The sequence below is a fragment of the Nocardia noduli genome, from assembly GCF_019038455.1.
Taxonomy (GTDB): Bacteria; Actinomycetota; Actinomycetes; order Mycobacteriales; family Mycobacteriaceae; genus Nocardia; species Nocardia noduli.
Genome location: NZ_JAFMPL010000004.1, coordinates 57,672 through 113,542, shown reverse-complemented (window position 1 = coordinate 113,542; position 55,871 = coordinate 57,672). Strand labels below are relative to the sequence as shown.

Sequence of the window (55,871 nt, the reverse complement as noted above, 5' to 3'; positions counted from 1 at the left end):
TCGGCGCGGAGAACGCGATCGGGGTGCGTTCGGGATCGAGGAAGATGCCGCGCATATCGGCCCCGTCGGCGCTGCCCGTGCGATGCGCGAGGCCGCCCGGAATCCACAGTGCCCTGGTCGGCGGAAGCACCCAGTGACCGTGCGCGGTCTCCACGGCGATGACTCCCCGTGCGGCCCAGGCGATCTGGTGTTGCGGATGACGGTGGGTGTCGAACCGGTGTCCGGCGGGCAGCGTGCCCGCGCCGAAGATCATCGCGGTGGGTCCCCGCAGGGGCGACAGCGTCGGGATGTGGCCGTTCTGCGACACAATTTGTCACCGTAGCCTGTCGTGGCGGCGGCGTCGGCTTCCTACCGTTGAGTTCATGCCGATGAACATCCTGCACCGCGTGCTCTGCCGTTCCACCGTCTGGGAGCGGATCAGCGCGACCAAGATCGTGCCGTGGGCGTTGTCCGATATCGATCTCGGCGGCCGTGCCCTCGAGATCGGACCGGGGTACGGCGCCAATATTCGCAGTCTGCTCGATCGGGCAGGCTCGCTGACCGGGCTCGAGATCGAACCCGCGCTCGCCGAGCGGCTACGGACCCGGCACGGGGCCGAGATGACCGTGATCGAGGGTGACGGCGCTCGAATGCCGTTGCCCGCGGCGGACTTCGATTCCGTGGTCTGCTTCACCATGTTGCATCACGTGCCGTCGGTCTCCGAACAGGACGCGCTGTTCGCCGAGGCGCTGCGCGTACTGCGCCCCGGCGGGGTCTTCGCGGGCAGCGACGGAATCGACAGCAGGGGTTTTCGGCTCATCCATCTCGGTGACACCTGCCTGCCGGTGCCGCCGGAGACCGCCGTCGATCGATTGACCCGTGCGGGATTCGTCGACGTCGAGATCGACACGGGCGGCGGCAGTTTTCGTTTCCGGGCGCACAGGCCGGAGTGAGTCCCGCTCACGCGAGGTCGAAATAGTCCGCCGGGTCGAGCGCGTCGATCGGCGTCCAGCGTCGCGCCTCGACCTCGACCGGATCGCGCGCGGCGTCGGATACGGCGAAGTAGCCCTGGATTTCGAGGGCGAGCCGGGGATTCTCGTCGACGCGGCGGGCCGTGTCGTAGATCGTCGACAGCACGTGAACACAGCGCGCGGTGCGCGCCGAGCAGGAGCAGTCCGTCGCGGCGAGCACCGGGACGGGTGGGATACCCGCGGCCACGAGCGCCCGGTGCATGTCGTCGGTGAGGACGGTGGGATCGGGGATGACGGCGGTGATGGCCGTGATCGTCGCACGGCCGAGCGGCGCGACCTCGAGATGGGTCACCGAGGCCTGCCCGCCGCGATGGATCGCGGCGCGGATGACCCGGCCCTCGACCGTAGTCGCCACACCGGCGTTGCGGGCGATGCTGCGCGCCCGGGGCAACAGCGGGTCGGGCCTGGTCTGGCGTAGCGGCTCGGCCAGCCGGACCCAGTCCATCCCCCACGGGGTGTAACCGAATTCGTTGTCCGCCATCAGTTCTCCCTCTTGCGACGCAGGATCTGCACGAGTTGCTCGTCGTCGAGGCGGGCCAGCGCCGCGATTCCGGTGGTATCGGACAGGTCGGTCAGCGCGGATTTGCGATCGTGCATACCCGCGATGTGCTCCTCCACCGTCGTGGCGGAGGTGAGGGTGGTGATGGTGACGGTCCGGGTCTGACCGATGCGGTGCGCCCGATCCGAGGCCTGCGCCTCCACCGCCGGATTCCACCAGCGGTCGAAGTGGATGACGTCGGCCGCCCTGGTGAGGGTGAGGCCGGTACCCGCCGCGCGCAGGCTGAGCACGAGTACCGGTGGGCCGTCCGGTGCTTGGAAATCGGTGACGATCGAGGCGCGGTGCGCCCGGTCGAGTCCGCCGTGGAAGAACGGCGCCGTGATGCCGAACTGTTCGGACAGGTGGCGGACCAGCAGCTCCCCGGTCTGCCGGTACTGGGTGAACACCAGGGTGGGGGAGCCGTTGTCGAGGTTGGTCGCCACGATATCGGCGCACAGGTCGAGTTTTCCCGACCGCCCGGACAGTTCGTCCAGCTCGCCGGTGACCAGGCCGGGATGGTTGCAGACCTGTTTGAGGGCGGTCAGCGCGGCGAGTACCAGGCTCCGTCGTCGCGCGCCCACACCGAATCCGTCGTCGATCGCGCGATCGAGCAGCCGATCGTAGAGCTTCTCCTGTTCCGCGCTGAGGTCGCAGAGCAGATCGCTGTGGATCTTCGCCGGAAGCGATGCCGCGACTTCGGATTTCCGCCGGGCCAGCAGCACCGGTTCGATGGTGTCGCGCAGGCGGGCGGCCGCCGTGGTCGATCCCTCGGCGATCGGCCGGACGAACCGGCGACGGAATTGGGTGCGGTGCGCGAACAGTCGCGGCGTGACCAGGTTCAGCAGGGCCCACAGCTCCTCGAGATGGTTCTCCACCGGGGTACCGGTCAGCGCGACCGTCGCCGACGCGCGCAGGGCGCGTGCGGCCTTGGAGACCTGGGTGCGCGGATTCTTCAACGCTTGCGCCTCGTCGAAGATCGCCGTCGCCCAGTGCTGTTCGGCGAGCAGGTGACCGTGCGGGCGCAGCGTCGGATAACCCGTGATCACCACCGCGCCCTCGATGTCCGTGACGGCGGGTGCGTCACCGCCGCGCCAGATCACCGGCCGTAGCCCCGGGGCGAACCGAGTGATCTCGTGCGCCCAGTTGCCGACCAGTGAGGTCGGGCACACGACGAGCTGCGTCCCCTGCCCGGCCCGCCCGAGCAGAAACCCGATGGTCTGCACGGTCTTTCCCAGACCCATCTCGTCGGCCAGCACCGCGCCGCCGAAGGCGTCGGTGGTCTCGCGCAACCACCCCACGCCGCGCACCTGGTAGGGCCGCAGCTCCGCGCGCAGCGCCGTCGCCAATTCGACTTCCACCGATCGGGTCTCGCGCACGATCCGCAGCGCGCGATCGGCGGCGACGACCGAGGCGCCGACAGCGTCGGGCACCGCGTGCGCCGCGATCGGCAACCGGGAGATCCGCTCGTCCCCGGCCAGGACCTCTCGCCAGAGCAGTAGCGACGGCCCCGGTTCGACGACCGTGCCCGGGTTCCCGGGGATGTCCACGGCATCGGTCACACCCGTCGCGCTCGCGCCGGGGACCACATCTAGTTTCACGAACTCGTCGGGTTCGACCAGCGCGCAGTCGACTTCGGCGACCTCGATGACGCCGTGCGGGCCCGTCGGGATCGCGAGCGCGAGGGTTTCACGGGCGCCGATGCCCGCGGGGGCTCGGCCCGCGATGTGGCCGGTCCAGGTCCAGAGGGCGAACATGTGTCGGTCGGGCAGATAGGTGGCGTGTGTTGTTGGCAGGGCCGACCCCGATCGTCGTATAGTGTACGGAGTATCAACATACACCGTACCGAATTCGTTCCCGAGGGGTTCCGTGGTCGAGGACACCGGCGCGCACGAGGCCGAACAGCTGATGCGGCTGCTGTGGCGCCATGCCGTACCCGCCCGCACGGGCGGACGTGGGCCCAAACAGAAGGTCAGCGTCGACGCGGTGGTGGCCGCGGCGGTCACCCTCGCGGACCGGGACGGATACGACCGGGTCTCCATCCGGTCGGTGGCCGCGGAACTGGGCCTGCGGCCGATGAGCCTGTACACCTACGTGCCGAGCAAGGAGGCGCTGGCCGTGCTCATGGTCGACGCCGTCGCAGACCGGGACGTGCCCATCCCCGGCACCGACCCGCCGCGCCGCCGCATGGGCGCGATCGCCGGGCAGATCCGCGACGAACTGCTCGCCCACCCCTGGCTGCTCGAGGTCTCACCGTGGCGGCTGGTGCTCGGTCCGGGCCGGATGCGGCGATACGAGCGGCAGCTCGCCGCGATCGACGGCATCGGGCTGTCGGATCTGGATATGGACCGGGTGATCGCGGTGCTGTCGGAATTCGCGACCGGTAACGCCAGGATGGCGATCGCGGCGCGGCGCAGTGCCGCGGTGCTCAGTGACGCGCGATGGTGGGCCGAACACGGTCCGCTGCTGGATCGGCTGATGCCCGCCGCGGAATTTCCGCTGGCCTCGCGGGTGGGCGCCGCGGTCGGTGAGCACTATCAGGCGCCCGCGGATCCGGACGACGCGTTCGAATTCGGCCTGGAGCGCTTGCTCGACGGGATATTCGCCGAGGTGCAAGCGCCGCGAACCCGGCCTCCGGCGTCATAGCCGATGGCTCTGGGTCGGTGAACGCCGACAGCGGGCGACATAGTCGCCCGCTGTCGGGGAATACGATGTTCTGTTTTTCGATGCTGTTGTGTCGGGACGCGAATACCACCGGTTCAGACTGTGGGAGCAGACTCCGTGTCGATGACGGCTTCGAGCTCACGCAATCGATCCATGTGTTCGTTCGCGTGGTGCTGGCAGAAGAGCAACTCTCCACCTGCGGGCAGCGTGGCACGCACGCGTGCCGCCGCACCGCAACGGTCGCAACGATCGACCGCGGTCAGTGGGGTGCTTGTCAGGGTTCCTGGCATGACTCCTCCGTCCTGGCTCCCGGCACTACAGTCCGTTCACCTGGTGTGGGGCCCCGTGGTCACTCCGCGGGGCTCGCAACCGCTACTTCCCAGCAGTGGTATGACTACTCTGTCAGACGTTCGGGACGGGGGCTTTGTTCCCGCGAATGATTCAGTGTGTTTTGCCTAACATGACCTGCGATTTTCGCTACCGGCGAACATCTCACGTCGACTGCGACCACACATCCTCGTTCACGCCTCGATCCGGCCGATCCAGTTGTCTACCGGGAGATTACCCGTGATCTATGACACTCACACGCTCGTTCACATTTGTACCCGTGACGAATGGCTGGCCGCCCGCCCGCTCGGGCAGTACCGGCCGTCGTCGTTCGACGAGATCGGCTTCGTCCATCTGTCGTCTCCCGCGCAGGCGCATCTGCCCGCCAACAGGCTCTTCGCCGGACGTTGCGACCTGGTCCTGCTGCGCATCGATCCCGCCAGGGTCGGCTCGCCCGTCGTGTGGGAACCCGGGGTGCCGACCGATCCGGAGTCGATGCTGTTCCCGCACCTCTACGGTCCGCTGCCGGTGGACGCCGTGACCGACGTGGTCGAATTCCTTCCCGAACCGGACGGCACCTTCGCCCCGCTCGCCGTCGCCCACGAGTGAGCCGTCGCGAACCTCGGGGCGTACCAGCCGAAATGCCGATCCCCGGGGCGATCCCCACGGGCCGTCGAAGGCCCCTGGCGCGCACCTGGAGGGCAGTTCGGCACAAGGGGCATAGTGAGAGTTAGGGTGGAGTGGTGAACGTCGATGTCACCGCACTGCCCGGTATCGGGGTACGCAAGGATTTCCAGGCGCGCTCCGGTCGCCGCATCGGTGTGGTCGACCACCGCGACGGCGGAATAGATCTGATCGTCTCCAAACTGGACGATCCCGATGCCTGTGCGGCCCAGATTCCGCTCAGCACCGACGAGGCCGCCGTGCTGGCCAATCTGCTCGGCGCGCCCCAGTTGGTGGCGAAGCTGAACGAGGATCATCGGGACATGCCCGGGATCACCACGCGTCAGATGCCGATCGGCGAGGATTCCCCCTACGAGGGGCGCACCCTCGGCGAGACCGGAATGCGTACCCGCACCAAGGCATCCATCGTCGCGGTGATGCGCGCGGGTCAGCTGCATCCGTCGCCGGGTCCGGACTTCACCTTCACGCGCGACGATGTGCTCGTTGTCGTCGGCACTCCCGACGGACTCGACGCCGCCGGGAAGATCCTGTCGCACGGGTGAGCCATGACCGCCACCGCGCTCGCGTTGCTCGAGCTCGGGGCGGTTCTGTTCGTTCTCGGCATGCTCGGCCGGGTCGCGGATCGATTCGGTATGTCGCCGATCCCGCTCTACCTGCTGGGCGGGTTGGCCTTCGGTCAGGGTGGGTTCGTCGCGCTCGGCGCCGCAGGCGAATTCAGTCATCTGGCAAGCGAAATCGGCGTCGTACTGCTGCTCCTGCTGCTCGGGTTGGAATACACCGCCGCCGAACTCGTCACGGGTCTGCGCCGATCCTGGGCGGCGGGTCTGCTCGACATCGTCGCCAACGCGACCCCGGGCGCCGTGGTCGCGCTGCTGCTGGGCTGGGGTTTCGCCGGCGCGCTCACGATGGCCGGGGTCACCTACATCTCGTCGTCGGGGATCGTCGCCAAAGTGCTCGACGACCTAGGTCGGCTCGGTAACCGCGAAACCCCGGTCATCCTGTCCATTCTCGTATTCGAGGATCTCGCGATGGCGGTCTACCTGCCGATCCTCACCACCGTGCTGGCCGGGCTGAGCCTGTTCGCCGGAATGAAGGCGCTCGGGCTCGCGCTGCTGACGGTGACGGTGGTGCTGGTCGTGGCCCTGCGCTACGGACGTTTCGTCTCGGCGCTGGTCGACAGTTCCGACAACGAGGTCTTCCTGCTCGAACTCCTCGGCGCCGCACTGCTCGTCGCGGGCGCGGCCTCGGCGCTGAACATCTCGGCGGCGGTCGGCGCGTTCCTACTCGGCATCGCGATCTCCGGATCCACCGCGCAGGAGGCGGTGAAACTGCTGGAACCGCTGCGGGATCTGTTCGCCGCCATCTTCTTCGTCGCCTTCGGGCTGGCGACCGATCTCCAGGCGATACCACCGGTTCTCGGCTGGGCGATCATCCTCGCGGTCGTCACCCTGCTCACCAAGGTCGGCACCGGCTGGTGGGCGGCGAGCCGTCAGGGCATCAAGGCGATGGGCCGGGCACGCACCGGCGCCGCGCTGGTCGCGCGCGGTGAATTCTCCATCGTCATCGCGGGACTCGCCGTGGCGACGGGCGCGGTCGACGGTGAACTGGCCGCCTTCGCCTCGGCCTACGTGCTGCTGATGGCGATCCTCGGACCGACCGCCGCCCGGCTCGTCGAACCCGTCGTCACGCTGTTCCGGCGCGCCGATCCCGCGCCGAGCGGCTGACCGCGCACCGGTCAGCTCCCCGCCTCTGTCGAGATGTCGGCGTCACCGGTGGTGTCGCGCGCCCGAACCCGTTCGACCCGCCGCCAGAACGTCGAGGCGACGAGACCGACCACCACACCGATCACGGCGGCGCACAGGTGGCCGTAATCGGTGAAGGTCGGACCCACCCACAGGGCCGCGGCCGCGGCGGCGACCACGACGCACGCCCAAGTCCAGCGCACCGCGCCGCGGAAGCGGAACGCCATCGCCGCGAGTACCGCGGTGAAGCCGTAACTGGTGCCGACGTCGGCGGCCATCGCGACGCGCCCCGGTATGAGGCCGCGGTCGATGGCGTGGTCGATGCCCGTGACGGTGAGTAGCGTCGCCCCGATATGGCCCGTGGCGAACAGCGCGATCCAGCGGGCGGTGCCGAGCCAGCGTTCCGCCGCCGCCATCACGATCAGGAATCCGGCGATGGTGAGCCAGGGAAAACCGCCCTCGGTCCAGAACGCCGAGGCGACGAGTACCTGCACCGGATTGTGCTGCATGTTGTACAGATTCGTCGACGCCGACAGGATCAGCCTGCGCTCCACCGCGTCGCCGACCCCGCGCAGGGTCCACCAGGTGACGAAGAGGGTGAAGGCGTAGGCGGTACTGGCGGGAGCGGCCGCCAGATGCGCGCGCAGCGCGGGCAGGACACGGCGGACGGCGTGCGGCGCGCGCACCGACACCGAGGCCGCCCGCAGCACCGTCCGCAGTTCGACGGTGTCGGTCCAGGGCGAACCGGTCCGCCGCGCCGTCGAAGTATCCACGCTGACGAGTGTGCCGTGGGCGCCGAGGCGTCGCCGTCCGACGCGCCTGCCCGCGGTGTGCGAGGTGTCACCGACCCGGGCCGGTGACCGTAACCTCGTTTCACCTGCGGGCAATATTCGCTCCCAACAATTGGTCCATTGTCCGAATCGGCCAGGAGTGCGGATCACCATGACGATCGACGACGCGACATCGACCCCGGAAGCCGCCGGGGACGACTATCTGGCCAAACGCACGCTGCGTTCGGGGACCGCGGGCTGGGTACTGCTCGCCGGACTCGGCATCAGCTACGTCATCTCCGGCGACTTCTCCGGCTGGAACTTCGGGATCGCCGAAGGCGGATTCGGCGGTCTGCTCATCGCTTTCGTGGTGATCGCCGCGATGTACCTGGCGATGGTTCTCGGAATGGCCGAACTGTCGGCCGCGCTGCCCGCGGCCGGTGGCGGTTACACCTTCGCCAGACGCGCGCTCGGCCCGTGGGGCGGTTTCGCGACCGGCACCGCCGTCCTGCTGGAATACGCGATCGCCCCCGCGGCGATCGCCACCTTCATCGGCGCCTACGTCGAATCGCTGAACCTGTTCGGTATCACCGACGGCTGGTGGGTCTACCTCGCCGCGTACGCGCTGTTCATCGGCGTGCACCTGGCGGGCGCGGGCGAGGCGCTCAAAGCCATGTTCGTGATCACCGCCATCGCGCTGGTCGGCCTGCTGATCTTCGTCGTCGCCGCCGTCGGCCTGTTCGACTCGGCCAATCTCACCGATATCGCCGCCGACCCCGACGCGCTCGGCAGTTCGGATTTCCTGCCCTTCGGCCTGGTCGGGATCTGGTCCGCGGTGCCGTTCGCCATCTGGTTCTTCCTGGCGGTGGAAGGGGTGCCGCTGGCCGCCGAGGAAGCGCGCGAACCGGAGAAGAATGTACCCAAGGGCATCATCATCAGCATGCTGGTGCTGATCGTCACCGGTGCCGCGGTACTCGTGCTGGCGACGGGAGCGCTGGGCGCACAGGGTATTTCGGCATCGGGCAATCCGCTGGTCGAGGCGCTCGGCGACGGGGCGGCGGCCAAGACCGTCAACTACATCGGTCTGGCGGGCCTGGTCGCCAGTTTTTTCTCCATCGTCTACGCCTACTCGCGCCAGACCTTCGCGCTGTCGCGTGCGGGCTATCTGCCCACACGTCTTTCGGTGACCAACGCGCGCAAGGCGCCGGTGCTGGCGCTGATCGTGCCGGGTGTGATCGGATTCGTGCTCTCGCTCACCGGGAAGGGCGCGATGCTGCTGAACATGGCGGTTTTCGGAGCCGCCGTGAGCTATGTGCTGATGATGATCAGCCATATCGTGCTGCGGGTGCGCGAACCGGGCATGCCGCGGCCCTACCGCACCCCGGGCGGTATCGTCACGACCTCGTTCGCGCTGGTCATCGCCTGCGCGGCGGTGATAGCGACCTTCCTGGTCGACCCCGTCGCCGCGGGCTGGACGCTCGCGGCGTTCTGCGCCTTCATGCTGTATTTCGCGCTCTACAGCAGGCATCGACTCGTCGCCTCCTCCCCGGACGAGGAATTCGCGGTACTCGCGCGCGCCGAGGAGGAATTGGAATGAGGCCGGTCGACGGGAGGTTTTCCCGATGACCCGCTACACCCGACATCTGGGCGGTGTCACCTACACCTTCGACGGATTGGTCGAACTGCTCGCCAAGGCCACCCCGCTGCGCAGCGGCGACGAACTCGCCGGGTGCGCGGCCGAGACCGACGCCGAACGCGCCGCCGCCCAATGGGCGCTGGCCGAGGTGTCGCTGACCGAATTCCTCCGCGACCCGGTGGTGCCCTACGAAACCGACGAGATCACCCGGCTCATCATCGACACCCACGATCGCGTTGCCTTCCAACCGATTTCGCATCTGACCGTGGGCGGACTGCGGGATTGGCTGCTGGCCGTCGCTGCGGGCGAACACGGCACGAGCCCCGCGCACACGCTGCGCGCCGTCGCACCCGGACTCACCCCGGAGATGGTCGCCGCGGTCAGCAAGATCATGCGCAATCAGGACCTGATCGCCGTCGCCCGCGCGGCCGAGGTGCGCGCGGCGTTCCGCAGCACCATCGGCCTGCCGGGCAGATTGGGCACCAGGCTGCAACCCAACCATCCCACCGACGACCCGCGCGGAATCGCCGCCGCCGTACTGGACGGGCTGTTGCTCGGCTGCGGCGACGCCGTGATCGGCATCAATCCGGCGACCGATTCGCCACGAGCGACGGCGGAACTGCTGCGGCTGCTCGACGAGGTCCGCGTGCGCTTCGACATCCCGACCCAATCGTGCGTGCTGTCGCATGTCACCACCACGATCGGTTTGATCGAGTCGGGTGCGCCGGTGGATCTGGTCTTCCAGTCCGTCGCGGGCACCGAGGGCGCGAATTCCGGTTTCGGGGTGAATCTCTCGCTGCTGCGCGAGGGCAACGAAGCGGGCCGCTCGCTGCGCCGGGGCACCGTCGGCGACAACGTGATGTACCTGGAGACCGGACAGGGTTCGGCGCTCTCGGCGGGCGCGCATCTCGGCACCGGCGCGCGGCCGGTCGACCAGCAGACGCTGGAGGCGCGCGCCTACGCGGTCTGTCGCGAACTCGACCCGCTGCTGGTCAACACGGTCGTCGGATTCATCGGGCCCGAATACCTCTACGACGGCAAACAGATCATCCGCGCCGGGCTAGAGGACCATTTCTGCGGCAAACTGCTCGGCCTGCCGATGGGTGTCGATGTCTGCTACACCAATCACGCCGAAGCGGACCAGGACGATATGGACACCCTGCTCACGCTGCTCGGCACGGCGGGAGTCGCCTTCGTCATCGCGGTTCCCGGCGCGGACGACGTCATGCTCGGCTATCAGAGCCTGAGTTTCCACGACGCGCTCTACGCCCGCCGCGTGCTCGGTCTGCGGCCCGCCCCCGAATTCGAGTCCTGGCTGGCGGGACTGGGCATGCTCGACGCCTCGGGCCGCATCCTGCCGGTGCGCCCGACGGCGTCCCCGCTGCGCGCCCTGGCCGGTGCCTGATGGACGCCTCGCCCGAGTCCGTCTCGGCGCTCACCGCACCGGAAGATCTCGCCGAATACGGTTTCTGGCGGGAACTGCGCCGCACGACACAGGCGCGTATCGGACTCGGCCGCAGCGGCGACGCGCTACCGACGGCGCGGGTACTGGAATTGCGCGCGGCCCACGCCGCCGCGCGCGACGCCGTGCACAGTCCGCTCGATACCGCGGATCTCGCACGCCGCGTGGACGAATTCGGGCTCGGCGTCGCGGTCGAGGTGCCCAGCCGGGCCGCCGATCGCGCGGAATATCTGCGCCGACCGGATCTCGGGCGACTGCCCGCGCCCGGCTCGCTGGCCGAGATCCCGAGCGGCACGGCCGATATCGGATTCGTCCTCGCCGACGGACTGTCCCCCCGCGCGCTGACCGATCACGGACCGTCGATGCTCGCCGCCCTCATCCGCGAACTGGCACAGCGCTATTCGATCGCCGCGCCGGTGATCGCCACCCAGGCCAGGGTCGCGCTCGGCGACCATATCGCCGAGGCGTTGGGGGTGAGCACCGTGGTGGTGCTGATCGGCGAACGCCCCGGTCTGTCGGTGGCCGACTCACTCGGCATCTACCTCACCCATCTACCGCGACCCGGCCGCACCGACGCCGATCGCAACTGCGTCTCCAATATCCATCCGCCCGAAGGCCTCGACTACGTCAGGGCCGCGCGGGTGGTGGCGGCCTTGATCTCCGGCGCGCGGACGCTCGGACGGTCGGGCGTCGATCTCAAGGACACCTCGGGCACCGACCTTCCCGGCGCGATGGCGGGGGTGGACGCCGAACCACTCGGGTGAGCGGCCCGACGCTCTGATCGGCTCAGTGGTTGCGCGGCACCGGGCGGCTCGGCCAGTACTGGGTCACGGGCTCGTCGACGACCGGCACGTGCTCCGGGCGGCGAGGGGTGTTCCACGGATCGTCGTCCGCATGTTGTTGCGCCAGTGGGTATCTCACCGGCGGCGGGGCAACGTCGTCACCGGCGGGACGCACTGTCGCCGGGCGCACCGGCGGCAGTTCGAGATCGCGTTCGATCGAGGTGAGGCTGACGCTGATGAGCAGCAGCATGGTGACGATGGCGATGCCGACGATCAGCGGGGCGAGCAGTTGCAGCGCGTCGGTGCCCTCCGGAGTGCCGTGCTCGTGGCCGCCGTGTGCCCGCATCGCCGCCATGCCGGTGTAGTGCATCCCGCAGACCGCGACGGCCATGATCAACGACGCGCCGACCGCGGCGAGCTGTCCGCGCACGTTCACGGTGAACCACAGCGCGGCCGTCGCCGCGACCACGGCGATCACCAACGAGAGCACGACCAGGGTTGTGTCGTAACTGATGTCGGCGCTCGAATTCATCGCGTGCATGCCGGTGTAGTGCATACCCGCGACGCCGAGACCGGTGATGAGTCCACCGGTCAGCAGGGCCCACATCCTCGGATGCGGAGTGACGACGAGAACCAATCCGATGCCGACCACCACGATCGCGGTGGCGGCGCTGAACAGCGTCAGCGGCACATCGAAGCGGATCGGCGAGCCCTGGATCGAGAAGCCGAGCATCGCGATGAAATGCATGACCCAGATGCCCGTACCGCCGATCGACACGGCGGCCAGTGACAGCCACAGCAGCCGCTTCTCGCCCGCTCTCGCGCGGGCGGCGCACTGTAGTCCCAGGAACGATCCGGTGAAGGACAGAACATAGGCGAGGATGGGCGTCAACCATCCGTAGCTGAAGTGGTAAATGTCTAGCACCGCGAACCCCACTGCCGGCGGAATCCATCCGGCTGACCAAGAAATGATGTGGCGGCTCAGACGATACGCAAGATCATGCGTGCCCGAGCGGGTAAGAGGCTACCAGAACGGTGGCGTCGGTCACTTTCTGTTTGAACCGGCAACCGAATGGTCACCGGGGCGGTCACCCGCGGTCGCGGGTGACCGTGAAAGTCGTACACCCCTGGCCGGTCACCCTGCCGGCGAGACGGACGGGAGAAACCTCGACGGCGACGAGATCGACCATCGAATAGGTGCTCGGCCGGGTGATCCAGCGACGCTGGGTGAAGGTGAGGACGTCGTCGACATAGCCGACGCCCATCGCGAAGGAGCCGTGCGGCACCGCGGGATTGACGGGGGACGGCCCGAAGTCGAAGACCGCGGACGCGATGGTGCCCTCGGGCGGGTCGATGGTCAACGTCAGCGCCGTCTCGCCCTGACCGCAGCGGTAGGAGCCCGTCCAGCGACCGGCCAGCACCCGCAACGACACCTGGTCGGATCCCGGTCCGGTGGTAGGCGGCGCGGTCGTACCGACCGCGACCGTATCCGCCGGAGCGGGGTGTCCCGAAACCACCTGCCCGCATCCGCCGAGCAACGCCGAGACGGCGAACAGCGCGACGAACGCGGGCCCCCGAGACATAGCGTGGAAATCAGTCCAGGTAGTCGCGCAGGACCTGCGAGCGGCTCGGGTGGCGCAGCTTGCTCATGGTCTTGGACTCGATCTGCCGGATGCGCTCACGGGTGACCCCGTACACCTGGCCGATCTCGTCGAGGGTGCGCGGCTGACCGTCGGTGAGACCGAAACGCAGCCGGACCACGCCCGCCTCACGCTCGGACAGCGTCTCCAGCACCGACTGCAACTGGTCCTGCAACAGCGTGAAGCTCACCGCGTCCACCGCGACGACGGCTTCGGAATCCTCGATGAAATCGCCGAGCTGGCTGTCGCCCTCGTCGCCGATGGTCTGGTCCAGCGAGATCGGCTCACGCGCGTACTGCTGGATCTCCAGCACCTTCTCCGGCGTGATGTCCATTTCCTTGGCGAGCTCCTCCGGGGTGGGCTCGCGGCCCAGATCCTGGAGCAGTTCGCGTTGGATTCGGCCGAGTTTGTTGATGACCTCGACCATGTGCACCGGGATACGGATGGTGCGGGCCTGGTCGGCCATGGCGCGGGTGATGGCCTGACGGATCCACCAGGTGGCGTACGTGGAGAACTTGTAGCCCTTGGTGTAGTCGAATTTCTCGACCGCGCGGATCAGACCGAGGTTGCCCTCCTGGATGAGATCCAGGAACGCCATGCCGCGGCCGGTGTAGCGCTTGGCCAGCGACACCACCAGTCGCAGGTTGGCCTCGAGCAGGTGGTTCTTGGCCCGGTTGCCGTCGCGCACGATCCAGTTGAAGTCACGGCGTGTCGCCACGGGCAGCTTCTCGCCCGCCTCGGCCCATTCCCGCACCTTCTCCGCCGCGTAGAGGCCCGCCTCGATCCGCTTGGCGAGTTCGACCTCCTCCTCGGCGTTCAGCAGCGCGACCTTGCCGATCTGCTTGAGGTAGGCGCGCACCGAGTCGGCGGAGGCGGTGAGTTCGGCATCCTTGCGCGCCTGACGCAGCGCCTCGGATTCCTCTTCGTCCCAGACGAAATCACCGGACGCCTTGTCGGCGGCGGTCGGCTCGGGAGTCTCCTCGTCGGCCGCCTCGGCCGTGTCCTCGACGACCTCCTCGGTGAGCTCGTCCTCGGAGATCTCGAGATCTTCCAGATCCTCGATTTCCTCGATCGACTCGTCCTCGACCGCCTCGCCCGATTCCGGCGCGCCGTCGGGACCCACCTTCTTGGTGGCAGCCTTCTTCGCCGGCGCCTTCTTGGCGGCGGCTTTCTTGGCCGGAGCCGCCTTCTTGGCGACCGCCTTCTTCGCGGGGGCCTTCTTGGCGGCAGCCTTGCGGACCGGCCGTGCTTCGGTTACATCTGCGGAGTCGGCGTCGGCCGATTCGGCGGTCTGACGGGTCGTGGCTACCACGTACGCCCTTTCGTGACGGTCTCGTGCGGCGTCACGCCAGAGTGGTGATCCGGCGGAGCGGTCTGTCGGGTTTCACCGGCGGAGGGCCGGTCGGGTTTCTCCGGCTCACCGCCGGGCATGCTCCATTGTAACGATCCAACCAGCCTACTCATGGCCACCTCGGGTATTGCGGTGCTTCGCGGTCCGCATATCCGGTGCGTACGGGGCTCGGCGGGTCCCCGGTGTGTCGGGGGTGTCCGGCCTGCGCGGTGACGTTCGAGCGGGCCCGCGACACCGCGCGGTGGCCTCACGGAAGCAGGCCGGACGCGATCGCCATCGCCGCGCCGACGATCCCCGCGGTATTGCGCAGATGCGCGGGCAATACCGGAGTTCGGTTGGTGAGCAACGGGATCCACTGATCCGCGTCGCGGCTGATCCCGCCGCCCGCGACGATGATGTCTGGCCAGAACAGATTCTCCAGACCGATCAGCACGGTGCTGACCTCCGCCGCCCACTGGGGATAGCTGAGTCCGTCCCTGTCCTTGATCGACGCGGCGGCGCGGTGTTCGGTCTCGATTCCGCCGATTTCCAGATGGCCGAGTTCGGTGTTGGGCACCAGCGTGCCGTGGTACAGCAATGCCGAGCCGATTCCGGTGCCGAAGGTCAGCAGCAGCACCAGTCCGTCGAAATCCTTTGCCGCGCCATACCGGTCCTCGGCGAGTCCGGCCGCGTCCGCGTCGTTGAGGACGGTGACCGCACGGCCGCCGAGCGCCTCGGAGAACAGCGCCCTGGTGTCGGTGCCGATCCAGTCCTTGTCGATATTGGCGGCCGTGCGCGCGACGCCGCCGAGCACGACGGCGGGCAGCGTGACGCCGACCGGACCGTCCCACGCGGCCTCGGCGACGAGTTCGGCGACCGCGGCGGCGACCGCGGCCGGTGTTGACGGCTGCGGTGTCGCGATCTTGACCCGCTCGTGGACGAGTTCACCGGTGGCCAGGTCGACCGCGGCGCCCTTGACGCCGCTGCCACCGATATCGATTCCGAATGCTTGCCCCCGAGCGGACATGGCTAACCCCTCGTTCCGTATGCGTGGTGCGGACCTGCTGTCCGTCCGAGCGCCCTGCTGGCCGGTGTGATGACGGCGCCGTCGCACCGGCTCCCACGCGCCCGCTTGGCGGGATGCGACGGATGCCCGACGACGGCGCTGTGTCGTGCACGACAAGAGTAATGCGAGTTCGGTACTGCGCCCGCCCGAGGATGTGTGATGCGATGGGGGGCGTGCCCGAATCCTCCTCGTCAGTCGCTGCCGCCTCCGTCGATCTGCCACCGGAAGAGGTGGCCGAACTCCGTCGTCTCGCCGTCGATCTCGCCGAATCCGCCGCCGCCCACGTACGCACCCGCCGTCCGGAGGTCTTCGGCCCCACCGGCGCTCGCGCCGACGACGCCGTCCGGAGCAAGGCCCACCCGACCGATCCGGTCACCGTGGTCGACACCGAGGCCGAGGAGTTGATCCGCGCGCGCCTGGCCGACCTGCGCCCCGGTGATCCGATCCTCGGCGAGGAAGGCGGGGGAAGCCTCGTCGGCACCGACGACGCGGTGCACTGGGTGCTCGACCCGATCGACGGCACCGTCAACTTCCTCTACGGCATCCCCGGCTACGCGGTATCGGTGGCGGCGATGCGCGGTGGCCGCTCGATCGCGGGCGCGGTGGTCGACGTCGAGCGCGCGGTGACCTACAGCGCCGGCCTCGGACTCGGCGCGATCAGCGTCGACGCGGACGGCGTCGTCGACCACCTGCGCTGCGCCACGGTCGACTCGGTGTCGATGTCACTGGTCGCCACCGGCTTCGCCTACGGCCAGTTCCGGCGTACCAGGCAGGCGGCGCTGATCGCGCAGGTGCTGCCGCAGGTGCGCGATATCCGCCGCTTCGGCGCCGCCGCCCTCGATCTGTGTCACGTCGCGGCGGGTCGGGTCGACGCGTATTTCGAGCACGGGCTCAACGCGTGGGACTGGGGCGCGGGCGCGCTGATCGCCGCCGAGTCGGGCGCGGTGCTGACGCTGCCGTCCGCGGACGCCCCCGGCACCGACGGCGATCTCGTCATCGCCGCCGCCCCCGGTGTCGCCGCCGAACTCGCGGCGCTGCTCGAGAGTGTCGGCGCGACCGAACCGATCCCGGACCGCTAGGGACGGCGAACGCCGGAACCACGGTGTGGTTCCGGCGTCCGATGGACCGATCGCGGTGGCGGCGCGCTCAGCAGCGCGCCTCGCGGGCGGCCTCGAGCAGGTCGAGATCGATCGACCCACCGGGGGCCGGATTCTTGAGCGACCGCAGCACTTCCTCGGCGTCGTTGGTCGGCCGCAGTTCGCGGGACAGGCTGCCGAGCACCAGATCGACCGAATCGTCCTCGCGCTGATCCTCGATCAGTTCCGCGCACGGCGCGACCAACTGGACCGAGGCGGCGGCTGTGCGACCGCTCACACCGAACCGGATCTGGCCCGCGCAGACCAGGTCGCCGTTGACGTATATCGAATCGTTGCCGTACTGCGCTCCCGGCACGCTCGCGAAACCGAGGTCCCCGAGTTGGGCGGCGATCTGGGCCGCCTGCCCACGCTCGTTGTTGGCGTTCAGCACCTTGACCTTGCTGTTCGCCAGCGGAGCCGGTTCCAGATCCTGCAATCTCGACGAGCCGACCCGCTGCCCGAGCTGCGGCTGTGGCTCCGCGCCGGGATCGGTCGCCGGGCTCGGCGCGTTGCAGGTCATCGCGGCCGTGTCGGTGCCCTCGGTCGTCAAGGCCTTGAACCACACGATCGTGCAGATCAGCAGCATGATGCCGAGGAAGATGAGCCATGGCCGAGGCCGCCGACGGATGTGGGGTCGCCCCTGGGGATCCGTCGCGCTGCCTTCGGTGATCAGTGAAACCACGTGCACACTCTACGAAAAGGTTCGGCCTTCGGTGCGCAAGGTCTCGGTGAGTTCGACGTCGGGTGTCGATTACCCGTCGGTTTCGACTCGTCTGTGTTTTGATTGCGACTTTTGTCGCGGGGTCCGCTATTGTCTGGCGGCCCAGATCGAATCACCAGCGGCGAAATCGGTGGTCGGTCGCGGGAACAAGTAGGGCATGTCCTGCGTTTACCGAGCGCTGTCCGGAGTGGATTCATCTGACCACGCCTGATAGGAGAGCGGTACACGTGTGATGTGTGCCACCGGCGGGGCGGAGCGGGGCACCCCGATTCCTCGAAGGAATCGGGCGTGGCGCGAGCCGGTCCGGGATATACGGAGTAAGGACGAGGGGAAGACGACATGGCAACCGACTATGACGCACCGAGGCGTACAGAAACCGACGATGTGTCGGAAGATTCGCTCGAGGAGCTGAAGGCTCGTCGCAACGAGGCACAGTCCGCCGTCGTGGATATCGACGAATCCGATACCGCGGAGTCGTTCGAGCTTCCCGGCGCGGATCTGTCCGACGAAGTGCTGAGCGTTCGGGTGATTCCGAAGCAGGCCGACGAGTTCACCTGTTCGAGCTGCTTCCTGGTACATCACCGGAGCAGGCTGGCCAGTGAGGCCGGCGGGCAGCTGATCTGCATGGATTGCGGCGCCTGAGCTCGCACGAGATCGACGAAACCGCGACCGTCGGGTTTGCACCCCGATTCGGCCGCACGCGTTCTGTCAGCCCGCGCTCGGCAGCCCGAGCGCGGCGAGAACCCTCTCCGGATGGCGAGTACTGATCAGCCAGTAGGGCGTCGGGTCATCCGGGTCATCGAGGACGAGTAGCACCATGGGCCCGATCCAGGGACGGTGCTGGACATAAGCGGCCGGGTCGAGCTGTCTGCCCATGGCCGCGCTCTTGGCCGTCGGCGCGACGACGGCCGCGCGTGACACGAAGTTCACCGGCAGGTGAGCTCGGTCGGCGTGCAGTTCGGGCGTTCCCGACGCGTCGCCGTGGACCCGGACACGGTGACGGCTCAGCCACAGCAGCACCCAGACCGGCACCGGGAACAGCAGCGCGTAGGGCAGCCACGCGCGCACTCCCGGCGCGCCCATGTGGATCTCGGCGGCCAGCAGACCCGCGATGGCGAAGGCGATGGGCCACCACCACAGTGGTACCCAGAGGCGCTCGCTGTAGGGATCGGCGGCGCGCTTCTCGTTGTCCATCACGGAGTGGTTGGGCTGGTCCGACACGACTCAACACTAAGTCACGGGGCCTGCGGCCGTACGCGTAGGCTCGTCATCCGTGAGCGCACTTTCACCCATACCTCTGCTGCGGCTGGATCCCGGCATCCCGATGCCCGCGCGCGCCCATGACGGCGACGCGGGTGTCGACCTGTGCACCACGGAAGATGTCATCCTGGAGCCGGGGGAGCGGGTGCTCGTCGGCACGGGAGTCGCCGTCGCGCTACCGATCGGCACGGTCGGTCTGATCCATCCGCGCTCGGGTCTCGCGGCGAAGACGGGGCTGTCCGTGGTGAACACGCCGGGAACCGTCGACGCGGGGTATCGCGGTGAGATCAAGGTGTGCTTGATCAATCACGATCCGCGCACCCCGATCGAATTGCGCCGGGGCGACCGGATCGCGCAGCTGCTCGTGCAGCGGGTAGAACTGGTGGATTTCGTGGAGGTCGACCGGCTCGACGAGACGACGCGCGGCGCCGGGGGCTACGGCTCCAGCGGTGGGCACGCGAGTCTGGCCGAGACCGTCGAGAAGGGCTGATCGCGATGTTCGGTAGAAAGAAGCGGTCCGACGAGTACGACGATCGTTACGAAGAATCCGACGCCTACGACGCCGATTACGATGACGCCCCCTACACCGAGGCCGCGGCGTTCGACGACGACGCGGCCTTCGACGACGACGTCGACACCGCCGACATCCCCGTCATCGATCCCGCCGACGCGACGAAGGCGGGTCCGTACGACTACGAGGACGTGGCCGAACTCCTGACCGCCGTGGCCGAGCAGCGACTCGACCTCGGGTCGGTGATCATCCCGGTGCCGCCGGGCGGGCAGTTGCAGGTCGAGATGACCCCGGACGGCACCCCGCAGGCGGTGCATCTGGCCACCGATCACGGCAGGCTCACCGTGGCCGCCTACGCCGCCCCCAAATCACCGGGCCAGTGGCGGACCGTCGCCGCCGATCTGGCCGATTCCCTGCGCAAGGACGGGGCGAAGGTCGCCGTGGAATCCGGGCCGTGGGGCCGGGAACTGCTCGCCATCACCGAGGGCGCCGACCTGCGCTTCATCGGCGTCGACGGCTACCGCTGGATGGTGCGACTCGTCGCGGCGGGCCCGTCGGGCGCCGCGGACGCGGGCACCCCGCTGGTCGCCGCCGCGCGCGCGATGCTGCGCGAGACGGTCGTACGGCGCGGCACCGACCCGCTGCCGGTGCGTGACCCGCTGCCGGTGGTACTGCCGCCCCAGCTGGCCGATCAGCTGACCGCGGCGCACCAGGCCCAGGTCGATGCCCAACAGGAACAGTTGGCCGCCCAGGCGGCTGTCGCGGCGCAGCAGAGCGCGGGCAGCGTCATCCCGCCGAGGATGCCGCAGGAGCCCAGGCGCGGCGCCGACGGTTCGGCGATGCAGCAGCTCGGCCTGAACTGAGTCACTCCCGAAACCTCTCGGCCCGCGCACCGCGGGCAGAGAGGTTTCGTGTCTCAGTCGAAGGCCGCGAACCCGATGCGGCCGAGGACCGCCGGATCGGCGCCGAGTTCGTCCAGGGTGATCCGGTACAGCGCGGCCTCGGGGATCGTCTCGGCCCACTGTTCGGCGACGGCGAGCGGGTGCACGGGATCGTCGATCGCGGCGACGAGCGCGACCGGGACGCCGACCGATCCGAGTCGTTCGACGTCCGGCCACGCGTATCCCGCCGCTTCGCGCAGCGCCCGCGGCAATTGCGGCCACTGGGCCCGCCACGATTGCGTCAGGGCGTCGGCGAGCCAGGCCGGACTGGTGGCCCGCATCCCTTCGATCACCGGTTCCAGGCCGTCGGCGGCGAGCCGATCGGCGGTGAAGGCGGCACTGAGGGCCGCCGGGCAGTCGGTGGTGTCGGCACCGGTCCACGCGGGGAGCGCGGCGATGACACCTGTCACATTCCCCGGATGTTCGGCGGCCCATTCCACGGCGATCGCGGCGCCGAGCGAGATACCCGCGGCGAGGATCGGACCGCGTGCCGCCGCGGCGTCGAGCGCGGCCCGGTAACCGGCGATCAATCCGCGCGGATCGGGTTCGGCCGCGACGAATTCCAGCCCCGAGGCCGCGGCGGCCGCGCCGAAGGCACGGCGTGCGAAATCGGCGTCGGAACCGGTGCCTGGCAACGCGACAGCTACCCTGGGGCGGCCCGAAGGTTTCAACCTGATCGTTTCGGGGGATTTCAACGCCATGGATCGACGATCGTTGCCCGCCGAATGTGGGGAGTCGAACACCGGGCCGAGCGTAGCGGGGCAGTCCCGCTGCGCCTACAGTGGCGGTGTACGGCCGATCGCCGGTCGTCCATCGAAAATGACGATGGTGTGCGACCCACGCCATCTGCTCTAGCAGGAGAGCGTGCAATGCCATCCGCTGCCTCAGGATATTTTCGCCGACTGGGCCGCAGACTGACCGAGGACATCGATCAGCTGGACGCCGAGGAGTTGGCCGAGACGGCGGACGCGTCGGGAGCCTGTCGCGCTTCCGAGTGTCGTCGTGGAGACGAAGCCACCATGCTGGGCCGACTACGTAGTGTCGAAGCGTGTCCGAAATCTGTCGGCGCCAGTGTGCAGGCAGAATTCTTCGACGGCACCGACGCCATCACCCTGGTGTGGATCGGGCGTCGCCGCATCCCCGGCATCGAACCGGGCAGGCGAATCCTGGTCCGCGGTCGTGTCGGTGATCGCGACGGCCGCAAGGTGATCTACAACCCCTACTACGAATTGCGCGGGAACAGCTGACACGTATGCCATCGAGCAACGACAACGGCGCCGAGACGGGCGCGCCGACCGAGACCGGACTGCGCCAGCCGACCGGCACCTTCCGTGTCCACCCCGCTGCCGGGAGCGGTGCTCCCGCGACCGGTGCGACCGCCACGTCCGAGGACGTGCGTGAGCCGATCCCCGACCCGGCCGAGAAAACGCTGCTCGAACAACTCGGCGGCTTGGCGGGCCTGATCTATTCGACCCTTCCGGTCCTCGTCTTCGTCCCGGTGAACACCCTGGCCGGGCTCACCGCCGCCGTCTGGTCCGCGCTCGGCGTCGCCGCGACGATCCTGGTGTGGCGGCTGGCGCGGCGCACTCCGATCCAGCCCGCGATCTCCGGATTCATCGGCGTCGGCATCTGCGCGTTCATCGCCTGGCGGATGGGAGAGGCCAAGGGGTTCTTCCTTTTCGGGATCTACACCAGTCTCGTGTACGCGGGCATCTTCCTGGTCTCGGTGCTGGCGCGCAGACCGCTGGTCGGCGTGATCTGGGGATATCTGAACGGGCACGGCACCGACTGGCGCGCCGACCGCGCGGTCGTGCGCCTCTACGACATCGCCACCGCCGCCTGGGTACTGGTGTTCGGCGCCCGCTATCTCGTCCAGTCCTCGCTCTACGACACCGACCACACCGGCTGGCTCGCCTTCGCGCGCATCGCGATGGGGTGGCCGCTGACCGCCGTGGCGTTGACCGTCACCGTGTGGGCGGTCCGCAGGGCCGGGCACATGCCCGCGCGCAAACCCGCCGCGACCTGATCACCCGGACGGCGTGGGTCACCCGCCGTCCGTTCCACGCCGCCGCTCGGCGGAATTCCCGCACCGTGAACGAGGGTGGGTAGTGCCCACCGCCGAGGTGGGTTCATACCCACCCTGGGGTATCTGGTCGGTCGGGCGAGTTCATCAGACGATCGTTGTCGACACGAAAAACGCAACGACGGCTGGAAAGGACTCGGACAGTTGGCTACCGAGCACAAGATCGCGGCATCGAAGACCCACGCCCATTCCAACCCGGCGCTGTCGGAGAGCAGGCGGGTATCCGCCGAATTGGAGAAACTGATCGGACCGGCCGCGGCGGGTGACAAACGCGCCGTCTCCGAGATCGTGCGGATCGTGCACCCGCTGGTTCGGCGCTACTGCGGTGCGCGCCTCGGCAATACGGCCCACCTGCACGTCACCGCCGACGACGTGGTGCAGGAGATCCTGATCGCCACCGTGAACGCGATCCCGCGCTACCGCGATCAGGGCAAGTCGTTCCTGGCCTTCGTCTACGGGATCGCGGCCAACAAAGTGGCCGACGCGTTCCGCCGTTCGCAGATGCATCCGACCTACCCCGTGGCCGATCTGCCCGATCAGCCGTGCGGCTCGGCGGGTCCGGAGGAGTGGGCGCTGGCGTCCGAGCGCCGCGCCGCCACACGGGAATTGATGAAGATCCTGGCGCCCGCGCACCGTGAGGTGCTGGTCATGCGCATCGTGCTCGGCTGGAGCGCCGCGCAGACCGCGGAGGCCATCGGCACCAGCCCCGGCGTGGTCAGGGTGATGCAGCATCGCGCGCTCAACAAACTGCGCGCGGAACTGAAGATCGCCTCGTGAGGCCCGGCGCGCCGCGGCGCCGGTCCTATCGGGGAGTTAGGGCTTGATGCCGTGGGGGGCCAATGCCACCCGCAGATCGTCCTCGGCTTCGGCGGCGGTCACGAACAGCAACTCGTCGTCGCCCTCGAACGGGTCGTCGGGTTGCGGAACGATCACCCGGCCGCCGCGCAGAATCGTCACGAGGGCGGTATCGCGCGGCAGGGTCAGCGTGCGAACGGGTTTGCCCGCCAGCGCGGTGTCGGCGGGCAAGGTGATCTCCACCAGATTGGCCTGACCCTGGCGCAGCGTCATCAGCCGCACCAGATCGCCGACCGAAACGGCCTCCTCGACCAGGGAGGCGAGCAGTCGCGGTGTCGAGACAGCGACGTCGACACCCCAGGAACCGTCGAAAAGCCATTCGTTGCGCGGGTCGTTGACCCGGGCCACGACGCGGCGCATCCCGAATTCGGTCTTGGCGAGCAGGCTGTACACCAGATTCGCCTTGTCGTCGCCGGTCGCGGCGATGACCACTTCGTAGGTCTCGAGCCCGGCCTCTTCGAGCAGTGCCAGTTCGCAGGCGTCCGCGTGCACCCAGACGGCCTCCGGGATGGCGGCGGGTTCGATGTGGTCGAGCTGGCGTTCGAGCAACATCACCTGATGACCGCCGCGCAACAGTTCGCGGGCGATCGATCGGCCGACGGCTCCGGCCCCGGAGATGGCCACCTTCATGATCAGTCCTCGCTCGCGGGGGGCTTGGTCGCCAGCGCGACGGATTCGCCGACGCGTCCCGAGGTCGCGGCCACGTAGACGATGTCGTCGGCCTGGACGATGGTCTTGTTGTCGGGCAGCAGACCCTGACCGAAGCGGATGATGAACGCCACCCGCGCGCCGACCGCCTGCTCCAGATCGCGCACGGTGCGCCCGTACCACTCCTCGTGCAGGTTGAGCTGGGTCACCGCCACCGTGCCGGTCGGGTCGCGCCAGGTGGTGGTGCTGGTGTCGCCGATGAGCGAGCGCAGGAAACGGTCGGTGGTCCACGGGACGGTGGCGATGGTGGGGATGCCGAGCCGTTCGTAGACCGCGGCGCGTTTGGCGTCGTAGATTCGCGCGACCACGCGCTCGACCCCGAAATTCTCGCGGGCGACCCGGGCGGAGATGATGTTGGAGTTGTCGCCGGAGGAGACCGCGGCGAACGCGTCCGCGCGCTCGATTCCCGCGCGTGTCAACACATCTCGGTCGAATCCGACACCGACGAGCTGTCCGCCGGGGAAGTTGTCGCCGAGCCGGAGGAAGGCGCTGGGATCCCGGTCGATCACCGTGACGTCGTGCCCGATCCTGACCAGGGCGCGGGCCAGCGACGAGCCGACGCGTCCGCACCCCATGATCACTACGTACACGGCGTAACCTCGTTCCTGGAACCGTGGCGTTCGTCTGCTGTCTTCTGGGCAGAACCGTACCCGGCCGGGCTGGACCCGGCCCAGTTTCCCTCGCCGCCGGACCGGCCGAGCGGGTGGTGGCACGCCATGGCGGCACCGCGCGGGCGATCTACCCCGGGGGGATCTATGCTCGCTCCAGTGTCCAAGTTGACGACGGCAGCCAAGCGCATGCTGCTGGGAAGGCCCTTTCGAAGTGATTCGCTGGGCCACACCCTGCTGCCGAAGCGAATCGCGCTTCCCGTGTTCGCCTCCGATGCCATGTCATCGGTCGCGTACGCGCCGGAGGAAATCTTCCTGGTTCTCTCCGTAGCGGGTATCTCGGCCTACATGTACGCCCCGTGGGTGGGGTTGGCCGTCGCGTTCGTGATGGCCGTCGTCGTGGCCAGTTACCGCCAGAACGTGCATGCCTACCCGTCCGGCGGCGGTGACTACGAGGTCGCCACCACCAACCTCGGACCCACCGCGGGGCTGACCGTCGGCAGCGCGCTGCTGGTGGACTACGTCCTCACCGTCGCGGTGTCGATATCCTCGGCCGCGTCCAATATCGGCTCGGCGATCCCGTTCGTGGCCACCCACAAGGTGCTGTTCGCCGTGGTCGCCATCGCGGTGCTCACCGCGATCAACCTGCGCGGCGTGCGAGAGTCCGGCACCGCGTTCGCGATTCCGACCTACGCGTTCATCGTCGGCATGTTCGTCATGCTCGGCTGGGGCATGTTCCGGATATTCGTCCTCGGCGACGATCTGCGCGCCGAATCGGCGGGTTTCTCGCTGGACGCCGAGGACGAGCACCTGTACGGACTGGCCTTCGTCTTCCTGATCGCACGCTCGTTCTCCTCCGGCTGTGCCGCGCTCACCGGTGTCGAGGCCATCAGCAACGGTGTGCCCGCGTTCCGGAAACCCAAGTCGCGCAACGCCGCCACCACCCTGTTACTGCTCGGCACGATCGCGATCGTGCTGCTCATGGGGATCATCATCCTGGCCCAGAAGATCGGCGTCGTCTACGCCCACGACACCGGCCATCTGATCGGCGCGCCCGCCGACTACCACCAGAAGACCCTGATCGCGCAACTCGCGGAGACGGTCTTCCACGGCTTCCCGATCGGCTTCTACTTCCTCACCGTGGTGACCGCGCTGATCCTCGTGCTCGCGGCGAACACGGCCTTCAACGGCTTCCCCGTGCTGGGCTCGATCCTGGCGCAGGATCGCTACCTGCCCCGTCAGCTGCACACCCGGGGCGACCGGCTGGCCTTCAGCAACGGCATCCTGTTCCTGTCCGGCGCGGCCATCGCCTTCGTCGTGTTCTTCGGGGCCGAGGTCACCAAACTGATCCAGCTCTACATCGTCGGCGTGTTCGTCTCCTTCGTGCTCAGCCAGACCGGCATGCTGCGGCACTGGACCCGGCTGCTGCGCACCGAGACCGATCCCTCCCATCGCAACCGGATGCGGCGTTCGCGGGTGATCAACGCGGTCGGTCTGACCGCGACCGGCGCGGTGCTGGTCATCGTGCTGATCACGAAATTCTTCGCGGGCGCGTGGATCGCGATCCTGACCATGGTGGCCATCTTCGTGGTGATGAAGATGATCAGGAAGCACTACGACTCCGTCTCGCGTGAACTCGACGAACAGGACTGGGACGGCGTGCTGCCGAGCCGGTCGCATTCCATCGTGCTGGTGTCCAAACTGCATCTGCCGACCCGCCGCGCGCTGGCCTACGCCCGCGCGACCAGGCCGGACACGCTGGAGGCGATCACGGTGAACGTCGACGAGATCGATACCCGCAAGCTGGTGCGCGAATGGGAGAACAGCGATATCACGGTGCCGCTCAAGGTGATCGAGTCGCCGTACCGCGAAATCACCAAGCCCGTGCTGGATTACGTCAAACGGGTGCGCAAGGACGCCCCGCGCGACGTGGTGACGGTGTTCATCCCGGAATATGTCGTCGGTCACTGGTGGGAGCAGGTATTGCACAACCAGAGCGCGCTGCGGCTCAAGGGCAAACTGCTGTTCGAGCCCGGCGTCATGGTCACCAGCGTGCCGTGGCAGTTGAGTTCCTCGACGCGGGCCCGGCTTGCGGGGGAGACCAATGCCCCCGGCGCGGTGCGGCGCGGCTACGAGGATCGGGTGTGAGCGCGGGCGGTCACGTATTCGGGTTTCTGTCGAACGGAATGAGTGGGCGATGAGTGATCTGCGTGGCGAGATCTTCGAGGTCGAACTCGGTACGCCGGGACACGGCGGATTCTGCGTCGGCAGGCACGAGGGCCGTGTGGTGTTCGTGCGGCACGGTCTGCCCGGCGAACTGGTGCGGGTCCGGGTCACCGAGGATCGCGGCGGGTCGTTCTGTCGCGGCGATGCCGTCGAGATCCTGCGCGCCTCCCCGGATCGCGTCGCCGCGACCTGTCCGGTCTCGGGGCCGGGCGGAGCGGGATGCTGCGATTTCTCCTTCGCGACCCCGGCGGCGCAACGGGCGTTGAAGGCGTCGGTGGTCACCGAGCAGTTGCGCCGGATCGCGGGTGTCGAACGCGAGGTGACGGTGGAGCCACTGGTGGGTTCCGCGCCCGAGACGACCGGCGGTTGGCGCACCAGGGTGCGGCTCGCCGTGGACGAACAGGGCAGGGCCGGGGTGCACGCGTATCGCGGCACCGGCGTCATCACGGATCTGCGCTGCCCGCAACCGGTTCCCGACGCCATGGCCGATATCGCCGATCGACCGTGGACGCCCGGCGCTGATCTGGTGGTCGCGGTGGACGGTGACGGCGTACGCCATATCGTCGAACTCGCCCCCGCGGCCGTGCCCGGTGCGGGCCGCGGTGACGACACCGCGCGCACGGGGCCGGGCGGGCGCGGGTCCGGCGGCGACCGCGCGGCGCGGGGCGAGTTCGATCGGCGCGCGAAACGCGGCGCGGGCCGCTCCGATCGCGCGAGCCGCCCGCGCGACGAGGACGCACGGCGAGTCGGCGAATACGCCGCGACGTCGGGCCGGGCGGATTCCGATCGAGCGGGTGCGCAGGAACGGCGCGGCGCGACCGCGCGGCGTGCCGCGACCCACGCCCCGCGTGACGAGTGGGTGGTCGTGGGCAGCGGCCGGGCGGTCGAATACGTCGCCGGTCGACGCTGGGAACTGTCGGCCACCGGCTTCTGGCAGGCGCATCACGGTGCGGCGCAATGCTATTCGGATCTGATCGCCGAGTGGTCCGGATTGCGCCCCGGTGACCTCGCGTGGGATCTGTACAGCGGAGTCGGGGTTTTCGCGGCCAGGCTGGCCGCGCAGGTCGGACCGACCGGATCGGTGCTCGCGGTGGAATCGTCGCGTTCCTCGGTCGCCGACGGCCGGGCCGCGTTGAGTGATCTGCCCTGGCTGGAGTTGCGGGCGGACCGGGTCGAGCGCTGGATCACCGACCACGCGAGCGGGCCCGCGCCCGAAGTCGTCGTCCTCGATCCGCCCCGTGCGGGGGCGGGCAAGGACGTCATCGCCGCGCTGAGCGAGGCGGGACCCGCCCGGATCGTCCACATCGGTTGCGATCCGGCGTCTTTCGCGCGCGATCTCGGTCTCTACCTGGCGGCCGGATACCACCTCGCCGAGTTGCGCGCGTTCGACGCCTTCCCCGCGACGCATCACGTGGAATGCGTCGCGCTGCTGCGAGCCTGACCGGCAGCCCTACGGCATCACCGGCAGTGTGATGAACGACGGACGCCCGGCATCGTGGAACAGCGTCTGCTCGCCCTCCTTCAGCGACGGGTGCAGATCGAAACGCGGATAGTTGGAGCCCGCGATCTCGACGCGGATGCGATGGCCCGCCGCGAAGACCTGGCTGGTGGCGACGAGATCGACCTCGTGGACGACATCGTCGGACGACGACCGCCGGATACTGTCGAGCACGTTCATCTCCCGGCCGTCGGGCCACACGTCGACGAGTTTGACCGTCCAGTCCGCGCCGGGCGCGGTGGTCGTGCCGTACAGCGTCGCGGCGACCGCCCCGGTGACCTCCATATCGTGTTCCAGCGGCGGCGTCGTGAACCGCACGATGCCGGGGTGCTCGGCGCTGACGCGCTGATCGCGCGGGCCGATATTGCGCGGGTCGGGCAGCAACAGCCCGCCGCCGTGGGTCGGGACGGGGGCGGCCGGATCGTGCGGGAACCGGGTCGGTTCGGCGTCCGCCGCGGGTGGGCGCGGTGACAGCAGACCGTCGGGATGCAGATAGAACGGCACCCCGACGGCACGGGCGGGCGGCCATTCTCGCTCGTCGCGCCAGACGTTCGCGCCCATCACGAAGATCCGGACGGGCGCGCCCCCGGCCGGGAATCCCGCCAGATGGGCGATCTGCTGGATCTCCAGTCCGGCCATCTGCGCGCTCGCCGCGGTGCCGAAGGTGAGTTCGCCCGCGGCGGCGTCCTGGGACAGGTGGGTCCACGGGCCGATCACCAGCGGCCCGCCCAGACGGCGATGGTTCTCCAGCGTGCCCATCAGGAACGCGTCGAACCAGCCCGCCGTGTGCAGGACGGGCACCTCGATCCGATCGTGGCGCAGCGAGGAGGCGAGTTCCTCCCAGTAGGCGTCGCGTTCGGGATGGTCGACCCACTCGGTCCAGAACGGGAATTCCCGCGCCACCGGATCCTCGCGCAGCGGCCCGTCCTCCGAGGGCGGCGCGCCGAGCAGCGCCATCTGCGCGCCGAGCCGTTCGTAGGCGGTCGTGTCGCCCGTCGCCGCTGCCTGGAGCAGACCGAGCAGACCCTGCAACGTGCTCCAGTGATGGGCCGATCCGAGGGCGAGCGCGCCGCCGACATAGGTGAGACCCTCGTAGAAATCGTGCGGGGTCACCGACGCGACCACCGCCTTCAGCGCAGGCGGGCGCCGCGAGGCGAGTTGTAGGGCGCAGCCCGCGATATACGAGCCGCCGGTGGCGACGACCTCGCCGTTCGACCACGGTTGCGCGGTGATCCAGTCGACGGTGTCGACTCCGTCGTCGCCCTCGTCCACCCAGGGCCTGAAGGTGCCGTCGCTGTCGCCGAGCCCTCGGCAATGCTGGAACAACACGGCCATGCCCGCCTCCAACAGCGGCATGATCGGCATCATGCGCGCGGTGCGTTCCCCGTACGGCGAACGCATCAGGACGGTCCGGTGCCGGGCGTCGTCGTCGGGGCGGTACAGGTCGCCGCGCAGGATCGTGCCGTCGCGCATCGCGATCGGCTGGCCGTGGACGACCGAGACGGGCATGGCATGGCGGGGCATTCTGACTCTCCTCAGGAAAGGGTGTACGCGTCGTAGACGACGGCCGACGCCTCGCGACGGCCGGTGGCGACCGCCACCGTGCGGCCGAGCCAGGCGTAGTCGGGGTGGGCGGTCTCGAATGTCAGTACGAGCCGGAAGTAGTAGGTGTCGGGATCGACGTCCTCGCCCCGGGCCAGGCGCCGCATGACCTCGTCCGGACCGTGCCGGTGGCCGCGGGTCTGGAGATAGATGAGGGCCCCGTCGTGGGTGCGCAGGGTGTAGCGGGTGTCGACGGTGGCCGTGCCGTCGTCGTGCACGATCTGCCAGTCGGCCCCGCCCGCGAGAACGGTCCCCGACAGCCTCGGCCCGTCGAAGGAGCCGCCGGTGATGCCGATGACCCGGCGTTCGCCCCACGGCGTGCGTCCGATCGGCAGAATCGGATCGAGGGTGACGCGGAAGGTGGCGAGGCGTTCCAGGGCGGGGGTCGGCCGGACCGTCCAGGACGGACGCTCGTTGAGCGAGGACGGGTCGAATCCGGCGAGTCGCTTGTAGCGCAGCGAGATCTCGGCGAGTTCCTCGGGCGGCAGCACCGCTTCGATGTCGTCGAACCCGTGCGGGGCGCGTTCGGCCGCCAGGCTCAGCACCATCTCGGGGCCGAGGCCGCGATTGGCGTGCACGATCGCGGCGGTGGCCTCGCGGCGGTGCTGCTCGTAGTGTTCGGGACCGCGGCCGGTCGCCAGCGCGTTCGCCAGCACCCTGGCGTCGATGATCGCCTGCGACGCGCCGTTGGAGCCGACCGGGTACATCGGGTGCGCGGCGTCACCGAGCAGGGTGACCCGGTCGTGGGTCCATCGGGGCAGCGGATCGCGATCGACCATCGGGTATTCGAAAACCGATTCGGCCGCGGCGATCACCGTCGGCGCGTCGAGCCAGCCGAGTTTCCAGTCGGCGAATTCGGCGGCCACCGCCTCGGGATCGGCGGGACGGTTCCAGTCGCCGGTCACCGCGGCGCCCTCGGTCGGCCGTTCGGCGATCCAGTTGACCAGCACCCGGCCGTCGGCGTCGGGTTCGGCGATCGGGTAGGCGACGAATTTGCGGGTGCCGTCGCCCGACATCACCATGCTGCGGCCGGTCAGGAACGGTTCGGTCAGGGTGGTGCCGCGCCAGAGGGTCAGGCCGTTCCAGATCGGCGCCCCCTCGTCGGGATAGAGCGCGGCGCGCACGGTGGAACGGATGCCGTCCGCGCCGATGAGCAGGTCGGCGTCGTGGTCGAGACTCGTCACCGGACGTCCGCAGCGGATCGTGTCGGGTCCGAGCCGTTCGCGCACCGCCTCCAGCAGCAGCATCTGGAGTTCGCCCCGGTGCACCGCGTATTGCGGCCACCGGTAGCCGGCCGCCCTGCCGCGCTCCTCTGCGGAGATGACCTGGCCGAGCGGGTTGGCGTAGACGAGTTCCTCGATCGGCACGCCGATGCGGGCGATCCGGTCGGCCAGGCCGAGTTCGGTGAGTTCGCGTACGGCATGGGGCAGCAGGTTGATCCCGACTCCGAGCGGGCGCAGTTCTCCGACCGATTCGTCGACGGTGACCTCGGTGATCCCGGCCGCGTGCAGGCTCAGCGCGGTCGTGAGACCGCCGATCCCGGCGCCTGCGATGATGATCCGCACTTCTGCTCCAACAGTTCGATAGTTATGGCCATAACAATATGAAACAGGAACTACCGGGGGCGCAAAATGGAGAAATACGAGGAAATGGCACGGCGGAAACTGCCGCAACGGGCTCCCGGAGCCGACGTCGCGACGTTCTCGCTGGCCTACAACCTGCTGCACGCCGCGTACCTGATGATCAACGACCTGGAGTCGGCCATCCACCGCCCACGCGGGCTGACGCTGCCCGGCTTCCGGCTGATGTTCAAACTGTGGCTACTCGGCCCGACCATGCCCGCGCGCCTGGCGGAACTGTCGGTGATGAGCCGCTCCGCCGTCACCAACGCCGTCAACACCCTGGAGCGAACGGGTTTCGTCGAACGCCGCCGCTCGGCCACCGACGGTAGAGCCATCACCATCGCCCTCACCGCCAAGGGCGAGGAGTCGGTGCGTGAGGCGTTCGAACTCCAGGCCTCGCGCGAACACCTGTGGTTCGCGGGACTGTCCACCGCCGACCGCGACGCTCTCACCGCCCTGCTGCGGGGCATCGTCGCGTCCAGGCCGCCGACGCCCTAGGACCGAACGAGGCCGTGGCGGAGCCGGTTCGGATTCAGTCCAATTGCCAGGTGGCGCGCAGATTCGCCGAGATCTCGGTCTCGCCCGCTTCGATCGGGACCGGCGCACCGCCCGCGGGCGCCGACACCGCCATGAGACGCGGCGCGACGGGCACCGGCGACGCGGTGTTCTCGGTGATCTCGATGACCGGACCGAGGACACGCGACGCGCGGACGGCGTATTGCGCGGCCTTGGCGAGGGCGTCGTCCCAGGCGGCGTCGCGGGCCTGGGCCAGCAGTCCGGCCTGGTCGGCGACGCTCAGCGCGAGGCCGCCGAGTCGCACATCGTCACCGCCCGCTGCCACACAATCGGCGATGACGGCGGCCGGTCCAGGATCGGCGTCGGCCCCGATCTCGCGCAGCACCACCGTCAGGTCGGTGGTGGCGAGATAACCGGTGATCCGGTTGCCCTGCCCTTCGGTCCAGACCGTCTCGGTGCGCACCGACAACCCGCCGGTGGCGATATCGGAGCCGGGAATGCCGTGGCCGCGCAGCGCTTCGGTCACGGCGCCGACCCGCGCACCCGCCTGCCCGTAGGCGAGCGCGACCTGCTCCGCTCGCGACTCGATCGAGACGGTGACCCGCATCAGATCCGGGGTGGCGCGCACCGAGCCGCGCCCGAAGGTCGTGACCGTGCCCGTCGCGGATTTCCTCTGGTTCTTGCCCACCGTGTTCTCCTGCTCCGTCAGTAGTCCCCGCCGCGGACGGCGATGGACCGCACCGCCGCGTCCATCTGCGAATACGCTCCCGCGGCGAGCCTTTCCAGCAGCGCCAACTTCAGATGCGGCGCCTCCTCGGCGAGTGTGTCGAACCGCCGCGGCCCGAGTACCGCCAGCCGCACGTTCTTCTCGGCGCGCGCCTCGTTGACGAACGGCGACCCGACCAGCATCGGGATCTCGCCGAACGACATCCCGGCGGTGAGGGTGACGAGCCGATGATCGCGCCGGTCGGCCCCTTCGAATCCCAGCCGCACCCGCCCCTCCAGGATCAGATACAGCCCCGAGCGCGCGCTGCCGCGCGCCACGATGACCTCCCCGCGCGCGAAGGTGCGCACCTCGAACTCCTCGGCCAGCCGCACCCTGTCCTCGTGTCCGAGTGCCGCCAGCGCCGGATGCTCGACGATCGGGATGACGGCGGGCAGTCGGTCGCCCGGCGGACGGTAGCGCCGCAGCAGGACGTCCTCGCACCACTCGGTCGCGGTGTCGCGGTCCAGGAAGACCCGGCCGCGCGGATCGTCCGGATCCAGGCCGGAGACCGTGCGCCCCAGCCGCGCGTCCGGGTCGACGAGCGCGACCAGACATCCGGACGCGGCGAGTTCGGTCTGCAATTCGCCGAGCATGTCGCCCGCGATCCCGCTGACCTCGCCGACCCTGCGCACATCGATGACGAGCGCGTCCAACTCGCCCGCCTGCGCCTCGATGGTCCTGACCGCGCGTTCGGCGCCGGCGAACAGCAGATCGCCGTCGAGTTGGTACAGCCTGGCGCGGTGCCCGTACGCGGTCAGCAGTTCCATGTCCTCGGTGTCGCGACGCAGCCGCGACGGCACCTCCGCCACCGTGTAATCGCCGCGCACCGCGGTGCGCGCCGCCCGGGTGACGTGCAGGAAGTGCAGTTCCAGCCGCCGCGACAACGCGCGACAGGCCGCCACACCGCGCACGCTGTTGCCGTGCGCGTCCAGGCGCGGGGAGTAGACCGCGATGCCGATCTGGCCGGGCAGTACGGCCAGGATGCCGCCGCCGACCCCGCTCTTGGCCGGCAGCCCGACGGTGGTCACCCAATCGCCCGCCGCGTTGTACATGCCGCAGGTGGTCATGACACTGAGCACCTGTTCGGTCAGCGCGGGCGTGAGCGCGCGCTCGCGGGTCAGCGGGTTGAGGCCGTTGTTGGCCAGGGTGGCCGCCATGACGGCCAGGTCACGGCAGGTGATATCGACCGAGCACTGCCGGAAGTAGCGGTCGACGGCGTCGTCGGGATCGGATTCGATGATCCCGAAGGAGCGCAGCATGTAACCGATGGCGCGATTGCGGAAGCCGGTGCGCGCCTCGGAGGCGTACACCGGCTCGTTCATGGTCAGTTCGCGTCCGGCGAAGCGTGAATAACAGCGCCGGATCCGCTCGAACTTGTCCTCCGCGTCACGTCCGGCGATCAGCGAGGCGGCGGTGATGGCGCCCGCGTTGATCATCGGATTGCGTGGGCGTTCGGTCACCGGATCCAGGCTGATCTCGTTGAACGCGTCACCGGAGGGCTCCACATCGATGTGTCGGCCGACCGACTCGGGCCCCCGATCGGCCAGCGCGAGCGCGTAGGTGAACGGTTTGGAGATCGACTGGATGGTGAACACGGTCTCGGCGTCGCCCGCCGCGTACAACCTGCCGTCGGCGGTGGCCAGGCACAGGGCGAACGAATCGGGCTCCACCGCAGCCAGTTCGGGGATGTAGTCGGCCAGTTCGCCCGACCTGTCGGCGCGGCAGGACTCGTAGACGTCGGCGACGATACGTGCCACCACACCCGGATCGTCGGCTCGCGGACGCACATGCTCGGGCTCGGCCACACGACCACTGTAGGGCGGGTAACGTGGGTCGCGCCGTCGCGCCGGGCCGTGAGTTCGGAGGCGGCATGTCGTGTGGAGCCTCACATTCGGCGCCGGAGTTGCCTGGTGACAGGCAGACGTCGAGCGAGAGCACTGGTTCGGCTCCGTAGACTGATCGGATCAGACGCAAAATCCGGAGGGAGCGAGTTCAGGTGGGAGTGCTTTCCCGGGTCGATACGCCCGAAGATCTGCGTGGGCTTACCGTGGCGCAACTGCGCGAACTGGCGGAGGAGATCCGCGAGTTCCTGGTGCTGAAGGTCGCCGCCTCGGGCGGGCACCTCGGCCCCAACCTCGGAGTGGTCGAGTTGACCATCGCCCTGCACCGGATCTTCGATTCGCCCGCCGACCCGCTCATCTTCGACACCGGTCACCAGTCCTACGTGCACAAGATCCTGACCGGTCGCAAGGACCGATTCGACTCGCTGCGTCAGCAGGGCGGTCTGTCGGGCTACCCGAGCCGCGCCGAGAGCGCGCACGACTGGGTCGAGTCCTCGCACGCGTCGGCCTCGCTGTCCTACGCCGACGGACTGGCGAAGGCGTTCGCGTTGAGCGGGCAGGACAGGCACGTGGTCGCGGTCGTCGGTGACGGCGCGCTGACCGGTGGCATGTGCTGGGAGGCGTTGAACAATATCGCCGCCGCGCCGGACCGTCCCGTCGTCGTGGTCGTCAACGACAACGGTCGTTCCTACGCGCCCACCATCGGCGGTCTCGCCGATCGGCTGACCGCGCTGCGCACCCAGCCCGCCTACGAACACGCCCTCGACGCGGGCAAGCGCATCCTCAAGAGCATTCCGCGTGTCGGCGAATCGGCGTATTCGATGGTGCACGCGGTGAAGGCGGGCATCAAGGACGCGGTGAGCCCGCAGGAACTGTTCAGCGATCTCGGACTGAAATACGTCGGTCCGGTGGACGGCCACGACATCGTCGCGGTGGAGGCCGCGCTGCGCCGGGCCAAGGATTTCGGCGGCCCGGTCGTCGTGCACGTGGTCACCCAGAAGGGGCACGGTTACGAGCACGCCGAGAACCACGTGGCCGATCAGATGCACGCCTGCGATCCGATCGACCCGCTCACCGGCCGTCCGCTGGCCGGGAAGAAAGCGCTCGGCTGGACCTCGGTCTTCTCCGAGGAACTCATCGCCCACGCCGAACGCCGCGACGACATCGTCGCGATCACGGCCGCCATGCCCGGCCCGACCGGACTCGCGCCCTTCGGCGAACGTTTCCCCGAGCGGATGTTCGACGTCGGCATCGCCGAACAGCACGCGATGGCCTCGGCGGCCGGACTGGCGCTGGGCGGGATGCATCCCGTGGTCGCCATCTACTCGACCTTCCTCAACCGCGCCTTCGACCAGTTGCTGATGGATGTGGCCCTGCTCAAGCAGCCGGTGACGGTCGTGCTCGACCGGGCCGGTATCACCGGACCCGACGGCGCCAGCCACAACGGCATGTGGGATCTGTCGCTGCTCGGCATCATTCCCGGCATCAGGGTCGCCGCCCCGCGCGACGCCGCCACGCTGCGTGAGGAATTGGGCGAGGCGCTGGCCGTGAACGACGGGCCGACCGTGCTCCGCTTCCCCAAGGGTGGTGTGGGCGAGGACATCTCGGCGATCGAACGGCTCGACGGAGTGGATGTGCTGCGCCTGGCCGCCTCCGACGGCGGCGCGCGGACCGGACGCGGTGACGTCCTGCTCGTCGCGGTCGGCGCCTTCGCCGAGACCGCCATCCGGGTCGCGGAACTGCTCGAGCCCCAGGGGATTTCGGTCACCGTCATCGATCCGCGCTGGGTGCTTCCGGTATCGGACACCATCGTCAAACTCGCCGAGAACTACCACCTGGTCGTCACCCTGGAAGACGGCGGCCTGCACGGCGGTATCGGATCGACGGTGTCGGCGCGGCTGCGTGCCGCCGGACTCGACGTCGCCACCAGGGACCTCGGCGTGCCGCAGGAATTCCTCGATCACGCCACCCGCGGTGACGTGCACGAGGAACTCGGACTCACCGCCCCCGACATCTCCCGTCGTATCGCGGGCTGGCTGGACGCGCGCTCGGTCCGGGTCGACGCGGGTACCGAGCCGGGCGAGGCCGCCGTCTGATCGGTCCGGGGACCGGCCTCACGGCTCCCGTGGCGTCAGCGCTTCGGTCAGGGCGGATACCGCCAGTTCGCGCTGCCACGGTCGCGCTCCGCCGGATTTGAGGAAACCGTCGATCGCGGACGACAGTTCCGACTCGTCGCCGACCTTGTCGTAATCGGGTAGGCCGTCCCAGCACAGCCGCCGCACGAGATCGGGCGAGAGCAGATTCTCGACCGGGATCGCGTGCGTGGTGCTCAGTTCTCCCATCGCGGCGCGGGCCCGGACCAGCCTGGCGGCCGCGGTCGGGTCGCGCCGTTCCCAACGATTCACCGGGGGCGGGCCGTCGAACGGCTGGGTCAGCGGCGGGAGGTCGCTGTCGGGCATGGTGCGCGCCTGTTCGACCGCCGCGAGCCAGTCGCGGGAGTACCGGCGCTGGCGCGGGCCGCCGAAGACCGGCAAAGTCCGCAACTGCGCGATGGTCTTGGGGTCGGCGGTGGCGGCGGAGACGATCGCCGCGTCGGGCAGAATGCGGGCGGGCGCCACGTCCCGTGCCCGCGCCAGCGTGTCGCGCGCGGTCCACAACTCGCGCACGACGGCCAGCTGTCTGGCGCGGCGCAGCGTGTGGATTCCGGAGGTCCGCCGCCAGCGATCAGGTTTGGGAGCTGACGGTTCGGTGATCCGCACATGCTCGAATTCCTGCGCGGCCCAATCGGATTTACCCTGTTCGTCCAGGGCGGCGGCGACCTCGTCGCGTAGTTCGAGCAGTAGCTCGACATCGAGTGCCGCGTAGTTGAGCCATTCGTCGGGTAGCGGTCTGGTCGACCAGTCGGCCGCCCCGTGTCCCTTGCGCAGCGCGCGCCCGAGCAGGCGTTCGACCATCGCCGCCAGTCCGACCCGTTCGAAGCCCGCCAGTCGGCCGCCGAGTTCGGTGTCGAACAGCCGCGCCGGGCGCAGCCCGAGTTCGGCCAGTCCGGGCAGATCCTGGTCCGCGGAGTGCAGCACCCATTCCAGGTCGTTGATCGCCTCGGCCAGCGGGGCGAGCGCGTCGGTGACCGGAATCGGGTCGACCAGGAAGGTGCCCGCACCGGCCCGGCGTAACTGGATCAGGTACGCGCGCGCCGAGTAGCGGAAACCGGACGCCCGTTCGGCGTCGACCGCGAGTGGTCCGCTACCCGAGGCTATCTTCGCGGCGGCGTCGGCGACCTCGGCCGCCGTAACCAGGACCGGTGGCACACCATCGGCGGGCGCGAGCAGGGGTTCTGCTGTGCTTTCCTCCACGATGTGCCCTTTTTCGGGCTCGTCTGCTACCGGCATAGACCTGCACTTTACGTTGCTGTCAACTGAGGTCGTTGCCCGTGTACGAGTCCGGCCGCAGATGTGTGATACCGGCGGGCGGCAAACCGGCCGAATAGGCGAGCACCTCGCAGAAGGCTTCGACGTGCGGGCGCATATCCGTGGTCACCGCCGTCCACGAGGCCCGTAGCTCCAATTGGTGCGCGCGCGGCGGTCCCGCGATATCGCCGTAGCGCACCGAACTGGTCGAGGTGACGGTGCCGCCGAGCGCGGTGTACGGCTCGGGCCGCGAGTCCAGCGCCTCGACCAGCCAACTCCACGCCACCTCGGGCAGCAACGGGTCGGTGGCGAGCGAGGCGTCGATATCGGCCTGGATATAGGCGACCAGCCGGAAGACCCCGTGCCAGGCGTCGTCACCGTCCGGGTCGTGTAGGAGGATCAGCCTGCCGAAGGCATCGCCCTCGGAATCGACCGGAACCACGGGGGTTTCGGGGTGTTTGACCTCGGCGCCGACCGCATAGGAGTACGGGGCGAGGCGTTGCGGCGGCCGGATGGGCGCAAGCTCGATCCGGGGGTGCACAGTTGCGGAGCCCATCGCCTCGACCGCAGCGCGAAACGGAGCTGGTTCGCCATCGGATCCCTCGGTCGGTGCGGCGCCGTCGCGGATGTCGAGCGGTGTCACGGATGCGACGGTAGACCTTGTGCGCCCGGCGGGGTCGGAGGCGCGCCGCACGCGGGGCTCTTGCGGCCGCGAGGGGGTTTCGGCGGGCTCCGGTGAGATCGACTCGGAACGTCTCCGCGCGGCGGTGGGCCGACGCCTGTCGGTCCGGTGGCCCGCATACGATGAGCGGTGATGAGCACTCAAACCCGCCGCCGGTTGACCGATGCCCCGTTCCTGGCCGCCGCCACCGGTGGCGAGCCGAGCAGGCGCCCGGTCTGGTTCATGCGGCAAGCCGGACGGTCGCTGCCCGAGTATCGCGAGTTGCGCAAGGGCATAGGCATGCTCGAGTCGTGTTTCGATCCGGAGCTGGTGTGTGAGATCACCATGCAGCCGATCCGCAGGCACGGCGTGGACGCGGCGATCCTGTTCTCCGACATCGTGGTTCCGCTCAAGGCCGCCGGGATCGACCTGGACATCGTGCCAGGTGTCGGCCCCGTCATCGCCTCGCCGGTCCGTACCGTCGCCGATGTGAAGGCGTTGCCACGGCTGCGTCCGGAGGAGGTCGGTGCCGTCACCGACGGGGTGCGGCTGCTCACCGACGCGCTCGGCGACACCCCGCTGATCGGCTTCGCGGGCGCGCCGTTCACCTTGGCGTCCTACCTGGTCGAAGGCGGGCCGAGCAAGAATCACGAGCGCACCAAGGCGATGATGTACGCCGACCCGCAGACCTGGCACGCGCTGCTCGGCGCTCTCACCGACATCACCATCGCTTTTCTCCAGGCCCAGCTCGCCGCGGGCGTCGACGCGGTGCAACTGTTCGACTCGTGGGCGGGCGCGCTCTCGCTGGCCGACTACCGCAATTTCGTGCTTCCGCATTCGGAGCGGGTATTCGCCGAGATCGCGGACGCGGGCGTGCCGAGGATCCACTTCGGCGTCGGCACCGGCGAACTGCTCGGAGCCATGGGCGAGGCGGGCGCCGACGTCGTCGGTGTCGACTGGCGGGTGCCGCTGACCGACGCCGTGCGCCGCGTCGGTCCGGGAAAGGCGTTGCAGGGCAACCTCGATCCCGCGGTGCTGTTCGCGGGCACCGCCGCGGTCGAGACCGAGGCGAGGCGTATCGCGGCCGAAGCCGACGAGGCGATCACCCTCGGCGCCGCCGGTCACATCTTCAACCTCGGCCACGGCGTGCTGCCCGACACCGACCCGGGGGTGCTCACCGCGCTGGTTCAGCTCATCCACGAACTCTGACAGGGGTTACGGTCGTCGTATGAGGATCGCGGTGGTCGGTGGCGGGATCAGCGGATTGGTCGCGGCGTATCGGTTGCGCACGACGGTCGGCGACGATGCCGATATCGTCGTCGTCGAGCGCGGTCGGCGGGTCGGCGGCATCCTGTATACCGGTGAATTGGCCGGGGAGCCCGTCGATCTGGGAGCCGAGGCGTTCGTCGGGCGCAGGCCCGAGGTGCCCGCCCTGCTGCGCGAACTCGGACTGGCCGAGCAACTGGTCGTACCCGCCGGACTCAGGCCGCTGATCTGGTCCGGCGGTGCGGCGCATCCGATGCCGGAGGCCACGCTGATGGGCATTCCGTCGACCGCCGAATCCGTGCGCGGACTGGTCGACGACGAGACCGTCGACATGATCGCCGAGGAACCGCATCGCCCGTTCGCCTGGTATCCCGACGCCGACATCGACGTCTACAGCCTGATCGCGAGCCGTTTCGGCGCGCAGGTGGCCGAACGCAGCGTCGATCCGCTCCTCGGCGGCGTGTACGCGGGGACCTCGCGATCCATCGGCGTCCGCGCGGCCGTGCCGACCCTGGCCGCCGCGCTCGACGCGGGCGCGCCCAACCTGACCGCCGCGGTGGCCGCCGCCATGCCGCCGCCGTCGGACGCCCCGGTGTTCGGCGGTATCCGCGACGGCTACCGCGTACTGCTGCACGCGCTTTCGGAGCGCTCGCGGGCCCGGATACTCACCGAGACCGCGGTGACGCGACTGGCGAGGTCGACGCGCGGCTGGGTGGTCGACCCGATCGGCGCGGTGGACGCCGTGGTCCTGGCCACCCCCGCGCCCGTCACCGCCCGCCTGCTGCGCACCGTCGCACCCGACGCGGCGGCCGCCGCCGCCGGAATCGAGCTGTCGTCGTCGGTCGTGGTCGCACTGTCACTGCCGGGCGACACCGCCCTGCCCGACAACTCCGGCATCCTGGTCGCGACCGGAGAACCACTGCGCGCCAAGGCCTTCACCCTGTCCAGCCGCAAATGGCCGCATCTGGGCGCCCGCGAGACCGCCCTGGTCCGCGCGTCGTTCGCCAAATTCGGTGACCCCGCGCCACTGTCGTGGTCCGACGACGAGTTGATCGCCGCAGCCGCCCAGGATCTGGCGACCGTCACCGGGATTCGGATCGACCCACTGGAGGCCGTCGTCCAGCGCTGGCCGGGAGGTCTGGCCCAATACGCCCCCGGCCATCTCGACCGCGTCGCCGAGATCGAATCGGGTACAGCCGATCTCGACGGCCTCGCCCTGGCCGGTGCGTACCTGCGCGGGGTCGGCGTCCCGGCCTGCGTCGCCTCGGGGGAACGCGCCGCGCGACGGTTGGCGGCCCGCTTCACGCCGCAGCGGTAAGGGCCCGCTTCATACCCAGAGAGCGGCGGGGGACTGCGCCGTCAGGGGTCGAGGTGCGCACGCGTGATCGGCCCGCCCCGACACCGGTTCCACGCCCAGTGGCACGATAGGAATCATGGCGCGACTCGATTACCAGGCACTCAACTCCACCATCCGATACCTGATGTTCTCGGTGTTCCGAGTCAACCCCGGTGTGCTCGGCGAGGATCGGGCCAAAGCCGTCGCGGACGCGCGGGCGTTCTTCGACGGCCTCGCCGACGGTGACGTGGTCGTCCGCGGTGTCTACGACGTCGCGGGCATGCGCGCCGACGCCGATTTCATGATCTGGACCCACGCCGAGCGCGTGGAGGATCTGCAGGCCGCCTACGCCGATTTCCGTCGCACGACCGAACTCGGCCGCGCCAGCACCCCCGTGTGGAGCAATGTGGCGCTGCACCGTCCCGCCGAATTCAACAAGAGCCACGTCCCGGCCTTCCTCGCCGGTGAGGAGGCGGGCAACTACATCTGCGTGTACCCGTTCGTGCGGTCCTACGAGTGGTACCTGCTGCCCGACGAGCAGCGGCGCAAGATGCTCGCCGATCACGGGAAAGCGGCACGGGGCTACCCGGACGTGCGCGCCAATACGGTGAGCTCGTTCGCCCTCGGCGACTACGAGTGGATCCTCGCCTTCGAAGCGCCGGAACTGCATCGCATCGTCGACCTCATGCGCGATCTGCGCGCCACCGAGGCCCGCCTGCACGTGCGGGAGGAGATCCCCTTCTACACCGGCCCCCGGGTGGAACTGGACAAGCTCATCGCCTCGCTGCCCTGATCGCGACCCGGTGAGCGCATGCCCCGGCAAATCGGGGCATGCGCGCGATTTCGGTGACGAATACGCTGCGCTGAGCGCGCAGCCCGTTCTCACCGCGCTGCGGTGTCCGCGGGGTGCAGCCGCAGTGCGATCGAGTTGATGCAGTAGCGCTTGTCGGTGGGCGTGTTGTACCCCTCGCCCTCGAACACGTGGCCGAGGTGGCTGTGGCAGTCGGCGCACAGCACCTCGACCCGGTGCGTGCCGAGACTGTCGTCGGGGCGCAGGATCACGGCCTCCGATTTCGCCGGGTCGAAGAACGACGGCCAGCCGCAATGCGAATCGAATTTCTCGGTGCTGCGGAACAGTTCGGCCCCGCAGGCGCGACATTCGTACACGCCCTCGGTCTTGGTGTCGGTGTATTCACCGATGAAGGGACGTTCGGTCGCGGCCTGTCGCAGAACCGCGAACTCCTCGGGGTTCAGCTTGACCTTCCACTCCTGGGGCGTCAGCTGGATTCTGGGGGCGGGCAGTGACGTATCGGCGTCGGCACTCATGGCTCCACGCTAATACGTTTCTCCGCGGAGGGTGCCGCCCCGTTGCGCGGCCTCGGCGTCTCCGCCACGGCCGGTTCGGGCGCGGAATCCGGGGTGACCGCGGCTTCGGCGGACTCCTGATCGCGGGAATCCGGCGCGTCGCGCATCCACGCCGGATCGAGGATTCCGGTGGACAGGCGTCCCTCCCGGCGTGCGGCGAGATAGCGGTCGCCGAGCACGCAGAAGATCACCAGCAGCAGCAGCGTCCAGCCGAAGGTGATGCGCAGGTACTCCAGGTTGCGACCGATGCCCTGCCAGCGATCCGACAGCCACTTGTCGTAGGACATGAATCCGAAGACCGCGAGCCAGGCGGGCCAGTTGCGCACCAGCGAATTGCGCAGCACCACCGTCATCAGCAGCGGGAACAGCATCATCGAGTAGTACATCTGGCCCAGTCCGGGCAGCAGGAACGACGCGGTCAGCAGGACACCGGAGGAGGTCGCGACAAAGAAGATCTCGTCGGAGCGGTAGTAGCGGTACAGCAGCCACAGCGAGATGCCGACCAGCACCGCCATCGTCAGGCGAATACTCCAGGTCAGCCAGTCGGGCAGCCCGTAGTAGGCGGCATTGCCCGCGATGGCGCTGTTGAAGTAGTCCCTGGTCTCGAGGATGTAGGGCAGGGTCCTGCTGAAGAACTGATCGGTGTCCTTGATGAGCGGCCACGCGATCGCCGTCGTCACCACGGGCACGCCGATCGCGGTGATGAACACCTTCCACTGACCCCTGGCCGCAGCGATCAAGATCAACGGAGCGAGTGTGGGTTTCACCGTGATGCTCAGACCGAGCACCGCGCCCGCCCACAGATCGCGGCGTTTGAGTAGCAGGTGGATGAACAGCAGTTCGGCCAGCAGGATGCAGCCGTTCACATTGGTAAAGACCAGCGTGTTGGTGACGGTTTCCGACATGAACATCGCCAGCAGCAGCGCCGGGGCCGCCACCGAATTCACCGTGTACTTGAACAGCCGCAGCAACAGGTACCAGGCGAGCAGGATCGCCAGCACGTTGAGCAGGATGAAGCACCACCGCGACTTCTCCGGATCGATGATCGCGATCGGTGCGATCAGCAGCGTTCCGCCCGGCGGGTACAGGTAGTGCGGATCGACAGAGTCGAAATTCGCCGTGTACACCGGGAGGCCGTTGAGAAAGGCCTTCGACGCGTTGTACACGGGTGCGTAGTCATCGGTGACGAATCCGTTGACAGCCTTGATGAAGACCCGGTTCAGCACGGTCATGACCGCGATCGGCCACAATGCGAACTTGATCACCTCGGCGGTGGTACGAGCGGTGCGCGGCTCGATCTGTCGAAGTAACACTGGGGCACGGTACACCGGAACCGTGGCGGATAGGTTGCCGGGACCGCTTCGAGCGTGCGAAACGGGGTGATCGGGTCAGGCCGGACACGCCGTCGCGTCGGCGGGCAGCTTCGCGGTTTTCAAATAGTCGAGCAATGCGCGCTGGGCGCAGCCGGAATGGGTGAAGACCGGATGGCCCCAGCCCTGCCAGGTCACGGTCGCGTGCTGAGCGCCCGCCGCGCCCAGCGCGCCGGTCACCGACGCGGTGCCGCCGTTGCCGACCACCGGATCGGCGATACCCACCATGACCAGCACGGGGATATTCAGTTTCGTCGGCAGGGGCGGGGCGGCCGAGACCGGCCAGGCCGAGCAGTCCATGAGCGCGACGGCGGCCGCCGCGCCGAAGACCGGATACTTCTGTCCCCAGGTGGTCCGCAGTTCCGTGGCCTTGGACGGGGTCGGGGGTTGCTGGGTGTCGGTACACCGGTTGACGAATTGGCCGTCGCTCGCGGTGGCGGCCGATTCCCGCAGCATGAGCGTCGACAGTGCGCCGCGGTCGCCGCGCCCGGCCGCCGAGAGCGCGTCGGCCAGTTCGGTGACCCGGCTCGCCTGGTCGGCCCGCGGTGCGCCGAGGAATCCGGTGATCGTGGTGAGTAGCGCGTTCGCCGAGATGTCGCCGAGCCCGCCGTTACCCGCTCGCACGACCAGATCGGCGACGGCGGCACGCGGATCGGCGCCGAGCGAACAGCTGAGCCCGACGCACCGCTGCGCGAAACCGCTCAGGGCCGCCTCGGCGCCCTGGAGTCGCTGTTCTTCCTTGGTGACGGCGTCGGTGCCGATGGGTTCGGGGGAGTCGAGGACCAGTTTGGCGAGGTGGTCACCGAATTTGCGGGCATAGCTGAGCGCGACCTTCGCTCCGTTCCCGGAGCCGAGCAGGTCGATGCGCTCCACCTGCCACTGTTTGCGCAACTGTTCGATGTCGTCGGCGGCGTGGGTCGCGTCGAAGGTGCCCTCGTAGGGTTGCAGGAAGTCCCGGCACGCGATGGTGCCGTCCTGGCTGAACTCCGACACCGCCCCCACCTGATCGGCGGCGCCGGGACCGAACTGGCCGTTGTCGGCCAGCCCGCGCCGGATTTCGGCGGGCAGGCAGTCGATCGGCTGCGAGCTGCCGAGGCCGCGTCGGTCCACCGCGACGATCGGACGGTCGCTCAACAGCGCCGGGCCGCCCACCGCGAGACCCGCCAGCGTCGCGGTGGAGGAGCGGTCGGTGCCCGAGGTCAACACGAGCGGCGGCACGTCGGTCGGCGTCTGCGCCAGCCGCGCGCGCATCGCGCCGGTGCGGAAACTGCCGAGGACGCTGCCCGAGGCGTCGATCGGGGTCGAGTATTCGGCGCAATCGAGGACCAGACCCGAGGGCGCGGGACCGAGTCCGAGCAGATTCAGGGTGGGCGCGGTGCAGTCGCGCCAGCTCAGATCGGTTTTGGGGACCTCGGCCATCGGTGGCGGCGCGGCGGCGGCGGACGTCGTCGGGTTACTCGCGACCCCGGGGCGCTCGACCGCGACGTCGGGACGGTCGGAGGGGCCAGCACCGCAACCGGCGATCATGATCGAGAGTGCCGATGCCATGACGGCGGCTCGAGTCCAGCGCATGCGCTACAGCCTGCCAGGTTCGGCCCGCTGTTTCACACAGCGGTCGCCGATGTGCCGCCCGGAGACCGCCCGAGTGGCCGTCAGCGCCTGACCCAGCGGGTCAGAATGGTGCCGTCGTCGTCGACCAGCGTGTGCCGGAGTTCCATGGGACGTCGGAACTCGTGCGCGGACAGTGAGATTCGCCGAGCCGCGCCGCCGACCAACAGGGGAGCGGTGGTGTGGCACAACTCGTCGACCGCGTCGGCCTCCAGCAATTCGCCGAACAGATGCGGACCGCCCTCGCACAGCACCCGGTACAGGCCCCGTTCGGCCAGCGCGGCGAGCAGAGCCCGTGGCGTCACCGCGACACCCCCCGCTTCCACCACGTCCGCACCCGCGTCCACCAGTCGTCGCTTACTCTCCGCGGTCGCGGTCGCGGTCGTGATGATCAGCGGTGCGACGGTGGTATCGGTGAACAGACGGCATTCCGGATCCAGGGACGCGCTCGCGGTGACGACGGCGATCGGCGGCGGCGTGCCGTCGCCATGACCGCCGAGACCCTTCGCGTGCAGCGCGCGCCTGCGATCGGCATCGGTCTTGGCGCCGCCGTAGTTCTCGGCCCGCGCCGTGCCCGCGCCGACCAGGACCACGTCGGCGAGGTCGCGCAACAACATGAAGACGGTCTTGTCGGCAGGCGTGCCCAGTCCCGCGGACAGGTCGCCGCTGGTAGCGGCCCCGTCGATACTGGAGACGAAATTCGCTCGGACCCAGGGGGCGTCGAGTGCGGACGGGTAGGCGTACAGCTCCGCCAGATCGTCGGCGTTCGAGGCTGTGAGCTGGGTCGCATTGTGGATACGCTGCATGAAACAACATCACACCACGTCACTAGGCTTCGTCCATGCAAGAACGTCTCGTCGATCGCCACCCCGAGGTTCCGGCGGATCAACTCGTCGCCCAGATGGTGCCGCCTCCCATGTTCGACGAGGTCAGTTTCGCCTCCTACATTCCGGATCCCGGCGAACCGAGCCAGGCCGCGGCCGTGGGCAAAGCCGAGGAGTTCGCGAAACAGGTCGCCAAGATCCATCACGCGGCGAACAAGAAGAACCTCTTCGGCAAGAAGAAGCAGATCGACGGCGCCGGGCTGTACCTGGACGGCGGCTTCGGCGTCGGCAAGACCCACCTGCTCGCCTCGATCTTCCACACCGCGCCCGCGCCGAGATCCTTCGGCACCTTCGGCGAACTCACCAACCTGGTCGGCGCGCTCGGCTTCAACAACGCCGTCGATCGGCTGGCCGCCAACAGCGTGCTGTGCATCGACGAATTCGAACTCGACGATCCGGGCGACACCATGCTGGTGTCGCGGTTGCTGACCGAGCTGTCCGCGCGCGGGGTCTCGATCGCGGCCACCTCCAACACCCTGCCCGGCCAGCTGGGCGAAGGCCGTTTCGCCGCACAGGACTTCATGCGCGAGATCAAGAAACTCGGCGCGATCTTCGCCGCCGTGCGCGTCGACGGCCCCGACTACCGCCACCGTGATCTGCCGCCCGCCCCCGAGCCGACCTCGTCCGAACTGCTGGCCGAACGGGCCTCGGCCACACCGGGGTCCACCCTCGATGATTTCGACGCGCTGCTCAAACATCTGAGCACCCTGCACCCGTCGAAGTTCGGCGCGCTGATCTCCGGGGTGTCGGCCGTGTACATCGACGGGGTGCATCCGGTCGCCGATCAGGCCGTCGCGTTGCGCGTCGTCGTACTGGCGGACCGGCTCTACGACGCCAGCGTCCCGGTCACCGTGTCCGGCGCCAAACTGGATCAGGTCTTCTCCCAGGAGATGCTCGACGGCGGATACCGCAAGAAGTACCTGCGCGCCATCTCACGCCTGCTCGCGCTCTCGCGCTTCGAGGCCGCCACCGCGTGACCTCGGGGCCGATGTCATGATCGGAAGTACCGGGGGACGACGAAGGGAGCCAACCACCGTGGCCGAACATCACCTCATCCGCGCGTCCGTCGCCGCTGCCGCCGGACTGGCGCTCGCATTCGGCCCCGTGGTCGCCATCGCCCCCGCCGCGATGGCCGCGCCTGCCTCCGACACGGCCTTCGACCGGGCCCTCGGCCTCACCGGCGTGCAGAACGCGCGTGACGCGGGCGGTTACCGCACCACCGACGGCAAATGGGTGCGCACCGGCCTGGTCTATCGCACCGGCCAGCTGAACAACGCCACCCCCGCCGACCTCGCGGTGCTCTCCGACCGCGACCTGCGGGTCGTCGCCGATCTGCGCACCGGATTCGAGCGCGCCGCCGGACCGGATCGCGTGCCCGCGGGCGTCACCGAACACTGGGACGACGTCATCGGCCAGGCCCCGCCGCAGACCTTGATCACCACCCTGACCGGCGGCGACGACCTGTACGGCGCCTTCATCACCGCGCCGGGCGCCAACGCGGCGTTCGCCTCGGTGCTGCGCGACATCATCGACACCCGCGACGGCGCCGTGCTCTACCACTGCACCGCGGGCAAGGATCGCACCGGCTGGACCTCGGCGGTACTGCTGACCATCCTCGGCGTCGACCGCGACACCGTGCGCCAGGACTACCTGCTGTCCAACGAGTACCGCGGCGCCGACGAATCCGATCCGCTCAACGGTGTGCAGCCCGCCTGGCTCGACGCGGCCTTCGAGCAGGTGAACCAGACCTACGGCGGTTTCGACAACTACGTCCGCGACGGCCTGAAACTCACCGATGCCGACGTCGCCGCTCTGAAAGCCAAGATGCTGGCCTGATCCGGATACCGCACGCGGCCGCGGGCCTCAGAAGATCAGGCGCATCACGTAATCGTCGTGGAATTGATTACCGACCGGGAAGGTCTTGGTCGCGATACGTTCGAATCCGTGCTTGGCGTAGAAACGCTGGGCACGGACGTTCTCCTGGTTGACGCCCAGCCACACGCCTTTCGCGCCGTCCTCGCGGGCCCGATCGAGGGCGGCCTCGATCAGAGCCGTGGCGACACCGCTGCCGTGGTGGCCGGGGAGCACGTACAGCTTCGAGATCTCGACCGTCGGGCGCAGATCCACCGCCTTCGCGACATCGGGGTCCTCCGGATCGTCCGCGTGCAGCATCGCGTAACCGACGATGACACCGTCCGCGACGGCCTTGAGCACGGTCCGCGTCGGGTCGGTCAGGTATTCGCCGAAACGTTCCCCCGACAGCACCTCGTCGAGGAAGATCTCGATGTCGTCCGGTGTGGTTCCGGGTGGGCACGCGAGCGGAAAAGTCGCGGCGGCAACGTCACTGAGGGCCTCGGCGTCCCACAGTCCGGCCCGGTCGACGGTGACGGAGGTCTCGCTCATGTGTCCAGTACAGCATGTCCGCGCGTCGATCCGGGACGGCTGCCCGGTTCGGCTCGGGACTGGAAGGTCTTGGTCAGCAAGAGCAACGCCGCCGCGCAGATCAGCGGTACCACGAAGCCGACCCGGTAGGTCAGCGCCGCGGTGATGCCGCCGACGACCAACCCGGCGACCAGGGTTCCCGCGTAGTTGAACAGATTGAGCCGCGCGACGATCGCGTCGAGCGCCGTGCCGCTCGCGAGCCGTCCCGCCTCGCTGAAACACAGCGGGGCGATGACGCCGATACCGAATCCGGCGACCAGGAATCCCGCGATCGCGAGCACCGGGCCGGGCGCGGCCACCACCACCGCCATACCGCTCACCCCGAGGACGGCCACCCAGCGCACCACGCGCCGAGGCCCGAGACGGCGTACCCAGATATCGCCGGTGAGCCTGGCCAGCAGCGACGCGCCCTGATACGCGGCCAGCGCCAACGCCGCGGTGGCCGAACTCGCGAGCAGCTCGTCGGTCAGATAGAGCGCGGACCAACTGCCGACGGTGAGGTCGATCGCGAACACCAGCGCGACGGCGAGTCCGAGCGCGAGAAACGTGCGCGAGGAGACAGTTCCCGCCTCGTCGGCCTGCCCTGCGGCCGCGCGGGTTTCGGTGGGCGCGGCCTCGGCCTCGGCGCGTCCGAGCAGACGCGGCCCGACGACCAGCCCGACCACCAGCACCAGCGCCGCCGCGAGGACCAGCGACAGCCGCAGTGTGACCTCCAGTGCCTCGGTCGCGGCGACGAACAGCGCGCCGCCGATCGATCCGGCGCTCCACGCGGCGTAGAACGACGCGAGGATGAAGGTGCCGTAACCGTGCTGGATGAATACCGCCTGCATATTCGTGCTCGCGTCGACGACGCCGAGCGCGATGCCGTAGCAACCGAGCGTCGCGAGCAGTACCGCGGTATTCGGCGCGAACGCGATGGCGCAGCCGGTCACCGTGATCAGCACCAGTCCGAGGCGCAGCGCGGTCCGGCTCGACCAACGTGCCGCGAATTTCTCGGCGGCCAGGCTGCCGCCGCCCGCGAGCAGCGAGGCCAACAGCACGCCCGCGGCGATGGTCCCGTCCGACAGCCCGAACTTCTCCTGCTGCTGGGGCAGGTGGCTGAGCACCACGGCGAAGAAGAATCCCTGCGTCCCGAAGGCGAAGGAGTCCGCGATCCGGGCTCGGCGCAGGTCGGGTGCGATCGAACTCATCCCAAGGAGGGTAGCGGCGGGCCTACCGCCACGCGATCGGACGCGGGTGCGCAACATCACGATGGTCCTCGCGGGCCGGGCTCGCTCGGTGGTCACACCGCCCGATCGGCGGCTGTTCACCGGGCTCGACGCCGCCGGATTGGAGCAAATCAGGCACGCGGGCATTGCCGTCGCCTGCGGGCGGGTAATCTCGGTGCCCATGACGAGCGGGAACCGCATCGCGATCGTAGGTGCGGGTATTGCGGGCCTGGCCTACGCGAAGGTCTTGAGTCGGGAAGGTTTTCCGATCGAGGTGTTCGACAAGGCACCCGATGTAGGCGGCGTGTGGAGTGCCACACGCCGCTATCCAGGTCTGCGGGCCCAGAACACCAAGCGCACCTACCGTTACTCGGATTTCCCGATGCCCGAGGACTATCCGGACGTACCCGACGGCGCGCAGATGCAGGCCTACCTGGAGGGCTACGTCCGCCACTTCGGTCTCGGTGACAGCCTCCGCCTCGGCACCGAGGTCGTCGCCGCCGATCCGGTGGACAGCGGTTGGTTGCTCGAGATCCGCGACCACACCGGTATCCACCGCGCCTCCTGCGACCACCTGGTCGTCGCCAACGGCGTGTTCAGCGAGCCGTCGATCCCCGATTTCCGGGGCGACGACCTGTACCAGGTCGGCGGCGGTCAACTGCTGCACACCTCGCAGTTCCACGATGTCGAATCCGTGCGCGGCAAGACCGTGCTGGTCGTCGGCTACGGCAAATCCGCCTGCGACGTCGCCGAGGCCGTGAGCCACGTGGCGGCATCGACCAGGGTCGTGGCCCGCCGGTTGATGTGGAAGATGCCGCGCAAACCCGGACTCGGCCTGGATTACGAGCGCCTGTCGCTGACCAGGTTGGGGGAGGCGCACTTCCGCTACCACCGGCTGAACCGTTTCGAACGCTTCCTGCACGGCAAGGGCCGTTCGTTCCGCGACAGCAATTTCGACGTCATGCGCGAACTGGCGACGAAGAAGATGCTGCTGCGCGAACTGGACCTGGTCCCGCCGGGGCGGTTCGAGGAGATCGCGCAGAGCACCGTCGGCCTCACCACCGAGGGGTTCTACGAACAGGTCCGCGACGGGCGGATCATCGTGCACCGCGACACCACCGTCACCGAGATGCTCAGCACCAAGGCCGGGCCCGCGGTCGACCTGTCCGACGGACAGCGCGTGCAGGCCGATGTCGTGCTGTGCGCGACAGGTTTCCAGCAGCGCGTGCCCTTCCTCACCCCCTACGTGCAGCGCAGGCTCACCGACGAGGACGGCAATTTCCGTCTCCATCGCCACATCCTGCCGGTGGAGGTGCCGAATCTGAGTTTCGCGGGCTACAACTCCTCGGTCCTGAGCCAACTGAACGCCGAGGTCGCGGCGCACTGGACCGCCGCACTGCTCCAGGGTCGACTGACGCTGCCCACGCACGAGGACATGATCGCCGAGGTCGACGAGCGACTGCGGTGGATGGACGCGGGCACCGGCGGCCATCACGCCCACGGCACCGCGATCACCCCGTTCGCCCTGCACGACATCGACGAACTGCTGCGCGACCTGAAGTACCGACTACCGCTGCGAACGCGGCTGGCGCAGTGGGTCCGTCCCGTCAAGCCCGCGTCCTACCGCGGTCTCGGTGCGAAGAGCCACGCCGCGCCGTCGGGTCCGGCGACGGTCGAACCGCAGCGGGAACCACAGCGGAGCCGCGCCGACCTGAGCTGACCGACGCCGTGGTGCGTCGGGATCGAGCGTCGGAACGCTGGTCGACGATTCGGATTCGCCGGATTGCCGACAATTAACCCGGCCGTCGAATCCGGTGTATGCGCGGTCGCCGTCCGGGCTCGCCGCGCGGTCGGTCTCCATGCGGTGATCAGCGGTTTCGCATCGACCCGGCCCCGACGGCGCACTCTGCGAGCGCGATGCGCGCGGATTATCGGCGTTGCGATTTTGGTCGCCGATCATTCCATTGGTGATAATCCAGCAATGGACACGTTGGACATGAACCTGCTGGTGGCACTGGATGCGCTGCTGGAGACGAACAGCGTGACCAAGGCGGCGGAACGGCTGAACACTTCCGCTCCCGCCATGAGTCGGACTCTGGCGCGACTGCGCAGGGTGCTCGACGATCCGCTGCTCGTCCGCGCCGGACGCAACCTCGTGCCGACCCCGCGCGCCCTCGAATTACGGTACGAGGTCAACACCCTCGTCGGCCAGGGCCGGGATTTGCTGCGTCCGCGCGGCGGTCTCGATCCGGCGGGGTTCAAGCGATCCTTCGCGATCCGCGCGGGCGACACCGTCGGCACCGAACTCATCGCACCGCTGCTGTCCGCCGTGCGGGCCCAAGCCCCCGGCGTCACCCTGCATTTCCGCCCCGACGCTCCCGAGGACACCGCCGCGCTGCGTGACGGCCGCGTCGACATCGAAGTCGGGACCATCGACCGCACCGACCCGGAGACCACCGTGCAGAGGCTCTTCGGTGATCGAGTGGTCGGCGTCGCCGCGCCCGGTCATCCGCTCGTCTCCGAGCGGGTCACGGTCGCCCGCTACGCCGCCGCCGCCCATCTCGCGATCTCGCGCCTCGGTCGCGCCAACGGCCCCATCGACGACCGGCTGGCCCTGCACGGACGCACCAGACGCGTGGTCGCCACGGTCCCCGACCTCGCGTCGGCGCTGCTGGCCGTCCGCTCCGGAGTGTCGGTCTGTCCCGCCCCCGCGCACCTCGGCGCATCCGCCGTGGCGGCCCTGGATCTGCGCACCTTCGAAATACCGCTGCCGCTACCGGAAGTCACGGTCTCGCTGGCCTGGCATCCGCGCAATACCGCCGACAGCGGGCACCGCTGGCTGCGTGAACTGATCCGCACGGTTCTCGCCCCGCCCGCGGACCGGGGCGGGCGACGTCGGCGTCGGTGAACCAGCCCCGCTACGCGGGCATTTCGCCGGGGCTGCCGATCGGCTTGCCGAAGGGACCGTGCGGATTGCGCTTGAGTTCGTCGAGCATCGCCTGCAATTTGTCGACGTGACCGGTTTCCTCGATGATCGAGCGGTGCGACCCGTTGGTCTCGCTCTCCGCGTGGGCCACCGTCATCGAGGAACTCGCGTGCCCGTTGAGCGTCGGCGGCTCGAGTCGGCCGTTACTGCTGGTGGCGATCTCGAGGCGGTCGCTGTGCACGGTGTAGTCCGCCACGTGCTGACCGTTGGACGCAGCGGCGTCGACCGGAACGGGTTCGTAGCGCGGGGTGAACGAATCGGTACGTTCGGCGGCCGGTGTGACGCTCGGTGCCTGAGTCGTGCTGCGCGGGGTCGTGCTGCGCGGGGTCGGCTCGGTCGGCGTGACCGTCGCGGGGATCGGATCGACCCAGTCGTGCAATTCGGCGGGCACCGGCGGGATGCGCCGCTCACCGTTCACCTGGATCGACGCCGACCGAGCCGGCGCCGGATCCGGAATATCGGTGTGGGAATTCACCGTCGCCTCGGTGCGTTCGCCGCGGCTCGCCGCAGCGCGGGGTAGGAGACGTTCACGCGCGGCCGGTTTATCCCTGGTCGGCAGGTCGTGCTCGACCCGGACCGACGGTTGGCTCTCACCGCGCACCGGGAGTTGTTGGTCGCCGCGGACCGGGAGTTGGCTCTCACCGCGTACGGGGAGCTGTCCTTCGGCGCGCGCGGGACGTTCGATCGCGGGTTCCTGCTCGGCGCGGGCCGCCAGCTCACGCCGTTCGGCCCGACTGCCCGGCTGCGGACGAGGCGAGCTGTCGGCGCGTGCGGCGGCGGGCTGCGGCCGGGGAACGTTGTCGACGGGGGCATCGGCGGCGACCGTCCCCGATTCGATGGTCTCGACCCGGGTTCCGAGGCCGGCGACGTCCTGCTCGGTACGGAAGGCCCACGCTTCCAGCTTCGCCAGCCGGGTGGCCAGCGCGCTGTCGTCGGGACGGTCTTCTTCCACCTTGGCCGCCACAGCATCCAGCTTGTCGCTGACCTCGCGCAGAATCTCCGCGATGCCGGACAAGATCACGCCGATCGACTCGGCGCCACGCTGGCCGTGCTCCATCCGTACCTTCTTCCCCGTCGATGCCAGGAACTCCGCCGTGGCCGGCCGATTCTATCCGTCGGTAGGTCGATGCGCGGGGTGAGAGTTCCGCGACGGCCCCGGTCCCCGATGCTCGGGTCCGTCGGCTGTCGCACAGGCTTTCGCGTATCCCCGCGCGAGTGCGTACCCGCGCGAGGTGCACCCAGGGTAAGCGGGCTCGTGTCGGGTTCGAAGAGCGGGGTTGGGTACGCGCTGGTGAGGCGGATCGGTCGCGCGGGCAGCGGAGCCGTGTCCTCGGGATTGGCCGCAAAGGTCAATAGACCGGAAAATCTGTGGCGATCCTCTCGCATGTCGCTGCGAAACCCCTTGTGATGCAGGGCGCATCACCTGGTGACGGGTGGTCGTGGCCGATGTGGCGCGCGCGAACGCGGGGTAAAGGGGGCTGGCGGCAGTGCGAAGATGAGCGCACTCTTGATCTATGGAGTAGGTCGCGAGACCGGCGGTGGTATGGGCTAGGGGTGTGACGCGTGAGTACGCAACAACGAGCGGTCGAAGCTTGTGGTCGTCGTACGATGCTCGCCGAACTGGGGATGGGGGAGCTCGACGCCGAGCAGCCAGGCGCCACCGGCTCGCGCTCGCGCTACAGCTGCCACTGCTCCGGATGCGCCGCCGCGCAATGGGATATCCAACGGCTCAAATATTGGTTGTGCGGCAGGCTCGTGGCCTTCGGAGCCGATACCGCCGAAGTCGACCAGCGTGTCGGGATCCACCGGGTCGACATCCTCTGGCGCGTCGGCGACCGGAAGTACGCGATCGAAGTGCGCGGCGGCCCACTCGATCGCGCTCTCGCACAGGAACATACGGCCCGGCTGCGGGAAGCGGGCTGCGACGGCGTGCTGTGGCTGTGCCAGCCCGGATACTGGGTGGCACACGTACCCGCCTTGGGCATCGCCGATTTCGCGCCGCCCGCCTGCGACTACCTCGCCGAGGTCGGCATGCTCGACGCGGCGAATACCGCCCTGGCGGTGCCGCGCCGCGCGCCGTTCGAACTGCGCGAGTTCATCAAGGGCTGGGTGGCGGGCGATATCGCCTGGGGCTATCGCGACGAGATGACGGGAGGTTGGGCGACAGTGGCGGACTGGGAGCATCACACGAGGACACAGGCGGCGGTCATCGCCCGGCAGCGCCAAGAACTCGTCAACCAGCGCACCGCGCTCGCGCTGTCCCGTAAATCCGTGCGGGACAAGCAGAAACAGGTCATGAAACTGACCACCCGGCTCGAGCGCGCCGAAATAGACATGCAGACCAGGGCCGATTCACTGGCCGAGGTCAACCGCAAACTCGCCGACCACAATCGGATCGACACCAGTTTGCGCGCCACCATCGCCAATTTGCAGCAAACCATCAGCCACTGGCAGCTCATCACCTACTCTTCGATGCTGTTGATCGTCACCTTCGTCGCGGGGGCGATGGTGGTGAAATGAGCCGACGACGGCTCCGGTGACCGCCGCGCGGTATCGACTCGGTCGGGGATGGTCTATACCGCGCGCGGCTCGCCCGCGGCCCGCAGCCGGAACGGCGCCCGATCCCACCGCCAGTCGTTGCGCAGCACCAGTGCGATGAAATCGGTGAGTTCCATACCGGTTTCGGCCAGCACCGGCCGCAACGTCGACCAGAACACCGGTCCGCTGTCCAGCAGTTCGCGCACCCTGTTCTCGACGCCCGCGTCGACCTTCCGGCCGAGCAGGTCGGCGATCCCC

The 55,871-nt window shown here is 68.9% G+C and carries 55 protein-coding genes (2 of these 55 cut by a window edge); 27 read left to right on the top strand and 28 right to left on the bottom strand.

Annotated features, from left to right (window positions below):
* Positions 1 to 307 carry the 5' end (the start) of an AraC family transcriptional regulator gene (locus tag JZ792_RS04660; protein WP_308165145.1) on the bottom strand. 590 nt of this gene lie to the left of the window's left edge, so the window shows 307 of its 897 coding nt (coding positions 1–307); its start codon is at positions 305 to 307; its stop codon lies off the left edge, out of view.
* A 55-nt stretch (positions 308 to 362) separates the two neighbouring features.
* Here JZ792_RS04660 and JZ792_RS04655 point away from each other — a divergent pair, with 55 nt between their 5' ends.
* On the top strand, positions 363 to 932 hold the full coding sequence (locus JZ792_RS04655) for a class I SAM-dependent methyltransferase (protein ID WP_216907156.1): 570 nt from the start codon (positions 363 to 365) through the stop codon (positions 930 to 932).
* 7 nt (positions 933 to 939) lie between these two features.
* On the opposite strand, the gene JZ792_RS04650 is transcribed toward JZ792_RS04655, so the two are convergent.
* Together JZ792_RS04650 and JZ792_RS04645 are read right to left on the bottom strand one after the other, a co-directional pair.
* Positions 940 to 1,491 (bottom strand): hypothetical protein, encoded by a 552-nt coding sequence (locus JZ792_RS04650; protein WP_216907154.1) that lies wholly within the window; start codon positions 1,489 to 1,491, stop codon positions 940 to 942.
* Positions 1,491 to 3,302 (bottom strand): DEAD/DEAH box helicase, encoded by a 1,812-nt coding sequence (locus JZ792_RS04645; RefSeq protein ID WP_216907152.1) that lies wholly within the window; start codon positions 3,300 to 3,302, stop codon positions 1,491 to 1,493. The genes JZ792_RS04650 and JZ792_RS04645 overlap by 1 nt, the downstream gene beginning before the upstream one ends.
* Positions 3,303 to 3,453: 151 nt before the next feature.
* Between JZ792_RS04645 and JZ792_RS04640 the strand changes: the two genes are divergently transcribed.
* Positions 3,454 to 4,191: a TetR/AcrR family transcriptional regulator C-terminal domain-containing protein gene (locus JZ792_RS04640; RefSeq protein WP_216907327.1), complete on the top strand. Its 738-nt coding sequence runs from the start codon at positions 3,454 to 3,456 to the stop codon at positions 4,189 to 4,191.
* A 113-nt stretch (positions 4,192 to 4,304) separates the two neighbouring features.
* Here the strand turns inward: JZ792_RS04640 and JZ792_RS41795 are convergent, their stop codons facing one another.
* On the bottom strand, positions 4,305 to 4,499 hold the full coding sequence (locus JZ792_RS41795) for a DUF7455 domain-containing protein (RefSeq protein WP_109527629.1): 195 nt from the start codon (positions 4,497 to 4,499) through the stop codon (positions 4,305 to 4,307).
* A gap of 277 nt (positions 4,500 to 4,776) precedes the next feature.
* On the opposite strand from JZ792_RS41795, the gene JZ792_RS04635 reads away from it, so the two are divergent.
* The 3 genes from JZ792_RS04635 (at position 4,777) to JZ792_RS04625 (ending at position 6,944) form a co-directional block, all read left to right on the top strand.
* A complete protein-coding gene (locus JZ792_RS04635) occupies positions 4,777 to 5,145 on the top strand; it encodes a DUF952 domain-containing protein (protein WP_216907150.1) in 369 nt (122 codons plus the stop codon).
* A gap of 134 nt (positions 5,146 to 5,279) precedes the next feature.
* Entirely contained in the window at positions 5,280 to 5,762 is a 483-nt protein-coding gene (locus JZ792_RS04630) for a cation:proton antiporter regulatory subunit (RefSeq protein ID WP_109527760.1), read from the top strand.
* A 3-nt stretch (positions 5,763 to 5,765) separates the two neighbouring features.
* Positions 5,766 to 6,944: a cation:proton antiporter gene (locus JZ792_RS04625; protein WP_216907148.1), complete on the top strand. Its 1,179-nt coding sequence runs from the start codon at positions 5,766 to 5,768 to the stop codon at positions 6,942 to 6,944.
* A gap of 11 nt (positions 6,945 to 6,955) precedes the next feature.
* Here JZ792_RS04625 and JZ792_RS04620 read toward each other — a convergent pair whose 3' ends face one another.
* Positions 6,956 to 7,735 carry a rhomboid-like protein gene (locus JZ792_RS04620; protein WP_216907146.1) on the bottom strand — a complete coding sequence of 260 codons (780 nt, stop codon included), beginning with the start codon at positions 7,733 to 7,735 and terminating at the stop codon, positions 6,956 to 6,958.
* 169 nt (positions 7,736 to 7,904) lie between these two features.
* Between JZ792_RS04620 and eat the strand changes: the two genes are divergently transcribed.
* From eat to eutC, 3 genes are read left to right on the top strand one after another with little or no spacing between them, the layout of a single operon-like run.
* Positions 7,905 to 9,329: an ethanolamine permease gene (gene eat / locus JZ792_RS04615; protein WP_216907144.1), complete on the top strand. Its 1,425-nt coding sequence runs from the start codon at positions 7,905 to 7,907 to the stop codon at positions 9,327 to 9,329.
* A 25-nt stretch (positions 9,330 to 9,354) separates the two neighbouring features.
* The gene (locus JZ792_RS04610; RefSeq protein ID WP_216907142.1) at positions 9,355 to 10,773 is read left to right on the top strand and encodes an ethanolamine ammonia-lyase subunit EutB; all 1,419 of its coding nucleotides are present in this window, start codon (positions 9,355 to 9,357) and stop codon (positions 10,771 to 10,773) included.
* Entirely contained in the window at positions 10,773 to 11,594 is an 822-nt protein-coding gene (eutC, locus tag JZ792_RS04605; RefSeq protein ID WP_216907140.1) for an ethanolamine ammonia-lyase subunit EutC, read from the top strand. Before JZ792_RS04610 ends, eutC begins: the two co-directional genes overlap by 1 nt.
* A 22-nt stretch (positions 11,595 to 11,616) precedes the next feature.
* On the opposite strand, the gene JZ792_RS04600 is transcribed toward eutC, so the two are convergent.
* The 4 genes from JZ792_RS04600 to ppgK all read right to left on the bottom strand — a co-directional run bounded on the left by JZ792_RS04600 (position 11,617) and on the right by ppgK (position 15,609).
* Positions 11,617 to 12,537 (bottom strand): MHYT domain-containing protein, encoded by a 921-nt coding sequence (locus JZ792_RS04600; RefSeq protein ID WP_216907138.1) that lies wholly within the window; start codon positions 12,535 to 12,537, stop codon positions 11,617 to 11,619.
* 163 nt (positions 12,538 to 12,700) lie between these two features.
* Positions 12,701 to 13,195 carry a hypothetical protein gene (locus JZ792_RS04595; protein ID WP_216907136.1) on the bottom strand — a complete coding sequence of 165 codons (495 nt, stop codon included), beginning with the start codon at positions 13,193 to 13,195 and terminating at the stop codon, positions 12,701 to 12,703.
* 10 nt (positions 13,196 to 13,205) lie between these two features.
* Positions 13,206 to 14,564 (bottom strand): RNA polymerase sigma factor, encoded by a 1,359-nt coding sequence (locus tag JZ792_RS04590; RefSeq protein ID WP_216907134.1) that lies wholly within the window; start codon positions 14,562 to 14,564, stop codon positions 13,206 to 13,208.
* Positions 14,565 to 14,850: 286 nt separating this feature from the next.
* Positions 14,851 to 15,609: a polyphosphate--glucose phosphotransferase gene (ppgK, locus tag JZ792_RS04585; protein WP_216907132.1), complete on the bottom strand. Its 759-nt coding sequence runs from the start codon at positions 15,607 to 15,609 to the stop codon at positions 14,851 to 14,853.
* 203 nt (positions 15,610 to 15,812) lie between these two features.
* Here ppgK and JZ792_RS04580 point away from each other — a divergent pair, with 203 nt between their 5' ends.
* Complete coding sequence (locus JZ792_RS04580; protein WP_254189281.1) at positions 15,813 to 16,727, top strand: inositol monophosphatase family protein; 915 nt, start codon at positions 15,813 to 15,815, stop codon at positions 16,725 to 16,727.
* Between the two features lie 67 nt (positions 16,728 to 16,794).
* On the opposite strand, the gene cei is transcribed toward JZ792_RS04580, so the two are convergent.
* The gene (gene cei, locus JZ792_RS04575) at positions 16,795 to 17,466 is read right to left on the bottom strand and encodes an envelope integrity protein Cei (protein WP_216907128.1); all 672 of its coding nucleotides are present in this window, start codon (positions 17,464 to 17,466) and stop codon (positions 16,795 to 16,797) included.
* 378 nt (positions 17,467 to 17,844) lie between these two features.
* On the opposite strand from cei, the gene JZ792_RS04570 reads away from it, so the two are divergent.
* A complete protein-coding gene (locus JZ792_RS04570; protein WP_109527639.1) occupies positions 17,845 to 18,147 on the top strand; it encodes a DUF4193 domain-containing protein in 303 nt (100 codons plus the stop codon).
* A 66-nt stretch (positions 18,148 to 18,213) separates the two neighbouring features.
* Here JZ792_RS04570 and JZ792_RS04565 read toward each other — a convergent pair whose 3' ends face one another.
* Positions 18,214 to 18,699 carry a DUF3093 domain-containing protein gene (locus JZ792_RS04565; protein WP_216907326.1) on the bottom strand — a complete coding sequence of 162 codons (486 nt, stop codon included), beginning with the start codon at positions 18,697 to 18,699 and terminating at the stop codon, positions 18,214 to 18,216.
* Positions 18,700 to 18,829: 130 nt separating this feature from the next.
* On the opposite strand from JZ792_RS04565, the gene dut reads away from it, so the two are divergent.
* On the top strand, positions 18,830 to 19,255 hold the full coding sequence (gene dut / locus JZ792_RS04560) for a dUTP diphosphatase (RefSeq protein WP_232840036.1): 426 nt from the start codon (positions 18,830 to 18,832) through the stop codon (positions 19,253 to 19,255).
* A 5-nt stretch (positions 19,256 to 19,260) separates the two neighbouring features.
* Complete coding sequence (locus tag JZ792_RS04555; protein WP_216907126.1) at positions 19,261 to 20,139, top strand: DUF3710 domain-containing protein; 879 nt, start codon at positions 19,261 to 19,263, stop codon at positions 20,137 to 20,139.
* Between the two features lie 53 nt (positions 20,140 to 20,192).
* Here JZ792_RS04555 and JZ792_RS04550 read toward each other — a convergent pair whose 3' ends face one another.
* Positions 20,193 to 20,918: an alpha/beta fold hydrolase gene (locus JZ792_RS04550; protein WP_216907325.1), complete on the bottom strand. Its 726-nt coding sequence runs from the start codon at positions 20,916 to 20,918 to the stop codon at positions 20,193 to 20,195.
* A 168-nt stretch (positions 20,919 to 21,086) separates the two neighbouring features.
* Between JZ792_RS04550 and JZ792_RS04545 the strand changes: the two genes are divergently transcribed.
* The 3 genes from JZ792_RS04545 (at position 21,087) to JZ792_RS04535 (ending at position 23,077) form a co-directional block, all read left to right on the top strand.
* Positions 21,087 to 21,464 carry an OB-fold nucleic acid binding domain-containing protein gene (locus JZ792_RS04545; protein WP_109527644.1) on the top strand — a complete coding sequence of 126 codons (378 nt, stop codon included), beginning with the start codon at positions 21,087 to 21,089 and terminating at the stop codon, positions 21,462 to 21,464.
* Positions 21,465 to 21,469: 5 nt separating this feature from the next.
* A complete protein-coding gene (locus JZ792_RS04540; protein WP_216907124.1) occupies positions 21,470 to 22,243 on the top strand; it encodes a DUF3159 domain-containing protein in 774 nt (257 codons plus the stop codon).
* A 201-nt stretch (positions 22,244 to 22,444) separates the two neighbouring features.
* Positions 22,445 to 23,077, top strand: coding sequence for a sigma-70 family RNA polymerase sigma factor (locus tag JZ792_RS04535; RefSeq protein ID WP_109527646.1), 633 nt, complete (start codon positions 22,445 to 22,447; stop codon positions 23,075 to 23,077).
* A gap of 36 nt (positions 23,078 to 23,113) precedes the next feature.
* Here JZ792_RS04535 and JZ792_RS04530 read toward each other — a convergent pair whose 3' ends face one another.
* On the bottom strand, positions 23,114 to 23,785 hold the full coding sequence (locus JZ792_RS04530) for a potassium channel family protein (RefSeq protein WP_216907123.1): 672 nt from the start codon (positions 23,783 to 23,785) through the stop codon (positions 23,114 to 23,116).
* Between the two features lie 2 nt (positions 23,786 to 23,787).
* The gene (locus JZ792_RS04525) at positions 23,788 to 24,453 is read right to left on the bottom strand and encodes a potassium channel family protein (protein WP_216907122.1); all 666 of its coding nucleotides are present in this window, start codon (positions 24,451 to 24,453) and stop codon (positions 23,788 to 23,790) included.
* Positions 24,454 to 24,630: 177 nt separating this feature from the next.
* On the opposite strand from JZ792_RS04525, the gene JZ792_RS04520 reads away from it, so the two are divergent.
* Both JZ792_RS04520 and JZ792_RS04515 read left to right on the top strand, forming a co-directional pair.
* Positions 24,631 to 26,619 (top strand): APC family permease, encoded by a 1,989-nt coding sequence (locus JZ792_RS04520; RefSeq protein WP_216907121.1) that lies wholly within the window; start codon positions 24,631 to 24,633, stop codon positions 26,617 to 26,619.
* A gap of 49 nt (positions 26,620 to 26,668) precedes the next feature.
* Complete coding sequence (locus JZ792_RS04515) at positions 26,669 to 28,138, top strand: class I SAM-dependent RNA methyltransferase (RefSeq protein ID WP_216907120.1); 1,470 nt, start codon at positions 26,669 to 26,671, stop codon at positions 28,136 to 28,138.
* A gap of 9 nt (positions 28,139 to 28,147) precedes the next feature.
* Here JZ792_RS04515 and JZ792_RS04510 read toward each other — a convergent pair whose 3' ends face one another.
* Together JZ792_RS04510 and JZ792_RS04505 are read right to left on the bottom strand one after the other, a co-directional pair.
* Positions 28,148 to 29,719: a CocE/NonD family hydrolase gene (locus JZ792_RS04510; RefSeq protein ID WP_216907119.1), complete on the bottom strand. Its 1,572-nt coding sequence runs from the start codon at positions 29,717 to 29,719 to the stop codon at positions 28,148 to 28,150.
* Positions 29,720 to 29,730: 11 nt separating this feature from the next.
* Positions 29,731 to 31,362: a DUF3237 family protein gene (locus JZ792_RS04505; RefSeq protein ID WP_216907118.1), complete on the bottom strand. Its 1,632-nt coding sequence runs from the start codon at positions 31,360 to 31,362 to the stop codon at positions 29,731 to 29,733.
* Between the two features lie 84 nt (positions 31,363 to 31,446).
* Between JZ792_RS04505 and JZ792_RS04500 the strand changes: the two genes are divergently transcribed.
* Entirely contained in the window at positions 31,447 to 31,917 is a 471-nt protein-coding gene (locus JZ792_RS04500; RefSeq protein WP_216907117.1) for a MarR family winged helix-turn-helix transcriptional regulator, read from the top strand.
* Between the two features lie 34 nt (positions 31,918 to 31,951).
* On the opposite strand, the gene JZ792_RS04495 is transcribed toward JZ792_RS04500, so the two are convergent.
* Together JZ792_RS04495 and glsA are read right to left on the bottom strand one after the other, a co-directional pair.
* Positions 31,952 to 32,623: an SIMPL domain-containing protein gene (locus JZ792_RS04495; RefSeq protein WP_216907115.1), complete on the bottom strand. Its 672-nt coding sequence runs from the start codon at positions 32,621 to 32,623 to the stop codon at positions 31,952 to 31,954.
* A gap of 17 nt (positions 32,624 to 32,640) precedes the next feature.
* A complete protein-coding gene (gene glsA / locus JZ792_RS04490) occupies positions 32,641 to 34,506 on the bottom strand; it encodes a glutaminase A (RefSeq protein ID WP_216907113.1) in 1,866 nt (621 codons plus the stop codon).
* Between the two features lie 191 nt (positions 34,507 to 34,697).
* Here glsA and dxs point away from each other — a divergent pair, with 191 nt between their 5' ends.
* A complete protein-coding gene (gene dxs, locus JZ792_RS04485) occupies positions 34,698 to 36,638 on the top strand; it encodes a 1-deoxy-D-xylulose-5-phosphate synthase (protein ID WP_216907111.1) in 1,941 nt (646 codons plus the stop codon).
* An 18-nt stretch (positions 36,639 to 36,656) separates the two neighbouring features.
* Here dxs and JZ792_RS04480 read toward each other — a convergent pair whose 3' ends face one another.
* The gene (locus tag JZ792_RS04480; protein ID WP_216907109.1) at positions 36,657 to 37,931 is read right to left on the bottom strand and encodes a ribonuclease D; all 1,275 of its coding nucleotides are present in this window, start codon (positions 37,929 to 37,931) and stop codon (positions 36,657 to 36,659) included.
* Between the two features lie 22 nt (positions 37,932 to 37,953).
* On the bottom strand, positions 37,954 to 38,505 hold the full coding sequence (locus JZ792_RS04475; RefSeq protein ID WP_254189310.1) for a DUF3000 domain-containing protein: 552 nt from the start codon (positions 38,503 to 38,505) through the stop codon (positions 37,954 to 37,956).
* Between the two features lie 258 nt (positions 38,506 to 38,763).
* Between JZ792_RS04475 and hemE the strand changes: the two genes are divergently transcribed.
* From hemE to hemQ, 3 genes are all read left to right on the top strand, one after another.
* On the top strand, positions 38,764 to 39,819 hold the full coding sequence (hemE, locus tag JZ792_RS04470) for a uroporphyrinogen decarboxylase (protein ID WP_216907107.1): 1,056 nt from the start codon (positions 38,764 to 38,766) through the stop codon (positions 39,817 to 39,819).
* Positions 39,820 to 39,838: 19 nt separating this feature from the next.
* Entirely contained in the window at positions 39,839 to 41,194 is a 1,356-nt protein-coding gene (locus JZ792_RS04465) for a protoporphyrinogen oxidase (RefSeq protein WP_216907105.1), read from the top strand.
* A gap of 115 nt (positions 41,195 to 41,309) precedes the next feature.
* Positions 41,310 to 42,005 (top strand): hydrogen peroxide-dependent heme synthase, encoded by a 696-nt coding sequence (gene hemQ / locus JZ792_RS04460; RefSeq protein ID WP_216907103.1) that lies wholly within the window; start codon positions 41,310 to 41,312, stop codon positions 42,003 to 42,005.
* Positions 42,006 to 42,094: 89 nt separating this feature from the next.
* Here the strand turns inward: hemQ and msrB are convergent, their stop codons facing one another.
* The 4 genes from msrB to JZ792_RS04440 all read right to left on the bottom strand — a co-directional run bounded on the left by msrB (position 42,095) and on the right by JZ792_RS04440 (position 46,361).
* Complete coding sequence (msrB, locus tag JZ792_RS04455; protein WP_216907101.1) at positions 42,095 to 42,538, bottom strand: peptide-methionine (R)-S-oxide reductase MsrB; 444 nt, start codon at positions 42,536 to 42,538, stop codon at positions 42,095 to 42,097.
* Positions 42,535 to 43,905 (bottom strand): glycosyltransferase family 87 protein, encoded by a 1,371-nt coding sequence (locus JZ792_RS04450; protein WP_216907099.1) that lies wholly within the window; start codon positions 43,903 to 43,905, stop codon positions 42,535 to 42,537. Before JZ792_RS04450 ends, msrB begins: the two co-directional genes overlap by 4 nt.
* Before the next feature lie 60 nt (positions 43,906 to 43,965).
* On the bottom strand, positions 43,966 to 45,519 hold the full coding sequence (locus JZ792_RS04445) for an alpha/beta hydrolase (protein ID WP_216907097.1): 1,554 nt from the start codon (positions 45,517 to 45,519) through the stop codon (positions 43,966 to 43,968).
* An 80-nt stretch (positions 45,520 to 45,599) separates the two neighbouring features.
* On the bottom strand, positions 45,600 to 46,361 hold the full coding sequence (locus JZ792_RS04440; protein ID WP_216907095.1) for a pyrimidine reductase family protein: 762 nt from the start codon (positions 46,359 to 46,361) through the stop codon (positions 45,600 to 45,602).
* Positions 46,362 to 46,396: 35 nt separating this feature from the next.
* Here JZ792_RS04440 and zapE point away from each other — a divergent pair, with 35 nt between their 5' ends.
* Both zapE and JZ792_RS04430 read left to right on the top strand, forming a co-directional pair.
* Positions 46,397 to 47,416 (top strand): cell division protein ZapE, encoded by a 1,020-nt coding sequence (gene zapE / locus JZ792_RS04435; protein WP_216907093.1) that lies wholly within the window; start codon positions 46,397 to 46,399, stop codon positions 47,414 to 47,416.
* A gap of 58 nt (positions 47,417 to 47,474) precedes the next feature.
* Positions 47,475 to 48,275 (top strand): tyrosine-protein phosphatase, encoded by an 801-nt coding sequence (locus JZ792_RS04430; protein ID WP_308165142.1) that lies wholly within the window; start codon positions 47,475 to 47,477, stop codon positions 48,273 to 48,275.
* 27 nt (positions 48,276 to 48,302) lie between these two features.
* Here JZ792_RS04430 and JZ792_RS04425 read toward each other — a convergent pair whose 3' ends face one another.
* Positions 48,303 to 48,842, bottom strand: a complete 540-nt coding sequence (locus JZ792_RS04425; RefSeq protein WP_216907089.1) for a GNAT family N-acetyltransferase — start codon at positions 48,840 to 48,842, stop codon at positions 48,303 to 48,305.
* Entirely contained in the window at positions 48,839 to 50,071 is a 1,233-nt protein-coding gene (locus tag JZ792_RS04420) for an MFS transporter (RefSeq protein WP_216907087.1), read from the bottom strand. Before JZ792_RS04420 ends, JZ792_RS04425 begins: the two co-directional genes overlap by 4 nt.
* A 46-nt stretch (positions 50,072 to 50,117) precedes the next feature.
* On the opposite strand from JZ792_RS04420, the gene JZ792_RS04415 reads away from it, so the two are divergent.
* Positions 50,118 to 51,809: a flavin-containing monooxygenase gene (locus JZ792_RS04415; RefSeq protein WP_308165141.1), complete on the top strand. Its 1,692-nt coding sequence runs from the start codon at positions 50,118 to 50,120 to the stop codon at positions 51,807 to 51,809.
* A 261-nt stretch (positions 51,810 to 52,070) separates the two neighbouring features.
* The gene (locus tag JZ792_RS04410; protein ID WP_216907085.1) at positions 52,071 to 52,997 is read left to right on the top strand and encodes a LysR family transcriptional regulator; all 927 of its coding nucleotides are present in this window, start codon (positions 52,071 to 52,073) and stop codon (positions 52,995 to 52,997) included.
* A 10-nt stretch (positions 52,998 to 53,007) separates the two neighbouring features.
* Here JZ792_RS04410 and JZ792_RS04405 read toward each other — a convergent pair whose 3' ends face one another.
* Positions 53,008 to 54,132 carry a hypothetical protein gene (locus JZ792_RS04405; RefSeq protein ID WP_216907083.1) on the bottom strand — a complete coding sequence of 375 codons (1,125 nt, stop codon included), beginning with the start codon at positions 54,130 to 54,132 and terminating at the stop codon, positions 53,008 to 53,010.
* 551 nt (positions 54,133 to 54,683) lie between these two features.
* Here JZ792_RS04405 and JZ792_RS04400 point away from each other — a divergent pair.
* Positions 54,684 to 55,595, top strand: a complete 912-nt coding sequence (locus JZ792_RS04400; protein WP_254189278.1) for a hypothetical protein — start codon at positions 54,684 to 54,686, stop codon at positions 55,593 to 55,595.
* 53 nt (positions 55,596 to 55,648) lie between these two features.
* On the opposite strand, the gene JZ792_RS04395 is transcribed toward JZ792_RS04400, so the two are convergent.
* A protein-coding gene (locus tag JZ792_RS04395; RefSeq protein WP_308165140.1) for a sigma factor-like helix-turn-helix DNA-binding protein crosses the window boundary here: on the bottom strand, positions 55,649 to 55,871 show its 3' portion. 977 nt of this gene lie beyond the right edge of the window; the window shows 223 of its 1,200 coding nt (coding positions 978–1,200); the start codon falls outside the window, past its right edge — the gene reads right to left on this strand; it ends in the stop codon at positions 55,649 to 55,651.

Coding starts and splice junctions, on each gene's coding strand:
- JZ792_RS04655 (WP_216907156.1), top strand. CDS start 363: ATGCCGATGAACATCCTGCACCGCGTGCTCTGCCGTTCCACCGTCTGG.
- JZ792_RS04650 (WP_216907154.1), bottom strand. CDS start 1,491: ATGGCGGACAACGAATTCGGTTACACCCCGTGGGGGATGGACTGGGTC.
- JZ792_RS04645 (WP_216907152.1), bottom strand. CDS start 3,302: ATGTTCGCCCTCTGGACCTGGACCGGCCACATCGCGGGCCGAGCCCCC.
- JZ792_RS04640 (WP_216907327.1), top strand. CDS start 3,454: ATGCGGCTGCTGTGGCGCCATGCCGTACCCGCCCGCACGGGCGGACGT.
- JZ792_RS41795 (WP_109527629.1), bottom strand. CDS start 4,499: ATGCCAGGAACCCTGACAAGCACCCCACTGACCGCGGTCGATCGTTGC.
- JZ792_RS04625 (WP_216907148.1), top strand. CDS start 5,766: ATGACCGCCACCGCGCTCGCGTTGCTCGAGCTCGGGGCGGTTCTGTTC.
- eat (WP_216907144.1), top strand. CDS start 7,905: ATGACGATCGACGACGCGACATCGACCCCGGAAGCCGCCGGGGACGAC.
- JZ792_RS04610 (WP_216907142.1), top strand. CDS start 9,355: ATGACCCGCTACACCCGACATCTGGGCGGTGTCACCTACACCTTCGAC.
- eutC (WP_216907140.1), top strand. CDS start 10,773: ATGGACGCCTCGCCCGAGTCCGTCTCGGCGCTCACCGCACCGGAAGAT.
- JZ792_RS04595 (WP_216907136.1), bottom strand. CDS start 13,195: ATGTCTCGGGGGCCCGCGTTCGTCGCGCTGTTCGCCGTCTCGGCGTTG.
- ppgK (WP_216907132.1), bottom strand. CDS start 15,609: ATGTCCGCTCGGGGGCAAGCATTCGGAATCGATATCGGTGGCAGCGGC.
- JZ792_RS04580 (WP_254189281.1), top strand. CDS start 15,813: ATGGGGGGCGTGCCCGAATCCTCCTCGTCAGTCGCTGCCGCCTCCGTC.
- JZ792_RS04570 (WP_109527639.1), top strand. CDS start 17,845: ATGGCAACCGACTATGACGCACCGAGGCGTACAGAAACCGACGATGTG.
- JZ792_RS04565 (WP_216907326.1), bottom strand. CDS start 18,699: ATGGACAACGAGAAGCGCGCCGCCGATCCCTACAGCGAGCGCCTCTGG.
- dut (WP_232840036.1), top strand. CDS start 18,830: ATGCCCGCGCGCGCCCATGACGGCGACGCGGGTGTCGACCTGTGCACC.
- JZ792_RS04555 (WP_216907126.1), top strand. CDS start 19,261: ATGTTCGGTAGAAAGAAGCGGTCCGACGAGTACGACGATCGTTACGAA.
- JZ792_RS04550 (WP_216907325.1), bottom strand. CDS start 20,918: ATGGCGTTGAAATCCCCCGAAACGATCAGGTTGAAACCTTCGGGCCGC.
- JZ792_RS04545 (WP_109527644.1), top strand. CDS start 21,087: ATGCCATCCGCTGCCTCAGGATATTTTCGCCGACTGGGCCGCAGACTG.
- JZ792_RS04540 (WP_216907124.1), top strand. CDS start 21,470: ATGCCATCGAGCAACGACAACGGCGCCGAGACGGGCGCGCCGACCGAG.
- JZ792_RS04530 (WP_216907123.1), bottom strand. CDS start 23,785: ATGAAGGTGGCCATCTCCGGGGCCGGAGCCGTCGGCCGATCGATCGCC.
- JZ792_RS04515 (WP_216907120.1), top strand. CDS start 26,669: ATGAGTGATCTGCGTGGCGAGATCTTCGAGGTCGAACTCGGTACGCCG.
- JZ792_RS04510 (WP_216907119.1), bottom strand. CDS start 29,719: ATGCCCCGCCATGCCATGCCCGTCTCGGTCGTCCACGGCCAGCCGATC.
- JZ792_RS04500 (WP_216907117.1), top strand. CDS start 31,447: ATGGCACGGCGGAAACTGCCGCAACGGGCTCCCGGAGCCGACGTCGCG.
- JZ792_RS04480 (WP_216907109.1), bottom strand. CDS start 37,931: ATGCCGGTAGCAGACGAGCCCGAAAAAGGGCACATCGTGGAGGAAAGC.
- JZ792_RS04475 (WP_254189310.1), bottom strand. CDS start 38,505: ATGGGCTCCGCAACTGTGCACCCCCGGATCGAGCTTGCGCCCATCCGG.
- hemE (WP_216907107.1), top strand. CDS start 38,764: ATGAGCACTCAAACCCGCCGCCGGTTGACCGATGCCCCGTTCCTGGCC.
- JZ792_RS04465 (WP_216907105.1), top strand. CDS start 39,839: ATGAGGATCGCGGTGGTCGGTGGCGGGATCAGCGGATTGGTCGCGGCG.
- hemQ (WP_216907103.1), top strand. CDS start 41,310: ATGGCGCGACTCGATTACCAGGCACTCAACTCCACCATCCGATACCTG.
- msrB (WP_216907101.1), bottom strand. CDS start 42,538: ATGAGTGCCGACGCCGATACGTCACTGCCCGCCCCCAGAATCCAGCTG.
- JZ792_RS04445 (WP_216907097.1), bottom strand. CDS start 45,519: ATGCGCTGGACTCGAGCCGCCGTCATGGCATCGGCACTCTCGATCATG.
- JZ792_RS04440 (WP_216907095.1), bottom strand. CDS start 46,361: ATGCAGCGTATCCACAATGCGACCCAGCTCACAGCCTCGAACGCCGAC.
- zapE (WP_216907093.1), top strand. CDS start 46,397: ATGCAAGAACGTCTCGTCGATCGCCACCCCGAGGTTCCGGCGGATCAA.
- JZ792_RS04425 (WP_216907089.1), bottom strand. CDS start 48,842: ATGAGCGAGACCTCCGTCACCGTCGACCGGGCCGGACTGTGGGACGCC.
- JZ792_RS04420 (WP_216907087.1), bottom strand. CDS start 50,071: ATGAGTTCGATCGCACCCGACCTGCGCCGAGCCCGGATCGCGGACTCC.
- JZ792_RS04410 (WP_216907085.1), top strand. CDS start 52,071: ATGGACACGTTGGACATGAACCTGCTGGTGGCACTGGATGCGCTGCTG.
- JZ792_RS04405 (WP_216907083.1), bottom strand. CDS start 54,132: ATGGAGCACGGCCAGCGTGGCGCCGAGTCGATCGGCGTGATCTTGTCC.
- JZ792_RS04400 (WP_254189278.1), top strand. CDS start 54,684: ATGCTCGCCGAACTGGGGATGGGGGAGCTCGACGCCGAGCAGCCAGGC.